This is a genomic window from Streptomyces sp. NPDC050617 (assembly GCF_040654795.1).
GTDB lineage: Bacteria > Actinomycetota > Actinomycetes > Streptomycetales > Streptomycetaceae > Streptomyces.
In genome coordinates, this window is record NZ_JBFAIS010000045.1 from 1 (window position 1) to 46,815 (window position 46,815).

At 73.0% G+C, this 46,815-nt stretch carries 38 protein-coding genes, 2 pseudogenes and 1 CRISPR repeat array; of the genes and pseudogenes, 19 read left to right on the forward strand and 21 right to left on the reverse strand.

The window, feature by feature from the left end; translation table 11 throughout:
* Nucleotides 1-1,038: 1,038 nt before the first annotated feature.
* Entirely contained in the window at nucleotides 1,039-2,541 is a 1,503-nt protein-coding gene (locus tag AB0I49_RS36015; protein ID WP_363231438.1) for a M1 family metallopeptidase, read from the reverse strand.
* Nucleotides 2,542-2,725: 184 nt separating this feature from the next.
* Between AB0I49_RS36015 and AB0I49_RS36020 the strand changes: the two genes are divergently transcribed.
* Nucleotides 2,726-4,633, forward strand: coding sequence for a Xaa-Pro dipeptidyl-peptidase (locus AB0I49_RS36020; RefSeq protein ID WP_363231439.1), 1,908 nt, complete (start codon nucleotides 2,726-2,728; stop codon nucleotides 4,631-4,633).
* A 100-nt stretch (nucleotides 4,634-4,733) separates the two neighbouring features.
* Here the strand turns inward: AB0I49_RS36020 and AB0I49_RS36025 are convergent, their stop codons facing one another.
* From AB0I49_RS36025 to AB0I49_RS36055, 7 genes are read right to left on the reverse strand one after another with little or no spacing between them, the layout of a single operon-like run.
* The gene (locus tag AB0I49_RS36025; RefSeq protein ID WP_363231440.1) at nucleotides 4,734-5,804 is read right to left on the reverse strand and encodes an iron chelate uptake ABC transporter family permease subunit; all 1,071 of its coding nucleotides are present in this window, start codon (nucleotides 5,802-5,804) and stop codon (nucleotides 4,734-4,736) included.
* Complete coding sequence (locus AB0I49_RS36030; protein ID WP_363231441.1) at nucleotides 5,801-6,844, reverse strand: iron chelate uptake ABC transporter family permease subunit; 1,044 nt, start codon at nucleotides 6,842-6,844, stop codon at nucleotides 5,801-5,803. Before AB0I49_RS36030 ends, AB0I49_RS36025 begins: the two co-directional genes overlap by 4 nt.
* Nucleotides 6,841-7,461, reverse strand: coding sequence for a dTDP-4-dehydrorhamnose 3,5-epimerase (gene rfbC / locus AB0I49_RS36035; RefSeq protein ID WP_363231442.1), 621 nt, complete (start codon nucleotides 7,459-7,461; stop codon nucleotides 6,841-6,843). The genes AB0I49_RS36030 and rfbC overlap by 4 nt, the downstream gene beginning before the upstream one ends.
* Nucleotides 7,449-8,363, reverse strand: coding sequence for a dTDP-4-dehydrorhamnose reductase (gene rfbD, locus AB0I49_RS36040; RefSeq protein WP_363231443.1), 915 nt, complete (start codon nucleotides 8,361-8,363; stop codon nucleotides 7,449-7,451). The genes rfbC and rfbD overlap by 13 nt, the downstream gene beginning before the upstream one ends.
* Entirely contained in the window at nucleotides 8,360-9,376 is a 1,017-nt protein-coding gene (gene rfbB, locus AB0I49_RS36045) for a dTDP-glucose 4,6-dehydratase (RefSeq protein ID WP_363231444.1), read from the reverse strand. The genes rfbD and rfbB overlap by 4 nt, the downstream gene beginning before the upstream one ends.
* A gap of 48 nt (nucleotides 9,377-9,424) precedes the next feature.
* Complete coding sequence (locus AB0I49_RS36050) at nucleotides 9,425-10,492, reverse strand: glucose-1-phosphate thymidylyltransferase (RefSeq protein ID WP_363231445.1); 1,068 nt, start codon at nucleotides 10,490-10,492, stop codon at nucleotides 9,425-9,427.
* A gap of 7 nt (nucleotides 10,493-10,499) precedes the next feature.
* On the reverse strand, nucleotides 10,500-14,192 hold the full coding sequence (locus AB0I49_RS36055; RefSeq protein WP_363231446.1) for an ABC transporter ATP-binding protein: 3,693 nt from the start codon (nucleotides 14,190-14,192) through the stop codon (nucleotides 10,500-10,502).
* A gap of 155 nt (nucleotides 14,193-14,347) precedes the next feature.
* On the opposite strand from AB0I49_RS36055, the gene AB0I49_RS36060 reads away from it, so the two are divergent.
* The 3 genes from AB0I49_RS36060 to AB0I49_RS36070 all read left to right on the forward strand — a co-directional run bounded on the left by AB0I49_RS36060 (nucleotide 14,348) and on the right by AB0I49_RS36070 (nucleotide 17,945).
* A complete protein-coding gene (locus AB0I49_RS36060; protein WP_363231472.1) occupies nucleotides 14,348-15,499 on the forward strand; it encodes a nucleotide disphospho-sugar-binding domain-containing protein in 1,152 nt (383 codons plus the stop codon).
* On the forward strand, nucleotides 15,496-16,902 hold the full coding sequence (gene fes, locus AB0I49_RS36065) for an enterochelin esterase (protein ID WP_363231447.1): 1,407 nt from the start codon (nucleotides 15,496-15,498) through the stop codon (nucleotides 16,900-16,902). The genes AB0I49_RS36060 and fes overlap by 4 nt, the downstream gene beginning before the upstream one ends.
* Nucleotides 16,903-16,973: 71 nt before the next feature.
* Nucleotides 16,974-17,945: an ABC transporter substrate-binding protein gene (locus tag AB0I49_RS36070; protein WP_363231448.1), complete on the forward strand. Its 972-nt coding sequence runs from the start codon at nucleotides 16,974-16,976 to the stop codon at nucleotides 17,943-17,945.
* Nucleotides 17,946-18,079: 134 nt separating this feature from the next.
* On the opposite strand, the gene AB0I49_RS36075 is transcribed toward AB0I49_RS36070, so the two are convergent.
* On the reverse strand, nucleotides 18,080-19,033 hold the full coding sequence (locus tag AB0I49_RS36075; protein ID WP_363231449.1) for an FAD-dependent oxidoreductase: 954 nt from the start codon (nucleotides 19,031-19,033) through the stop codon (nucleotides 18,080-18,082).
* A 116-nt stretch (nucleotides 19,034-19,149) separates the two neighbouring features.
* On the opposite strand from AB0I49_RS36075, the gene AB0I49_RS36080 reads away from it, so the two are divergent.
* Entirely contained in the window at nucleotides 19,150-20,208 is a 1,059-nt protein-coding gene (locus AB0I49_RS36080; protein ID WP_363231450.1) for an oxidoreductase, read from the forward strand.
* Nucleotides 20,209-20,493: 285 nt separating this feature from the next.
* Entirely contained in the window at nucleotides 20,494-22,131 is a 1,638-nt protein-coding gene (locus AB0I49_RS36085; RefSeq protein ID WP_363231451.1) for an ABC-F family ATP-binding cassette domain-containing protein, read from the forward strand.
* A 294-nt stretch (nucleotides 22,132-22,425) separates the two neighbouring features.
* Here AB0I49_RS36085 and AB0I49_RS36090 read toward each other — a convergent pair whose 3' ends face one another.
* The 3 genes from AB0I49_RS36090 to AB0I49_RS36100 all read right to left on the reverse strand — a co-directional run bounded on the left by AB0I49_RS36090 (nucleotide 22,426) and on the right by AB0I49_RS36100 (nucleotide 26,717).
* A complete protein-coding gene (locus AB0I49_RS36090; protein WP_363231452.1) occupies nucleotides 22,426-24,849 on the reverse strand; it encodes a Tex family protein in 2,424 nt (807 codons plus the stop codon).
* A gap of 77 nt (nucleotides 24,850-24,926) precedes the next feature.
* Nucleotides 24,927-25,790, reverse strand: coding sequence for a hypothetical protein (locus tag AB0I49_RS36095; RefSeq protein WP_363231453.1), 864 nt, complete (start codon nucleotides 25,788-25,790; stop codon nucleotides 24,927-24,929).
* A 132-nt stretch (nucleotides 25,791-25,922) separates the two neighbouring features.
* Nucleotides 25,923-26,717 (reverse strand): SDR family NAD(P)-dependent oxidoreductase, encoded by a 795-nt coding sequence (locus AB0I49_RS36100; RefSeq protein ID WP_363231454.1) that lies wholly within the window; start codon nucleotides 26,715-26,717, stop codon nucleotides 25,923-25,925.
* Between the two features lie 132 nt (nucleotides 26,718-26,849).
* Here AB0I49_RS36100 and AB0I49_RS36105 point away from each other — a divergent pair, with 132 nt between their 5' ends.
* Both AB0I49_RS36105 and AB0I49_RS36110 read left to right on the forward strand, forming a co-directional pair.
* Entirely contained in the window at nucleotides 26,850-27,818 is a 969-nt protein-coding gene (locus tag AB0I49_RS36105; protein WP_363231455.1) for a GlxA family transcriptional regulator, read from the forward strand.
* A 26-nt stretch (nucleotides 27,819-27,844) separates the two neighbouring features.
* Entirely contained in the window at nucleotides 27,845-28,459 is a 615-nt protein-coding gene (locus AB0I49_RS36110; protein WP_363231456.1) for a DJ-1/PfpI family protein, read from the forward strand.
* A 2-nt stretch (nucleotides 28,460-28,461) separates the two neighbouring features.
* Nucleotides 28,462-28,739: a CRISPR direct-repeat array (repeat unit 29 nt; unit sequence GGGACCACCCCCGCGCCTGCGGGGACCAC).
* 217 nt (nucleotides 28,740-28,956) lie between these two features.
* Here AB0I49_RS36110 and AB0I49_RS36115 read toward each other — a convergent pair.
* From AB0I49_RS36115 to AB0I49_RS36125, 3 genes are read right to left on the reverse strand one after another with little or no spacing between them, the layout of a single operon-like run.
* Nucleotides 28,957-29,475 (reverse strand): hypothetical protein, encoded by a 519-nt coding sequence (locus tag AB0I49_RS36115; protein WP_363231457.1) that lies wholly within the window; start codon nucleotides 29,473-29,475, stop codon nucleotides 28,957-28,959.
* Nucleotides 29,472-29,726 (reverse strand): hypothetical protein, encoded by a 255-nt coding sequence (locus tag AB0I49_RS36120; protein ID WP_363231458.1) that lies wholly within the window; start codon nucleotides 29,724-29,726, stop codon nucleotides 29,472-29,474. Before AB0I49_RS36120 ends, AB0I49_RS36115 begins: the two co-directional genes overlap by 4 nt.
* Nucleotides 29,723-30,169: a hypothetical protein gene (locus AB0I49_RS36125; RefSeq protein ID WP_363231459.1), complete on the reverse strand. Its 447-nt coding sequence runs from the start codon at nucleotides 30,167-30,169 to the stop codon at nucleotides 29,723-29,725. The genes AB0I49_RS36120 and AB0I49_RS36125 overlap by 4 nt, the downstream gene beginning before the upstream one ends.
* A 273-nt stretch (nucleotides 30,170-30,442) precedes the next feature.
* On the opposite strand from AB0I49_RS36125, the gene AB0I49_RS36130 reads away from it, so the two are divergent.
* Nucleotides 30,443-31,693, forward strand: coding sequence for a transcriptional regulator (locus AB0I49_RS36130; RefSeq protein ID WP_363231460.1), 1,251 nt, complete (start codon nucleotides 30,443-30,445; stop codon nucleotides 31,691-31,693).
* Here AB0I49_RS36130 and AB0I49_RS36135 read toward each other — a convergent pair.
* Entirely contained in the window at nucleotides 31,674-32,336 is a 663-nt protein-coding gene (locus AB0I49_RS36135) for an HAD family hydrolase (RefSeq protein WP_363231461.1), read from the reverse strand. The genes AB0I49_RS36130 and AB0I49_RS36135 overlap by 20 nt on opposite strands.
* Nucleotides 32,337-32,382: 46 nt before the next feature.
* On the opposite strand from AB0I49_RS36135, the pseudogene AB0I49_RS36140 reads away from it, so the two are divergent.
* Both AB0I49_RS36140 and AB0I49_RS36145 read left to right on the forward strand, forming a co-directional pair.
* A pseudogene (locus tag AB0I49_RS36140) lies at nucleotides 32,383-32,931 on the forward strand (hypothetical protein); the annotation flags it as partial.
* Nucleotides 32,932-32,946: 15 nt separating this feature from the next.
* A complete protein-coding gene (locus AB0I49_RS36145; protein ID WP_363231462.1) occupies nucleotides 32,947-33,615 on the forward strand; it encodes a YdcF family protein in 669 nt (222 codons plus the stop codon).
* 79 nt (nucleotides 33,616-33,694) lie between these two features.
* Here AB0I49_RS36145 and AB0I49_RS36150 read toward each other — a convergent pair whose 3' ends face one another.
* Nucleotides 33,695-35,752, reverse strand: a complete 2,058-nt coding sequence (locus AB0I49_RS36150) for an ATP-binding protein (RefSeq protein WP_363231463.1) — start codon at nucleotides 35,750-35,752, stop codon at nucleotides 33,695-33,697.
* A 327-nt stretch (nucleotides 35,753-36,079) separates the two neighbouring features.
* Complete coding sequence (locus AB0I49_RS36155; RefSeq protein ID WP_363231464.1) at nucleotides 36,080-36,841, reverse strand: enoyl-CoA hydratase/isomerase family protein; 762 nt, start codon at nucleotides 36,839-36,841, stop codon at nucleotides 36,080-36,082.
* 68 nt (nucleotides 36,842-36,909) lie between these two features.
* Between AB0I49_RS36155 and AB0I49_RS36160 the strand changes: the two genes are divergently transcribed.
* A complete protein-coding gene (locus AB0I49_RS36160; RefSeq protein ID WP_363231465.1) occupies nucleotides 36,910-37,578 on the forward strand; it encodes an HdeD family acid-resistance protein in 669 nt (222 codons plus the stop codon).
* 129 nt (nucleotides 37,579-37,707) lie between these two features.
* Nucleotides 37,708-38,211, forward strand: a complete 504-nt coding sequence (locus tag AB0I49_RS36165; RefSeq protein WP_363231466.1) for an ATP-binding protein — start codon at nucleotides 37,708-37,710, stop codon at nucleotides 38,209-38,211.
* 39 nt (nucleotides 38,212-38,250) lie between these two features.
* Here the strand turns inward: AB0I49_RS36165 and idi are convergent, their stop codons facing one another.
* The 3 genes from idi to galE form a co-directional block, all read right to left on the reverse strand.
* Nucleotides 38,251-38,865, reverse strand: a complete 615-nt coding sequence (gene idi / locus AB0I49_RS36170) for an isopentenyl-diphosphate Delta-isomerase (protein WP_363231467.1) — start codon at nucleotides 38,863-38,865, stop codon at nucleotides 38,251-38,253.
* Nucleotides 38,866-38,919: 54 nt separating this feature from the next.
* Nucleotides 38,920-39,858, reverse strand: coding sequence for a cation diffusion facilitator family transporter (locus AB0I49_RS36175; RefSeq protein ID WP_363231468.1), 939 nt, complete (start codon nucleotides 39,856-39,858; stop codon nucleotides 38,920-38,922).
* A gap of 138 nt (nucleotides 39,859-39,996) precedes the next feature.
* A complete protein-coding gene (gene galE / locus AB0I49_RS36180; RefSeq protein ID WP_363231469.1) occupies nucleotides 39,997-40,980 on the reverse strand; it encodes a UDP-glucose 4-epimerase GalE in 984 nt (327 codons plus the stop codon).
* Between the two features lie 290 nt (nucleotides 40,981-41,270).
* Here galE and AB0I49_RS36185 point away from each other — a divergent pair, with 290 nt between their 5' ends.
* The 6 genes and pseudogenes from AB0I49_RS36185 to AB0I49_RS36210 form a co-directional block, all read left to right on the forward strand.
* Entirely contained in the window at nucleotides 41,271-43,103 is a 1,833-nt protein-coding gene (locus tag AB0I49_RS36185) for a DUF5941 domain-containing protein (RefSeq protein ID WP_363231473.1), read from the forward strand.
* Nucleotides 43,100-43,852: a phosphocholine cytidylyltransferase family protein gene (locus AB0I49_RS36190; RefSeq protein WP_363231470.1), complete on the forward strand. Its 753-nt coding sequence runs from the start codon at nucleotides 43,100-43,102 to the stop codon at nucleotides 43,850-43,852. Before AB0I49_RS36185 ends, AB0I49_RS36190 begins: the two co-directional genes overlap by 4 nt.
* Complete coding sequence (locus AB0I49_RS36195) at nucleotides 43,840-44,901, forward strand: iron-containing alcohol dehydrogenase family protein (RefSeq protein WP_363231471.1); 1,062 nt, start codon at nucleotides 43,840-43,842, stop codon at nucleotides 44,899-44,901. The genes AB0I49_RS36190 and AB0I49_RS36195 overlap by 13 nt, the downstream gene beginning before the upstream one ends.
* Nucleotides 44,879-45,658: a CDP-alcohol phosphatidyltransferase family protein gene (locus AB0I49_RS36200; RefSeq protein ID WP_363135407.1), complete on the forward strand. Its 780-nt coding sequence runs from the start codon at nucleotides 44,879-44,881 to the stop codon at nucleotides 45,656-45,658. Before AB0I49_RS36195 ends, AB0I49_RS36200 begins: the two co-directional genes overlap by 23 nt.
* Before the next feature lie 38 nt (nucleotides 45,659-45,696).
* The gene (locus tag AB0I49_RS36205) at nucleotides 45,697-46,551 is read left to right on the forward strand and encodes a glycosyltransferase (RefSeq protein WP_363231474.1); all 855 of its coding nucleotides are present in this window, start codon (nucleotides 45,697-45,699) and stop codon (nucleotides 46,549-46,551) included.
* Between the two features lie 78 nt (nucleotides 46,552-46,629).
* Nucleotides 46,630-46,815: pseudogene (locus tag AB0I49_RS36210) on the forward strand (ABC transporter permease); the annotation flags it as partial.

Below are 46,815 nucleotides of genomic sequence, written 5' to 3' on the forward strand. Positions count from 1 at the left end.
CGCAAATCACGCTTTACGCCTCCTACGGGCCCCCACCGCCCCGCCCCCTCCCGCCCGTACGCGTCTGCGGCCCGGCCCTCATCCCGGTCGCCGAATGCCGGGGCGGCGGGGGCGCGGGTGGGTACGGGGTCGGCCACCCGTACCCCGAAGGCTCTCGGACACGGCCATGAGGTGCCGCCTGGCGCCCCTTCGACCGGACCCCGGCTTCCACCAGCGACTACAAGCGGTCGGCGTCCCGAGCCTGCTCCCTCCGCCTCATCGATAGCTCGGAGACGACGAGAAGTGAGCGGCCGAGCTGTCCCTGTCCCTGTCCCTGTCCCATCGATGGGGGTAGGGGCCGCCCCATCGGTCGTCTGACGGCGAGGAGGGGTGAGGGACCTGGGCCCAGCCCGGCCCACCGGCCACTCCGCTCGGGCGAGGTGGGAAGCCGATAGATGCCGCCCCCGCCCTATCGGCCGTCTGATGACCACGAGGGATGAGGGCTTGGGGGCCCGCCCAACCCACCAGCAATCCGCCGGGCGAGAGGGGAGCGGCAGGTGCCATGCCGCACCGCACCGCACCACATCGCGCCGCGGGGTGGCTTCCGTTCGCCCCCCACCGGCCATTCGACGGTGACGAGGGGGGAGCGGCAGGCACCGACCGTGCCGTGGGGTGGCTTCCGTTCGCCCCCTTCCGGCCGTTTGACGGTGACGCGAGGGGAGCAGCAGGTGCCGGGGCGCGCCGTGCCGCGGGGCGGCTTCTGCTCGCCCCCCTCCGGCTGTTTGACGGTGACGAGAGGGGAGGGGCAGGTGCCATGCCGCACCGCACCACATCGCGCCGCGGGGTGGCTTGCGTTCGCCCCCCACCGGCCGTTCGACGGCGACGAGAGGGGAGGGGCCGGGGCCGTAGGGGTGGGGTCCGGAACGCTGACGTGTATTTGTGGGCCGAAGTGCTGGGTGAGATGGCGTTTCCGGGTTTGCGGCCCGTAAATATGCGGTGGAGGACCCCACCCCGTAGGACCCGGCCCCGCCCCGCCCCACCCCACCCCCGCACCCACCGTCAGTGCTTCCCGTGCACGCTCCGCGCCGCCTGGATCTTCTTCCAGGACTTGGGCTCCGCGGGCTTCCCGTGCGTGCTCCGGGCCGTGAGACCCGCCTTCGCCGCCACCGGCGGAGTCGGCCGCTCCGTGCTGAACAGCCACGTGTCGAAGAGCGAGGCGAGCGGCTTGCCGGAGACCTGCTCCGCGAACTTCACGAAGTCCTGCACCGACGCGTTCCCGTACTGATGCGCCGCCGGCCAGCCCTTGAGGATGGCGAAGAACGCCTTGTCCCCGACCTTGTTGCGGAGCGCCTGAAGCGCAATGGCCCCGCGGTCGTAGACCGCCGCGTCGAACTGATGGTCCGCGCCCGGATCGCCCGGCTTCACCGTCCAGAACGGGTCATCCGCCGGGTACTGCGCGTACGTGTAGTCGGCGAGCTCCTGCGCGGTGCCCTCGCCCTCCTTCTCCGACCACAGCCACTGCGCGTAGCTCGCGAACCCCTCGTTGACCCAGATGTCCTGCCAGTTCTTCACCGAGACGCTGTCGCCGTACCACTGGTGGGCCAGCTCGTGTACGACCACCGACACATTGGCGCCCTTGGCGAACTGCGCCGGGCTGTAGAACGGCCGGGTCTGCGTCTCCAGGGCGAAGTGCGAGGGCACGTTCGGCACGTACCCGCCGACCGCGTCGAAGGGGTACGGGCCGAAGACCGAACTCAGCCAGTCGACGACCTCGGCGCTCCGCTCGACGCTGGCCTTCGCGGCGCCCTTGTTCGCCCCCAGGTCCTTGCTGTAGGCGTTGATGACGGGCAGCCCGCCGGCCGTCGTGTCCGTGGTGACGTCGAACTTGCCGACCGCGAGGGTGGCCAGGTAGGAAGCCTGCGGCTTGCTGGAGCGCCAGTTGTAGCGGGTCCAGCCGAGCTTGGAACTCTTCGACTGGAGCGTGCCGTTGCTGATCGCCTGCGTGCCGTCCGGCACGGACACGGACACGTCGTACGTGGCCTTGTCGCGCGGGTGGTCGTTGCTGGGGAACCACCACCAGGCCGACTCGGGCTCCTGGGCGGCGACCCCGCCGTCCGGCGTGCGCTGCCACGACGTGCTGCCGTTGACCTTGACCTTCGAGGGGACGCCGCGGTAGCGGACTACCACGCTGATCTGCTTGCCGGAGTCGAGCGCCGCGGCGGGCGTGATCTCCAGTTCATGGGCGCCGGAGCGGGCGAACTTCGCCTTCTTCCCGTTGACCAGGACCTCGCTGACATCGAGCGCGAAGTCGAGGTTGAAGCGGGAGAGCGCCTGGGTGGTGGTGGCGAGCAGGGTGGCCGTGCCCTGGAGCTCGTCGGTCTTCGGCTGGTACTTCAGCCGGAGGTCGTAGTGGGAGACGTGGTAGCCGCCATTGCCGGAATCCGGGTAATAGGGGTCTCCGATGCCCGGCGCGCCGGGCGACGCGCCGGCGGCCGAAGCCGGGATCGCCAGCAGCAGACCTGCGACGGCGGCAGCGCTCGGGACGATGAGTCTGTGACGCACGAGTCCTCCAACTCGTTGGGGAGAACGATCTTTCGAAGCCTATGTACTCACCGGCGCCGGAAGTTGTCCATGGCGCGTCATGTCATATGACCGACATGCCGCTGACATCAACAGCCCGCCCAGCCCCGCGAACCAACCGTTCGCCCCCTTCTGCGCAGGAGTTCACTCGCGCTACGGTCCCGCCGTGTCCCTACGCGCGCGGCAACCCCGCATTCCGTGGAAAACCCTCGTCCTGGCGGCCGTGGCCGCCGTACTGGCCGTGCTCCTCGCTCCGGGCGCCGCGAACGCGGCACAGGCCGGCCCGGGAGGGGAGAGCAGACCCGTCTACTCCTACGCGCACGCGATACGCGAGTCCGTATGGGTGGACACGGGGATCGACGGCGACTCGAACGGCAGGAGCGACCGGGTCGCCGTCGACATCGTCCGGCCCCGAGAAGCGGCCCAGCAGGGCCGCAAGGTCCCCGTGATCATGGACGCCAGCCCCTACTACTCCTGCTGCGGACGCGGCAACGAGAGCCAGAAGAAAACCTATGACGCCCAGGGCAACCCGGTCCTCTTCCCGCTCTACTACGACAACTACTTCGTGCCGCGCGGCTACGCGACCGTCCTGGTCGACCTCGCCGGAACCAACCGCTCTGACGGCTGCGTGGACGTCGGCGGCCGCTCGGACGTCCAGTCCGCCAAGGCCGTCGTCGACTGGCTGAACGGGCGCGCCCGCGGCTACCGCGACCGTACGGGCACGGCGACGGTCGACGCGGACTGGACCAGCGGCGCGGTCGGCATGATCGGCAAGAGCTACGACGGCACTGTCGCCAACGGCGTCGCCGCCACGGGGGTGAAGGGCCTCAAGACCATCGTGCCCATCGGCGGCATCAGCTCCTGGTACGACTACTACTTCGCCAAGGGCGCCGCCCTCTACGACGGCGGCCCCGACGGGCTCTCCAACAGCATCGAGAGCTCCGAGGCGCGCGCCCACTGCCAGGCGGTGCAGCGCAGGCTCGTCGAAGGCGCGCCCCGCAACGGGAACTTCACGAAGCTGTGGGAAGAGCGCGACTATGTGCCGAACGCCGACAAGGTGCGCGCGAGCGTCTTCGTCGTGCACGGCATGCAGGACCTCAACGTGCGCACCAAGCACTTCGGCCAGTGGTGGGACGCGCTCGCGGAGAACGGCGTCGAGCGGAAGATCTGGCTCTCGCAGGCCGGCCATGTGGACCCCTTTGACTTCCGCCGCGCCGAGTGGACCGACACGCTGCACCGCTGGTTCGACCACTACCTCCTCGGCTACCGCAACGGCGTCGAGCGCGAGCCGATGGCCGATATCGAGCGCCACCCGGACCAGTGGAGCACCGACCGGCAGTGGCCGCCGCGGGGCGCCTCCGCCACCACGCTCCGCCCGGTGAACGGCCCGGTCGCGGGCGTCGGCACGCTCGGCGTCAAGCCCGCGCCGGCCGGGTCCACGGCCTCGTTCACGGACGACCCGAAGCTGGACGAGGACGCCTGGGCGGCCGACATCGACCGGTCGACTCCGTCGAAGACCGGGTTCATCACCCCCGCGCTCACCCGCGACCTGCGGGTGTCCGGCTCATCGACAGTGGATCTGAAGGTCACCCCGTCCACCACGTCGGCGCACCTGTCGGCGGTCCTCGTCGATCTCGGCCCCGACACCATCCGCGACTACGCGGGCGCCGGCGAGGGGATCACCACCCTCGCCGACCGCACCTGCTGGGGCAGCAGCACGCCCGGCGACAGCGCCTGCTACAAGCGGACCGCCGCCGACACGAAGCAGACGGGCCATACCGTCTTCAGCCGGGGGTGGGCGGATCTCGGCCACTACGCCGACCTCTGGCACGGGCAGCGGCTGACGCCCGGCACGTCCTACCGCATCACCCTCGACCTCGCCGCGAGCGACCATGTCGTCCCGGCGGGCCACCGGCTGGCCCTGATCGTGGCCGGCACCGACAAGGGGCTCATCGAGCCCGCGGACACGACCCCGAAGGTGACGGTCGACCTCGCCGGGAGCGCGGCGCGCGTACCGGTGGTGGGCGGCTACCCGGCCTTCGTACGGGCCGCATCGGGCGGCCACCGCTCGTAGACCGTTCTCGCGTCGCCGACGCGGCGGCCGTACTGTCCGGGGCGCGTCCCGGACAGTACGGCCCTGTCGGCCGGGTCCCGAAGAACGGAACCGGCGGGGATCACAGCCGTCCCGATCTCCGTTCCAGCAACAGCAGCCACGCCAGGTACAGCCCGCCCGCGACGCCCGTGACCACCCCCACCGGCAGGATCGCCGACCCCGAGACGCGCTGGGCCGTCCAGTCCGCCGCGGTGACCAGCACCGCGCCCATCCAGGCCGCGGGCAGCACATTCGGCCCCGCCGAACGCGTCAGCCGCCGGGCGAGCTGCGGCGCCGCCAGCGCCACGAACGGGATCGGGCCCGCCGCCGCGACCGCCATCGCCGTCAGCCCCGTACCGGTCGCCAGCAGCCACACCCGGCTGCGCTCCGGCGCGACGCCCAGCGCGGCCGCCGCCTCGTCGCCCATCTCCAGCATCGACAGCCGCCGCCCGAGCCCCAGCACGACCGGGACCAGCACCACGATCCCCAGCGCCGCCACCCGTACATCGCCCCAGCCGCGCCCGTTCAGGCTGCCGATCATCCAGGTGGCCGCCTCCGCGGCCTTGCCGATGTCGGCCCGTACGAACAGATAGCTGGTCAGCGAGGAGAGCACCGCGGAGGCGCCGATGCCGATCAGCACCAGCCGGTAGCCGTGCACGCCCCGCTGCCAGGCCAGCAGATAGACCGCGAACGCCGTCGCGAGACCGCCCGCCACCGCGCCGACGGCGGTCTGCACGGTCCCCGCCTCCAGCACGATGATCGCGATCAGCGCGCCCGCCGACGCCCCGCTGCCGAAGCCGATGATGTCCGGACTGCCCAGCGGGTTGCGGGACAGCGACTGGAACACCGCGCCGCTCATGCCCATCGCGAAACCGGCCAGCAGCCCGTCCAGGACGCGCGGCATCCGCAACTCGTTCACCACGAAGTCCGCGCCCGGCGGGCCGTCGCCGAAGAGCGTACGGACCACCTCGGCCGGGCTCAGCTCGTACGCGCCCATGCCGAGCGAGAGCACCGTGAGGGCCGCGCCCAGCACGGCCAGCACCGCGCAGACCAGCAGCGCGCGCCGCTGGAAGCGGAGCGAGAGCCCGCCGCGCGAGCGCACCACCACGGTGCCGGGAGCCTTCGGGCGCGCGGGTGCGTGCAGGACGTTCACAGGTGGGCCACCTTGCGCCGGCGGACGAGTTGGATGAACAGCAGGCCGCCGAGGAACGCGGTCACGACCCCGACCTCGATCTCGGACGGCGGTACGAGCACCCGGCCGACGATGTCCGAGCCGAGCAGCAGCACCGGCGCGAAGACCGCGCAGTACGGGAACAGCCAGCGGGTGTCCGGCCCGCAGAACGCCCGTACCGCGTGCGGGATCATCAGCCCGATGAAGCCGATCGGCCCGCACACGGCCGTGGCGGCGCCGCACAGCAGGGTGATCGCGACGATCGACAGCACCCGGGTGCGGCCGAGGTGAGCGCCGAGCGAGCGCGCGGTGTCGTCGCCGAGCGCCATGGCGTTCAGCGGCCGGGCCAGCGCCAGGGCGAGGAGCGCGCCCGCTGCCAGGAACGGCAGGGCGGGCAGCAGCAGGTCGCCGCGGCGCCCGGCGAGCGTGCCGATCGACCAGTGCCGCATGGTCTCCAGGGCGCTCAGGTCCCACAGCTGGAGGCCGTTGACGTACCCGAAGAGCGCCGCGTTGACGGCGGTGCCGGCCAGCGCGAGGCGTACGGGCGTCGCGGCCCGGCTGCCGCCGAGCGCGTTGACCGCCACCGCCGCGATTCCGGCCCCCGCGAACGCGAACCACAGATAGCCGGTGAAGGAGGTGACGCCCAGCAGGCTGATCGCGGTGACCACGGCGGCCGACGCGCCCGCGTTCACGCCGAGCAGCCCCGGGTCGGCGAGCGGGTTGCGGGTCAGCGTCTGCATCACCGCGCCCGCCAGCCCCAGCGCCGCGCCCACCGCGACGCCGATCGCGGTACGGGGCAGCCGCAGCCCCCGCACGATGTGGTCGTTCTTCGTGCCCGTCGCCTCGAACAGGCCGTGCCACACCTGGTCGAGCGGTATCTGCTTGGCGCCGATGGAGATGCTCGCCAGCACGGCCACCGCCAGCAGCGCGAGCCCCACCAGCAGGCCGGTGGTGCGTACGGCCCGGCGGGCGCCGGGCGCGGCGGGCGGCGCGGCCTCGGGGGCGGCGATGGTCGCGGTCACGCCGCGCCGCTCTTCGCGCCCGTGCGCACATCTGAGCCCGCGCGGTAGCGGCGGCACTCCTCGTACGACGGCAGCAGCCCGTCCCGCTCCGCCCGCGCCAGCGTCGGCGCGGCGGCGTCCTTCTCCGACAGCAGCGGCTCGACGCCCCGCGGCCACTCGATGCCGAGCTCCGGATCGAGGGGGTGCACGCCGTGCTCGCGCTGCGGCGCGTAGCCGGTGGAGCAGAGGTAGACGGCGGTGGCGTCGTCGGTGAGCGCCATGAAGGCGTGGCCGAGTCCCTCGGACAGATAGACGGCGCGGTGCGTCTCGTCGTCCAGGAGCACCGCCTCCCAGGCGCGGTACGTGGGGGAGCCGAGCCGCAGGTCGACCACGACGTCGAGCATCGCGCCCCGCACGCAGGTGACGTACTTGGCCTGGCCCGGCGGCACGTCGGCGAAGTGCACGCCGCGCAGCGTGCCGCGCCGCGACCGCGAGCAGTTGGCCTGGGCGAGCACCGGGGCGCGGCCCGCGGCGGCGGTGAACTCCGGGGCCCGGAACCACTCGTGGAAGCTGCCCCGGTCGTCGCGGTGGATCTGCGGTTCGCGCGTCCACGCGCCCTCGATGGTCATCGGGCGCATGACGCCCCTCCTTGGGTTCGCTCGGTTCCGTTGCTGCCCGCCGTGCCCGCGGTGACGGCGGCGAATTCGGCGTGCAGCGCGTCGCGCCAGTGCCGGGGCCGCGGCAGCCCGGCCGCCGCCCACCGGTCGTGGCCCAGCACGCTCCACGCGGGGCGCGGCGCGGGGCGGCCCAGCGAGCCGCTGTCGATGGGCCGCACCCGGTCGGGGTCGGCGCCGGCCAGCCGGAAGACCTCGCGGGCCAGCCCGTACCAGGTGGTGCGGCCGCCGGCGGTGGCGTGGAAGACGCCCGGCCGCAGTGGTCCCCGGCCCAGGTCGAGGAGGCGGCGGGCGACGTCGCGGGTGGGGGTGGGCTGGCCGTACTGGTCGTCGACGACGTTCACCGGCTCGTCGCCCGCAGCCCGTTCGGCCATGGTGCGCACGAAGTTGCGGCCGTAGGGCCCGTACAGCCAGGCGGTGCGCACGACCGTGCCCGCGCGCGGCAGCTCGTCGAGCACCGCGCGCTCACCGGCCAGTTTGGTCCGCCCGTACGCGGTGCGCGGGCCGGGCTCGGCGTCCTCGCCGTAGGGCGTGCCCGCGTCGCCGGGGAAGACGTAGTCGGTGGAGACGTGCAGCAGCCGGGCGCCGGTGGCCGCGCAGGCGCGGGCGAGGACCCGCACGGCCTCACCGTTGACGCGCAGCGCCCGCTCCTCGTCGGACTCGGCCGCGTCCACGTCCGTCCAGGCCGCGCAGTTGACGACCACGGCGGGACGGGCGCGGTGCAGGGCGCAGCGGACGGCCCGCTCGTCGGTGAGGTCGAGGTCGCGGCGGGTCAGCGGGAGCGCCGAGGCGCGCTCGGCGGCCAGCAGCCGGCACAGGTCGCGGCCGAGCATCCCGCCGGCGCCGGTGATCAGCCAGCGGGTCACCGGCTCTCACCGCCCGCCCCGGCCGGCTGTGCGGCCGCTCGCGGGGCGGCCGGGGCGGGCTCCCACCAGGACCGGTTGGCGCGGTACCAGTCGACGGTCTCGGCGAGCCCGTCCTCGAAGGAGTGGCGCGGCCGGTAGCCCAGCTCGGTGCGGATCTTCGACCAGTCCACGGAGTAGCGCCGGTCGTGGCCCTTGCGGTCGGCGACCCGCTCCACCCGCTCCCAGCCGGCCCCGCAGGCGGCCAGCAGCCGCTCGGTGAGCTGGGTGTTGCTCAGTTCGGTGCCGCCGCCGATGTTGTAGACCTCGCCGGGCCGCCCGGCGTCGAGTATGAGCCGCAGCGCGCGGCAGTGGTCGTCGACGTGCAGCCAGTCGCGGACGTTCGCGCCGTCGCCGTAGAGCGGGACGCTACCGCCGTCCAGGAGGCGGGTCGTGAACAGCGGGATGACCTTCTCGGTGTGCTGGTACGGGCCGTAGTTGTTGGAGCAGCGGGTCACGGACACGTCGAGCCCGTGGGTGCGGTGGTGGGCGAGCGCGAGCAGGTCGGAGCCCGCCTTCGACGCGGAATAGGGGGAGTTGGGGGCCAGCGGCTGGTCCTCGGCCCAGGACCCGGCGGAGATCGAGCCGTACACCTCGTCGGTGGAGACGTGCACGAAGCGCGCGATGCGGTGCCGCACCGCCGACTCCAGCAGCACCTGCGTGCCCAGCACGTTGGTCGACGCGAACTCCTGCCCGCCTGCGATGGACCGGTCCACATGGGACTCGGCGGCGAAGTGCACGACCATGTCGTGGCGGGCGAGGAGCGAGTCGACGAGCCCCGCGTCGCGGATGTCGCCGTGACTGAAGGTGAAGCGTGAATCGCCGTGCACGGCGCGGAGGTTGGCGAGGTTTCCGGCGTACGTGAGGGAGTCCAGGGCGGTGACGGCGAGCGCTCCGCCGGGCCCCTCCGGGCCGAGCAGGGTGCGGACGAAGTGGGAGCCGATGAAGCCGGCCCCGCCGGTGACGAGGATTCTCATGGGTGTCCAGGAGGTGATGAGCGGTCAGGCGGTCGGGTCTGCGCGGCGTCAGGGGGTGATCTGGACCTGGCTGTGGTCGCCGAGGACGAGGCGGTGGGCGCGGGGCGCGCGGGCGGCGCCCGTCACCCGGACCGTACGGCCGATGAGGGAGCCCTCGATCCGGCCGACGCCCTCGATGCGGGAGCCGTCGAGCACGATGGAGAACTCCACCTCGCTGTCGCTGATCAGGCAGTCGTCGGCGACCGAGGTGGAGGGGCCGATATAGGAGTCGCGGACGACGCTGCCCGCGCCGATGACCGCGGGGCCCACGATCCGGGAGCGTACGACGCTGGCACCCGCCTCGATCCGTACCCGGCCGACGAGTTCGCTGTCGCCGTCGACCGTGCCGAGCACGGCGGGCGGCATGGCTTCGAGTACGGTCCGGTTGACCTCCAGCATGTCGGTGACGTTGCCGGTGTCCTTCCAGTAGCCGCTGATGACGGTGGAGCGCACCGCGCGGCCGTCCTCGATGAGCCACTGGATGGCGTCGGTTATCTCCAACTCCCCGCGCGCGGACGGCTTGATGGACCGTACGGCCTCGTGCACGGCCGGGGTGAAGAGGTAGACGCCGACCAGCGCGAGGTCGCTGCGCGGCGCGCTGGGCTTCTCCTCCAGCCGCACCACCGCGCCGTCCGGGTCGAGTTCGGCGACGCCGAACGCGCTGGGATCGTCGACCTTCGTCAGCAGGATGCGGGCGTCGGGCCGGGTTTCGCGGAACTCCTCGACGAGTTCGGTGATGCCGCCCACGACGAAGTTGTCGCCGAGGTACATCACGAAGTCGTCGTCGCCGAGCCAGTCGCGGGCGATGAGCACGGCGTGCGCCAGGCCCAGCGGGCTCGCCTGCGGCAGATAGCTGACGCGGGCCCCGAAGCGGGAGCCGTCGCCGACGGCCGCCCGGATCTCCGCCTCCGTCTCGCCGACGACGATGCCGATCTCGGTGATCCCGGCGGCGACGAGCGACTCGATGCCGTAGAAGAGCACGGGCTTGTTGGCGACGGGGACGAGCTGCTTGGCCGCGGTGTGCGTGATGGGGCGCAGCCTGCTGCCGGTGCCTCCGGAGAGGACTAGTGCCTTCATGAGGGGGTCATCCTTGGGTGACGGGGGCGGACGCGGTTTCGGCGTTCTCAGTGGTTTCGGCGGCGGTGGCGCCGGCGGACGCCGTCTGGTGCTGCCACAGCCGGGCGTACGGGCCGCCGGCCGCCAACAGATCGTCGTGCGCGCCCTGTTCGGCGACCTTTCCGTCGTCGAGGACGACGATCCGGTCGGCGCGGGCGGCCGTGGCGAGCCGGTGCGCGACCACGACGGTCGTACGGCCGGTGGCGAGCCGGTCCCCGGCGTCGAGCACGCTCTGCTCGGTGGCCGGGTCGAGCGCGGCCGTCGCCTCGTCGAGGAGCAGCAGACCGGGGTCGACCAGTTCGGCGCGGGCCAGCGCGATCAGCTGCCGCTGCCCGGCGGACAGGCTCGCCCCGCGCTCGCCGACCGGCTGCCGGAAGCCGTAGGGCTGGGCGGCCACGGCGGGCAGCGCGCCCACCGCCCGCACCGCGGCCTCGACCTCGCCGTCGCTCGCCTCCGGACGCCCGTAGCGGACATTGGCGGCGATGTCGCCGGTGAACAGGTGGGCCTCCTGCGGCACGACGCCCAGCAGCCGGCGGTACGCGGACGGCTCGTACTCCCTGATGTCCGCGCCGTCGACCAGGACCCGGCCCTCGCTCGCGTCGTAGAAGCGGGCGAGGAGCTTGACGACGGTGGACTTCCCCGCGCCCGTGGCGCCGACCAGCGCGACCGTCTCGCCGGGCCGTACGCGCAGGCTGACGCCCTCCAGGGAGGGCCGCTCCGCGCCCGGGTAGCGGTGGGTGACGTCGCGCAGCTCGATCTCGCCGCGCAGCCGGCCCGGGACGGTCGCCGGGTCCTCGGCGGTCGGCACGGAGGCCGGTACGCGCAGCAGTTCCACGGTGCGGCGCAGTCCGACGGACGCCTGCTGGTAGCTGTCGAAGGCGAGGGACAGCTGCTGCACGGGGGCGAAGAACATGCCGAGGTAGAGCATGAAGGCCACGAGCACGCCGGGGCTCAGCGAGCCGTCCGCGACCCAGCCCGCGCCCACCAGCAGCACCAGCGCCTTGGAGAGTTCGGCGGTGAGGTTGATGGACGGGAAGTAGACGGCGGCGTAGCGCTGCGCCTTGAGCCGGGCGGTGCGGTAACTCTCGGAGAGCTTGCCGAACGCCTCGGCGGTGTGACCCTCGCGGTTCTGCGACTGGGCGACGCGAAGCCCCGTGACGTTCTCCTGGAGGCTGGAGTTGACCTCGCCGATGCGCCGCCGGGCGTCGGTGTACGCGGCGGAGGAGAGCCGCCAGAAAATGGCTGTGGCGATGGCGACCAGCGGCAGCAGGGCGAGCGCGGTGAGCGCCAGCGGCACGTCGACGACGAGCATCGCGACGACCGCGGCGCACAGCGTGGCGAGCGCCGCGACGGCGGTGAGCAGGTTGGTCTGGAGGAACGCGGAGAGCGCGTCGATGTCGTTGACCATCCGCGTCATGATCTGGCCGCCGCGCTCGCGCTCGTAGAAGTCCAGTCCCAGCCGCTGGAGTTGGGCGAACGTGCGGATGCGCAGCCCGTACAGCACCCGTTCCCCGGCGCGCCGGGTGACGCGCGCCTGGAGGCTCAGCGCGACCCAGCCGCCCGCGACGACGAGGAGGGCGAAGAGGGCGGTGGCGGCCAGTACCCGGCCGTCGCCGGCGTCCACGCCCGCGTCCAGGCCGTGCCGTACGAGCAGGGGCAGCGCGATGGTCGCCAGGGAGTCGGCGGCGACCAGGGCGAGGCCGAGGAGCAGGGCCGCGCGCACCGGGCGCAGCAGGCGTGAGAAGCGGAACGCCGGGTCGGGGGAGCGGAGTTGGCGTTCGTCGAGGCGGGGGTCGTCGCCGGGCTCGTCCGCCGGTGCGGGGGCTTCGCCGGTGTCGGGTTCGGGCCACAGCTCCGGTGTGACGCCGTCGGAGGCCGGGCGGTCGGCGACGGGGCCGATGGGCGTGTCGATGGAGTCGCCGGGGCCCGCGAGGAGTTCGCGGAAGAGCGCGCAGCGCTCCGTCAGCTCGGCCTCGGTGCCGGTGTCCACGACGCGCCCGCCGTCGAGTACGGCGATGCGGTCGGCGAGGGCGAGGGTGGAGCGGCGGTGCGCGATCAGTAGGGTCGTACGGTCGGTGGTGACGGCCCGCAGCGTCGCCTGGATGGCGGCCTCGGTGACGGCGTCGACCGCGGAGGTGGCGTCGTCGAGGACGAGGACCCGGGGGTCGGCGAGGAGCGCGCGGGCCAGGACGACGCGCTGGCGCTGGCCGCCGGAGAGGGTCAGGCCCCGCTCGCCGACCTCGGTGGCGTAGCCGTCGGGCAGCCGGGAGATGAAGCCGTGCGCCTCGGCGGCCTCGGCGGCGGCCCGTACCTGCTCGTCGGTGGCGTCCGGGCGGCCGTAGGCGATGTTGTCCCGGATCGAGCAGGAGAAGAGGAACGGCTCCTCGAAGACCACGCCGATGGTGGAGCGCAGGGAGGCCAGGGTGAGGTCGCGGGCGTCGGCGTCCGCGTCGGGCGGGCCGACGCGCACGGAGCCGTGCTGCGGGTCGTAGAAGCGGGCCAGGAGCAGGGAGACGGTGGATTTGCCGGAGCCGGACGGGCCGACCAGCGCGAGCGTCTCGCCGGGCCGCACCGCGAGCGACGCCCCGTCCAGGACGGGGTCGCTGGGCGCGTACCCGAACCGCACGTCCCGCAGTTCGATGCCGACCGGGCCGGCCGGGACCTCGCGGGCGTCGGGCGCCTCGGTGATCTCGGGCTGGGCGTCGACGAGTTCGTAGACCCGTTCGGCGGCGGCGCGGGCCTGCTGCGCGGTGACGAGGAAGCTCGCGAAGAGGCGGGCGGGCCCGGCCAGCAGCGCGAGGTAGGCGGCGAAGGCGAGGAAGGTGCCGAGGTCGATGCTGCCGCGCAGGGCCAGCCAGCCGCCGAGCGCCAGCACCCCGACCTGGCCGAGCGCGGGGAGCGCGGACATGGTGGCGGTGGCGGTGGCCTGGATGCGCGAGACGCGCACCCGGCGGCCGAACAGGGTGCGGGCGGCGCGTGCGAGCCGGTCGGTCTCGCGCTCCTCCTGGCCGAATCCCTTGACGACCCGGACGCCGGTGACGGTCTCCTCGACGTGCTCGGCGATCTCGGCCGCGCCCGCCTGCGCGGCGCGCGTCGCCGGTACGAGCCGGGCGCGGCTGCGGGCGGCGACCCAGGCGGTGGCGGGCACGACGGTCAGCGCGACGAGGGTGAGCAGGGGGGAGAGCCAGAGCATCGCGCCGACCGCGACGAGGAAGAGCGCGCTGGTGCCCAGCGGGATGGGCAGCATGCCGAGCATCATCTGCACTTGCTGGAGGTCGCTGTTGGCCCGTGAGACGACCTGGCCGGTGCGCAGCGCGTCCTGTTTGACCCCGTCGAGCCGCTGCACGGAGGAGAAGACCTCGGTGCGCAGCTGGTGCTGGACGCCCAGGGCGAGCTTGCCGGCGGCGTACCGGCGGGTGAACTCCGCGCCGAACTGGACGAGGGCGAGCGCGGTGAGCGCCGCCGCGAGCCAGCCGATGCGGCCGGTGTTCCCGGCGACGGCGTCGTTGACGCCGAGCCGGGCGAGGAGTGGGCCGATGGCCTCAAGTCCCGTTCCCAGAACGGAACTCAGTGCTACTGCGAGAAGGAGTCGAGGGTGGTGGCGGCACGCGGCGCCGAGCCTGCGTATCCAGCCGGGGGATGTTGTTGAGCTGCTGGGCACGTGATTAGCTTAGGCTTACCTAAGTAAAGGTCGCCACGTTCTCCGTGTGACCTCGGCCACACTCACCCCATGCGCGCCGATATGCGCCTCGGGACGGCATCTTCCCGTTCCAGCAGGCCATATGACGGTGCGTCGGGGAGGAAAGCAGGTTGTCGATGCGTGTCCTGTTCGCCGGACCGCCCTTCTTCGGGCTCCTCTATCCCATGGTTCCGCTCGCCCAGGCGTTCCGGGCCGCGGGCCACGACGTCCTCGTGGGCACCTGTGGAAAGGCCGCCGGACACGCCGCGCACGCGGGCCTCCCGGTCGTCGACTGCGCGCCGGGCATCGACCCCGACGCCCTGTACGCGGACATGGAGAAGCGTCGCGACCGCAAACCCCCGTCCCCCGGCGAGCAGGGCGTACCGCCCAAGGGGAAGGGGTTCTCCTTCTTCAGCGACGAGATGGCCGACACCATGGTCGACGTCGCCCGCCAGTGGCGCCCCGACCTCGTCGTGCACACCCCCAACGGCGTCGTCGGCCAGCTTGTCGCCGCCCGGCTCGGCGTGCCCTCCGTCCTGCACGCCGTCGGCTTCGGCCACACCGGACGCCATGTCGGCATGATGAACAACGCCCTCGCCGACGGCTACGCCCGGCACGGCCTCGACGGCCCCGACCCGATCGCCGCCTGGCTGGACGTCACCCCGCCCAGCATGAGCGTCGCCGCCGAACCCCGGCTGCGCCCGATGCGCTACGTCCCCTACAACGGCGGCAGCTCCCTCCCGCACTGGCTCTTCGAGAACCGCGAACGCCCGCGGATCGCCGTCACCCTCGGCACGGTGCGCCCGGTCGTCGACGGCGTCTCGCCCCTCCAGTGGGTGATCGACGCGGCCCGCGCCACCGACGCCGAGTTCGTCCTCGCCCTCGGCGGCGCCGACCTCGGCGCGCTCGGCCCGCTCCCCGAGAACGTACGTCCCGTCGACTGGACACCGCTCGGCGCGCTGCTCGCCGGCAGCGACGCCGTCGTCCACCACGGCGGCGCGGGCACCACCCTCACCGCCCTCGACTCCGGCCTCCCGCAGATCGTCCTCGGCGAGGGCGCCGACCGCCCCGCCAACGCCGCCGCCGTACGCACCCGCGGCTGCGGCCTCGTCCCCGGCGCCGACGGCGCCGCCGCCCCGGACAAGGAACTGATCCAGCGCCTCCTGGAGGACGACGACCTGCGCACGGCCGCGCGCGAGACGGCGGAGGAAATGGCCGCCATGCCGAGCCCGTCGGAGACGGCGGCCCGACTGGTCGAACTGGCGCTGACCCAGGGCAGGCATCGATGACGGGCGGACACGGCTGGACGGCGGAGGCGGGGGACTCGGGTTCCGCGGCGGCCGGCCTGCCCGCCCGCGGTCCGGCTCCGGCAGGGTCGGGCGTCCCGGCCGGGACCGGCGTCGCGGTCATGGCCGGGCGGTCCGTCGTGGGCGCCGCCCAGCCGCCCCGCTCCCCCCGCCCCGCGCCCGTCGAGACCGTCGACAGCCCCCGGCTGACGCGGCTCGCCCGCGACATGGCGGCGGCACGGTCCTGGAACGCGCGCAGCGCCGTGCTCGGCGCGTTCTGGAACGAGGTGCGGACGGCCGGCACGCCGCTCGTCGAGTCGATCGAGGGCGACCCCGAGCACCGGGCCGTCACCTTTCTGTGGCGCGGGGACACCGAGACCCGGCAGGTCCTGCTGCTTGTCAACCGGCTCCTCGACCGCTGCGACCTCGCGGCCAGCCTCATGCGCCGGCTGCCCGGCACCGACGTCTGGCACCTCACCTACCGGCTCCGCGCCGACCACCGCGGCTCGTACCGCATCGCCCCCGACACCACCGGCTTCGAGCGCTCCGAACTGGAGCGCCTGGCCGACACCGCCGTACGCGACCCCCACAACGCCCGTACCGTTCCCACCCGTTGGCACGGCCGCCCCAGCTCGGCCTTCGAGCTGCCCGAGGCCCCGGCCCGGCCCTGGGAGGCCCGCCGCGACGGCGTCGCACGCGGAACCGTATGGCGGCACCGCGTCGCCAGCGCGGCGCTCGGCTCGGAGCGCGAGATATGGACGTACGAGCCGCCCGCACCCGGCGGCGCGACGGACACCCTCGTCCTGCTCGACGGCGACATGTGGTTCGGCCAGCTCGGCATCGAGAACACCCTCGACAACCTCATCGCCGACGGCGCCATCCCGCCGCTGACCGTGCTCGCCCCGCACGCCGTCGACAACCCCACCCGCAGAACGGAGTTCGGCGGAAACCCGGCGTACGTCGACTTCCTCGCCGCCGAGCTGCTGCCTTGGGCGGCGGGCCGGCTGCCCGTCTCGCTCGACCCGGCCCGCACCGTCGTCGCGGGCCAGAGCCTGGGCGGACTGACCGCGCTGTACGCCGGGTACTCCGCGCCCTACCGCTTCGGCAAGGTGCTCGCCCAGTCCTCCTCGCTGTGGTGGCGCCCGGCCGGCGAACCCGCCGGGACCACGACGTGGATGACCCGCCGCTTCACCGAAGGCGCCCCGCGCGAACTGCGGTTGCACCTCGACGTCGGGCTCCACGAGTGGGGCATGCTCGAACAGACCCGCGAGCTGCGCGCCGCGCTGCGCGCCCGCGGCTACGGCGTCAGCGGATCGGACTTCAACGGCGGCCACGACTACGTCTGCTGGTCCGTCGCGCTCGCCGAGGGCCTCGTCAGCCTGCTCGGCCGCCCCAAGGACGCCTGACGCTCCCTCACATGAAACCCCCGCATCAGCCACCCCTTCCGGAAACCACGCACAGCCAAGGAGCAACACCCATGCAGTTCCGCAGAACCGCCGCCCTGCTCGTCGCCGCCATAGCGGGCAGCCTCGCCCTCACCGGCTGCGGCAGCGACTCGAAGGACGGGGCGCAGGACAAGGCGGGCGGCTCCGACAAGCGCACCGTCACCGACGCCAACGGCAAGAAGGTCGAGGTGCCCGCCGCGCCCAAGAAGGTGGTGACGCTCAGCGAGCCGACCCTCGACGCCGCCCTCGCCCTCGGCGTCGAGCCGATCGGCGCGACCAGCGGCCGCGGCCAGTCCGGCGTCGCCGGCTACCTCGCCGAGAAGGCCAAGTCCGCCAAGATCGTCGCCAATGTCGCCGAGCCCGACCTCGACAAGCTCTCCGCCATGCGGCCCGACCTCATCCTGCTCGACGAGACCGTCGGCGCCAAGCGCGTCCAGGACAAGCTCAAGGGCATCGCGCCTACCGTGCTCACCGCCAAGCTCAACGCCCCCTGGAAGGACGCCTTCACCGCCACCGCGGACGCCCTCGGCAAGAAGGCGGACGGCGAGAAGCTGCTCGCCGGCTTCGACAAGCAGGTGAAGGACGTCAAGGCCGGGCTGGGCGGCAACGCCGGGGCCGTCACCAGCGTCATCCGCTGGCAGAACGGCGCGCCCTCCGTCGTCGGCAAGGGCAAGGGTCACGTCGGCGACACCCTCGCCGCCCTCGGTCTGAACCGCCCCAAGGACCAGCAGGGCGAGAGCATCGGCCACAGCGAGCCCGTGAGCCTGGAGCGGCTCGACTCCATCGACGGCGACTGGCTGTTCTTCGGCGCGCTCGGCGACAAGGCGGCGGGGGAGAAGGGCCTCAAGGAGGCGAACGGTGTGCCCAACTTCAACAAGCTCAAGGCCGTCGCCAAGCACCACGTCGTGGTGATCGACGGCTCGGCCTGGAACAGCTCGGGCGGCCCGCTCGCCGCCCAGACCGTGCTCGACGACATCAAGTCGGCCATGGCGAAGAAGAGCTGACGCCACGTAAGACGACCGCGGGCACGGCGGCCCGGCCGCGTCGCGCGGACGCCCGCGCCATGCTCCCCTCCCCGTACGGGAGTCGGCCGGGCGCCCGGCGCGCCGGGCGGCGCGAACCGGGGTGCGCGCCGCGGTCAGCCGCCCGCCAGCCGCGCGGCCTCCCGGGCGCACCCCCAGGACACGGTGATGCCCGCGCCCCCGTGCCCGTAGTTGTGCACCACCCGGGAGCCGCCCGGCAACTCCTCGGCCTCCAGCCGCACTTGGGAACGGCCGGGCCGCAGCCCCACCCGGTGCTCCACGACGCGCGCCTCGGCCAGCCCCGGATGGACGCGCGCGCACCGGGCCACGATCGCCGCGGCCGTCGCCGGGTCCGGCTCGCGGTCCCATACGTCCTCGCGCGCCGTGCCGCCGAGCACGACCCCGTACGGCTGCGGCAGCACGTACATCGTGTCCGACGCCGAGTGGTCCGCGGCCACGAACCACTCGGCGATGCCCGGGTTCTCGACCACCACGATCTGCCCCTGCACGGGATGCACGCCGGGGTCCGGCACCAGGTCGCGCGCGCCGAGCCCGGTGCAGTTGACTATCGTCGGGGCGGCCCGGCCGGCGTCCGCGAGCGAGGAGACCGCGCGCACCGCGACCGTGCCGCCCGCCGCTTCGAGCCGCCGCCGCAGATAGGCCAGGTGGCTGCCCATGTCGATGACCGGGACCCGCGCCCGCAGCCCTCTCTCGTAACCGCGCGGCAGCTCCTCGGCCTTCGAGGGCCGCAGCCCCCGCAGCTCGCGCGCCCAGGGCCCCAGCTCCGCCACGTCCAGCCCGCCCTGCACCCCGTCGACCAGTCGCACGCCCGTCTCGTCCGGGGCCGCGGCCAGCTCGCTCTGCACCTCCAGCGACCGCAGCGACCACACGCCGACGGCCTCCTCGGGCTCGATCCGATACGGCCACCAGAGCCCGCCGGCCACCGCCGACGTGGTGTCCGCCGCCGCGTCCCGGCTCCACACCTCGACCCGGCGTCCGCTCTCCGCCAGCACGATGGCGGTGGTCAGCCCGATGACCCCGCCGCCGATCACGATCGCATCGCTAGTCATACCCGGACGCTATCCGCTGGACGCCCGCGGAGCGCCCACGGGTGCCGGGCCGACCGCGGGATACGGAATGTGCGCCGCCGGGCGCGGATCGGTCCGCGCGTGGGAATACTCGGGACATGGCAGCGGAGTACGTCACCTTCGGGCTGGCGCCGGCGACGCGCACCGGAGGTGTGCTCGCGGGCGGCGCCTACCAGCTCCACCGGGACTTCCTCGACTTCATTATCGACGGCAGACCGCTGCTGCTGCGCCTCGCCGACGTCGACGCGGTCTCGCCGCTCGCGTCCGACCTGGGCCCGTCGATCTTCGCCTCCGAGGTGCGGCGGCTGCTGCTGGAGGCCGACACCCCGCCCGCGGACAGCCGCTTCGTCATCTACGGCTGCCCCGAGTGCGAGGGGCTGGAGTGCGGCGCGGTCACGGCGGTCATCGAGCGCGACGGCGCCGACATCGTCTGGCGGGACTTCGCCTGGCAGACGGACACGACGCCCGACCTGGAGCGCAACGGCTACGCGGGCGTCGGCCCGTTCCGCTTCCGCGGCGAGGAGTACCGCGGCGAACTGGAGCGGCTGCTCGCCGACGGCGAACCCCACGAGCCGCCCACCCGCCGCGTGCTGCTCGTCGGGCAGCGCGTCGCCCTCCTCGCCCGGCTCGCCGCCGCGCTGCGCGGCACCGGCATCGGGGCCGAGATCACCCGCGACGCGGCCGGAGCACACGCCGACGAGCTGCGCACCTACGGGGCCGTGGCCTTCGGCCAGGCGGTCGGCGAGGACGAACGGGCCGCCGTACGCGCCGCGTTCGAGGCCGCCGGGTCCGACGCCGTCTTCGTGACGGAGCTCGCGCCGATCGTCGGGCTGCTCGTCGCGCAGATCGAGGAGGCGCTGGAGCGCGGCCCGCGCGAGCGGCTTCGGCTGACCCGCCTCACCGCGCACCGCAGCGGCCGGACGGGGGAGGCGGAGGTCGAGCTGGCCGCCGCCTGCCGGGTGTCGCTGCTCGGCTACCGCGTCGACCGGCTCCTCCGCCCACGGGTCTACGAACTCTTCGACGGCTGCCTGGAACCCGGCCGCCACCGGATCGCCTTCGGCGCGAAGGCCGCCGCTCCCGGCTCCTTCATCGTCGCCCGCACGAGCGGCAACGTCCTCGTCACAACCGTCGCACCGGCCGCGCCGGGCACCGCCTGACCGGGGCGCAGTCTGACCGGGCGCCGTCTGACCTGGCTGCTGCCTGACCGGGCTGTTGCCTGACCGGGCTGGGGGTGGCGGCTCGTACGGGTCGGGGCTGCCGACCGTGCTGAGGAGGGCGGGCCCGTACGGATCGGGGCCGCCGGCCGTGGCGAGGAGGGCGGGCCCGTACGCATCGGATCCGCGGCGCACCGGACACCGCGTCGCGCCCCGCGCCACCGGCCCGCACCCGCGCGGTAATCCGTTTCTTCCGGCCGACGCGCACCGGATAAAGTCATGTCCCTTATGAGTGCCACCCTCGTCGCCAAAGACCTCGCCGCCGGACACGGCGACCGCACCCTCTTCTCCGGGCTCGACCTCGTCGTCGCCCCCGGCGAGGTGATCGGGCTCGTCGGAGCCAACGGCGCGGGGAAGTCGACGCTGCTGCGGCTGTTCGCCGGGCTCGACACGCCCGAGCAGGGGGAGCTGCGGCTCAGCCCGCCCGGCGCCACCGTCGGGCATCTGCCGCAGGAGCCCGAGCGCCGGCCGGGGGAGACCGTACGGGCCTTTCTGGCGCGGCGCACCGGCGTGGCCGAGGCCCAGGCGGCGCTCGACGCCGCGACCGAGGCGCTCGTCGAGGGCGCGCCGGGTGCGGACGACGCCTACGCGGCCGGGCTGGAGCGCTGGCTCTCCCTCGGCGCCGCCGACCTCGACGAACGCGCCGAGGACACCGCCGGCTCCCTCGGGCTGAAGATCGACCTCGACCGGCCGATGACCAGCCTCTCCGGCGGCCAAGCGGCCCGCGCCGGACTCGCCTCGCTGCTGCTCAGCCGCTATGACGTCTTCCTGCTCGACGAGCCCACCAACGACCTCGACCTGGACGGCCTCGCCCGCCTGGAGGAGTTCGTCACGGGGCTGCGCGCCGGTACGGTCCTGGTCAGCCACGACCGTGAGTTCCTGACCCGCACCGTGCACCGGATCGTCGAGCTCGACGTCGTCCAGCAGCAGGTCAACGTCTACGGCGGCGGCTACGCGGCCTATCTGGAGGAGCGCGAGCGGGCCCGGCGGCACGCGCGCGAGGCGTACGAGGAGTACGCCGACACCCGCGCCGGGCTCCAGGCCCGCGCCCGTACCCAGCGCAACTGGATGGAGCACGGGGTCCGCAACGCCCGTCGCAAGGCCACCGACAACGACAAGATCTCCCGCAAGACCCGCGTCGAGTCGACCGAGAAGCAGGCCGCGAAGGCCCGGCAGACCGAGCGGATGCTGGAGCGGCTGGAGGTCGTCGAGGAGCCCCGCAAGGAGTGGGAACTGCGCATGGAGATCGCCGCCGCGCCCCGCTCGGGCGCGGTCGTGGCCACCCTGCGCGGCGCGGAAGTACGCCAGGGGTCCTTCGTCTTCGGCCCCGTCGACCTTCAGATCGACTGGGCCGACCGGGTCGCCATCACCGGCGCCAACGGCTCCGGGAAGTCGACGCTGCTGGCGGCGCTGCTCGGTCGGCTGCCGCTGGACGCCGGGTCGGCCGCGCTCGGGCCGGGCGTCGTGGTGGGCGAAGTGGACCAGGCCCGCGCGCTGTTCCACGGCCAGGAGGCCCTGCTGGACGCATTCGCGGCGGCCGTGCCCGAGCTGGAGCCCGCCGAGATCCGTACGCTGCTGGCCAAGTTCGGTCTCAAGGCCGCGCACGTGCTGCGCTCCGCCGGCACCCTCTCGCCGGGCGAACGGACCCGCGCGGCGCTCGCCCTTCTCCAGGCGCGCGGCGTGAACCTCCTCGTCCTCGACGAGCCCACCAACCACCTTGACCTGCCCGCCATCGAGCAGTTGGAGTCCGCGCTGGCCTCGTACCAGGGCACCCTCCTCCTGGTCACCCACGACCGCCGCATGCTCGACGCGGTCCACACCACCCGCCGCGTCGAGGTCGCGGAGGGACGCGTCACGGAGCGCTGACGGGCTGCTGATGGTTCGTCAGTAGCGGCTCGTGCATAGGGAGTTCAAGCTTCCGACGGATACGGGCGGAGGTACGGGCACGGGTGCGGGCGGCCGTCACCTGGTCCGTACGCGCGACCGCCGCGTGATCCCGTACGTCCAGGTGCCACGCCCGCCCCCGGTGCCACGCCCGCAGCACCTGTCAGGCCGCGCCCCGCCCCCCGTGCCGCGCCTGTACAACGGACCGGGCCGGGCGCATCCGCACGCGCCCGGCCCGGTCCGCACCTCCCGGCCCTCGGCGGGCCAGGCCGGCGCTCAGCGCCCGCCGTTCTCCTTGCCCAGCAGACCGGCGCGGCGCAGCGCGTCGGCCATGGCGTCGTTGGCCGGGGCCGGGCCGCGCCCGCCGCCCGAGCCGCCGCGCCCGCCCGAGCCGCCCCGGCCGCCGCCCTGGCGCTGCTGCGAGGACCGGTCGCGCTGACCGCCGACCTTCGGACGGCCGCCGGAACCCTGGCCGCCGTCGGAGGCACGGCCCCCGCCGGAGGGACGGCCGTCGCCCGTCGGCGCCCCCGCCTCGTCGTCGAGCCGGAGCGTCAGGGAGATCCGCTTGCGCGGGATGTCCACGTCCATGACCTTGACGCGCACGATGTCGCCCGGCTTCACCACGTCACGGGGGTCCTTCACGAACGTCTTGGACATCGCCGAGACGTGCACCAGTCCGTCCTGGTGCACGCCGACGTCCACGAACGCCCCGAACGCCGCCACATTCGTGACGACGCCCTCCAGCGTCATGCCCGGCTGAAGGTCGCCGATCTTCTCGACGCCCTCCTTGAAGGTCGCGGTCTTGAACGCGGGCCGGGGGTCGCGCCCCGGCTTCTCCAGCTCCTTGAGGATGTCCGTGACCGTCGGCAGGCCGAACGAGTCGTCCACGAACTCGGCGGGGCGCAGCGAACGGAGCACCGTCGTGTTGCCGATGAGGGCCGCCACCTCGCTGCCCGCCGACTTCACCATGCGCCGCACCACCGGGTACGCCTCCGGGTGCACGCTGGACGCGTCCAGCGGGTCGTCGCCGCCGCGGATGCGCAGGAACCCCGCGCACTGCTCGTACGCCTTCGGGCCGAGCCGCGACACGTCCTTGAGGGCGCGGCGGCTGCGGAAGGGGCCGTTGCTGTCGCGGTGGGCGACGATGTTCTCGGCGAGCCCGGCGCCGATGCCCGAGACGCGGGAGAGCAGCGGCGCGGAAGCGGTGTTGACGTCCACGCCGACGCCGTTCACACAGTCCTCGACGACCGCGTCGAGGGAGCGGGAGAGCTTCACCTCGGACAGGTCGTGCTGGTACTGGCCGACGCCGATCGACTTGGGGTCGATCTTGACCAGCTCGGCGAGCGGGTCCTGGAGCCGCCGCGCGATGGACACCGCGCCGCGCAGCGACACGTCCATGTCCGGCAGCTCCTGGGAGGCGAACGCCGAGGCCGAGTACACGGAGGCGCCGGCCTCGGAGACCATCACCTTGGTGAGCTTCAGCTCCGGGTGCGCCGCGATGAGGTCGGCGGCGAGCTTGTCGGTCTCGCGGGACGCGGTGCCGTTGCCGATCGAGATCAGCTCGACGTCGTGCTCCCGCGCGAGCGCGGCGAGCGTCGCCAGGGAGGCGTCCCACTTCTGCTGCGGCACGTGCGGGTGGATGACCGCGGTGGCGGCCACTTTGCCCGTCGCGTCGACGACGGCGACCTTGACGCCCGTACGGAAACCGGGGTCCAGGCCCATCGTGGCGCGCGTGCCGGCGGGGGCGGCGAGCAGCAGGTCGCGCAGGTTGGCGGCGAAGACCCGCACCGCCTCGTCCTCGGCGGCCTGGCGCAGCCGCAGCCGCAGGTCGATCCCGAGGTGCACCAGGACGCGGGTCCGCCAGGACCAGCGCACCGTGTCGGCGAGCCACTTGTCGGCGGGCCGGCCCCGGTCGGCGATGCCGAAGCGGCGCGCGATCGTCCGCTCGTACGCGCTCGGGCCTTCGGCCTCCTGCTCCTCGGGCTCCAGGCTGAGGTCGAGGATCTCCTCCTTCTCGCCCCGGAACATGGCCAGCACCCGGTGCGAGGGCAGCTGCGTGAACGGCTCGGAGAAGTCGAAGTAGTCGGCGAACTTCGCGCCCTCCTCCTCCTTGCCCTCCCGCACCTTCGCGGCCACCTGCCCCCGCGACCACATGCGCTCGCGCAACTCGCCGATCAGGTCGGCGTCCTCGCCGAACCGCTCGGTGAGGATGGCGCGCGCGCCCTCCAGCGCCGCCGCCGCGTCCGCGACGCCCGCCTCGGCGTTCACGAACGCTGCCGCCGCGGCGGCCGGCTCCACGCCCGGATCGCCCAACAGGCCGTCCGCCAGCGGCTCCAGGCCCGCCTCGCGCGCGATCTGCGCCTTGGTGCGCCGCTTGGGCTTGAAGGGGAGGTAGATGTCCTCCAGCCGCGCCTTGGAGTCGGCCGCGCGGATCCGCGCTTCGAGCGCCTCGTCCAGCTTGCCCTGCGAGCGGACCGACTCCAGGATCGCGGTCCGCCGCTCCTCCAGCTCCCGCAGATACCGCAGCCGCTCCTCCAGGGAGCGCAGCTGCGCGTCGTCGAGCATCTCGGTCGCTTCCTTGCGGTAGCGGGCGATGAACGGCACGGTCGAGCCGCCGTCGAGCAACTCGACCGCCGCCTTCACCTGCCGCTCCCGCACGCCGAGCTCCTCGGCGATCCTGCCTTCGATCGACGTCGTCACGATCACGCTCCGCTTTCTCTCTGAGCTGTGACCTGCATTGTGGCAGGTGCCGGTGACAGAGCGGAGCGCCGCCGTCGTCAGCCCTTGCCGAGGAGGTCCGCGGGGAACGCGCCGGCGGTGGCGAGGGCCTTCGCGAAGCCGCCCGCCAGCTCCGTGAGCCGGGCGACGCCGGCCGCGCCGAGGTGCTCGTACGGGGCCGCGTCCAGCCGGTCCGTCTCGTCCTCCAGATCGGCGCGCAGCGTGACGCCCTCCGGGGTCAACTCCCCGTCCGAGTCCAGCAGTCCGCGCCCGCGCAGCCGGTCCTGTGCCGCCGCCCAGTCCGCGTCCGTCCAGCCGCGCGTGGACAGCACCCACTCCGGGTTCATGCCCTGCGCGGACGCGGTGTGGCTGACGAGCGCCTCCACCGGGTCGAGCCCGGCGCGGACCAGCGCCATCAGGTGGCCGTCGCCGCGGTGCTCGCGGAGCAGTGTGGCGGCGTGCCAGTAGGCGAGGTGCGGGGCGCCCGGCACGGGCAGGTCGGCGTGGGCCGCGTACAGCGGGCGGGCGGCGCGGCTGCACGCCTCGGCCGCGCGCAGCGCCAGCTCCGCGGCCTCGGCCATCTCCGCCGACGCGAGGGCCTCGTCGCCGAGCAGCCGGCGCAGCGTGGCGTCGGCGGCGTCCAGCCGGGCGGCGAGCACGTCCTCGGGCGAGACGGTGTCCCATACGCGCGGCACGTGGCGGGCCACGAGCTCGTGGTTGAAGCTGAAGAAGGACGCGGAGACGACGCCCGCGCCGACCCGGCCGAAGGCGGCGCCGCGCCCGGCGAAGTACGCGGCGCGGTCGTCGTCGATGCCGAGCGCGGTGAGCGCGCCGGCGAGGTCGGGGGAGAAGTAGACCATGGAGTGGAAGGTGTTGACATAGCTGTAACAGCGGCGTCCGGCGCGCTCCGGCAGAGAAGTCATGAGAGCACGCTACCGACTGGTCGGTACGGGTGGGAACCGCCCGGCGGCCTCCGTCCGGAGAGCACCCCGGCCGTGCGCTGCGGCGCGTACGTCCCGGCCGCGCGCTGAGGCGTGTACGTGCCCCGCCGCGCGCTACGGCGTGTGCGTGATCCCGCCGTCCACTCGCAGGTTGATGCCGTTCACGTAGTCCGCGACGGGGCCGGCCAGATACGCCACGGCCGCCGCGACGTCGTCCGGGCGGCCCAGCCGCCCCACCGGATTCGGCGCGTACCGCGACGTCACCTCCGGCTCCAGCCGCCCCCAGCCGTCGTCCTCGCCGCGGGTGCGCGCCCGCTCCTGGAACATCGACCGCAGCGACGGCGTCATGATCACGCCGGGGCTCACGCAGTTCGCGGTGACCCCGGTCCCGGCGAGATGCCGCGCCAGGCTCGTCGTCATGTTCACCACCGCGGCCTTCGCGGCGGAGTACTCGACCATGTTCGGCAGCGGCGTCGTCACCGCCCGGCTCCCGACGTTGATCACCCGCCCCCAGCCGCACTCGCGCATCGACGGCACCATCTCGCGCGTCATCCGCACCGCGGAGATCACATTGCCGTCGAACGCCGCAGCCCAGTCGGCGGGCTCCGCGCTGTCCCAGTCGTGCTCGCTGAACGGCCCGGCGTTGTTGACCAGGATCCGCGCCCCGAAGGAGCGCGCCGCGGCCCCGATGCTCTCGGCCGCGCCCTCCTCGGCGAGGTCCCCGAGCACCACCTCGGTCCGTACGCCCCGCCGCGCGACCTCCTCGGCGGCCTTGGCCGCGGCCGCCGCGTCCCGCCCGTGCACCAGGACGTCGCACCCCTCGGCCGCCAGCCGCACCGCGATCGCTGTCCCGATGCCGCCGCTGCTGCCGGTCACCAGCGCGGCACAACCCGTCAGCTCCAAGTCCATGGCGCAAAGTTAGTCCCACCCGCCCCTCTGACAACAGAGGACCGGTTCATCGACAACAGGGGACTGGCGATGGCAGAAAGGGTGGGGAACCCGTCATTGCGGCCATCCGGCGGCCCGAGCAGCATGGTTCCCATGACGTCCCAGCGCAGCGTGCTCTTCGTCCTCTTCGACGGCGTGCAGAGCCTCGACGTGACCGGCCCCCTGGAGGTCTTCGCCGGAGCCTCGGCCCACGCGGACCCGCCCGACGCGTACCGTATCCGCACCGCGTCCCTCGACGGCACGCCCGTACGCACCTCCAGCGGCCTCACGCTCACCCCCGACACCGCACTGGACGGCGTCCGCACCCCTCACACCCTCCTCGTGCCGGGCGGCCGGGGCACCCGCGCCCCGGACCCCCGCCTCGTGGACTGGCTGCGCCGCCGCGCCCCGGCCGCCGACCGCATCGTCTCCGTGTGCACCGGTGCGCTGCTGCTCGCCGAGGCCGGGCTGCTCGACGGCCGCCGGGCCACCACCCACTGGGCCGAGTGCGCCGCGCTCGCCGAACGCTTCCCGGCCGTCCAGGTGGACCCCGAACCCATCTTCGTCCGCGACGGCAAGGTCGCCACGTCCGCCGGCATCACCTCCGGCATCGACCTCGCGCTCGCCCTGGTCGAGGAGGACCTCGGCCGGGACGCCGCGCTCGCCATCGCCCGCCACCTCGTCGTCTTCCTGCGCCGGCCCGGCAACCAGACGCAGTTCAGCGCCCAGCTCGCCGCCCAGACCGCGCAGCGCCGCCCGCTGCGGGACGTACAGCAGTGGATCACCGAACGCCCCGACGCGGACCTCTCCGTCGAAGCCCTCGCCCGGCGCGCGAACCTCTCGCCCCGCCACTTCGCCCGCGCCTTCCAGGCCGAGACCGGCGTGGCCCCCGGCCGCTACGTCGACCAGGTCCGCCTGGAGGCCGCGCGCCGCCTGCTGGAAGACACCGCCGACGGCATCGAGGAGATCTCCCGCGCGTGCGGCTACGGCACGCCCGAGGCCATGCGCCGCGCCTTCCTGCGGACGGTGGGCACGGCGCCCGCCGAGTACCGCCGCCGCTTCACCCCCTTGCCCGCCGCCTGAATCCCCCTCCGAGAAGGAGCCAGACCATGCAGACAGCCATCCTCCTGTACGAAGGCGTCACCGTCCTCGACGCCATCGGCCCGTACGAGACGCTCAGCCGTCTGCCGGGCGCGCAGACCGTCTTCGTCGCGGAGCGCCCCGGCCTCGTACGCAACGACAGCGGCAGCCTCGGCCTGTTCGCCGACGCGGCCCTCGGCGACGTGCCCGCGCCGGACGTCATCGTCGTCCCAGGCGCCCCCGACACGAGCGGCCCCTGCCAGTCCGCGGCCGTCCAGGACTGGCTACGAGCCGTCGACACCACCAGCACCTGGACGACGTCCGTCTGCACCGGCTCCCTCATCCTCGCCACCGCCGGCTTCCTCACGGGCCGCCGCGCCACCACACACTGGCTCTACCAGGACCAGCTCGCCTACCTCGGCGCGCAGGCCACGGGCGACCGCGTCGTCACCGACGGCAAATACGTCACCGCCGCGGGCGTCTCCTCCGGCATCGACATGGGCCTGACCCTTGCCGGCCGCATCGCGGGCGACCGCGTCGCCCAGTCGATCCAACTCATGATCGAGTACGACCCGCAGCCCCCGTACGACGCGGGCTCCCCGGAGAAGGCACCGGCGGACATTGTGGCGGAGTTGGGTGGGTGATGGGGGGTGCCCCCGCGCGTGCGGGGAACAGAACACATCACGTCTTTCACGGACGGCCTCGGCCGGGCGGGACCACCCCCGCGCCTGCGGGGACCACCCTTCTCGCCAACCGGGCCGCCACCACCAGTGGGGACCACCCCCGCGCCTGCGGGGACCACACGATGACCTCGGCCACGGGCGGAGTGACTGCGGGACCACCCCCGCGCCTGCGGGGACCACCGGTGCGTGGGGAAGCCCGGCACCCCAGCACAGGGACCACCCCCGCGCCTGCGGGGACCACAGGCCGCGACCTGCGGTGTTACGCAGACGGGCGGCAGTTTTTACTCACTTCTGCAGATTCCGGCATACGGGGTGAATGCACAGGTATTCGACGCCCTCTCTGCGGTCGAAGGGAAGGCCAGTATGTCTGCTCTCCCCGCGACAGACACCCCGGGCGCCGCCCCTGCCCCTGCCGCCGATGTTCCGATGCGTGTCAGCCCGTCGCCGAGGGGTCGGCATCACCAGCTAGTGAGGTGCCCCAGGCCGGTAGGCGGGATGGCGGGATGGCGGGACCGTACGGCCTCAGCGACGGCCGTGAGCAGGGCCTCCGCCGAGGTGAGTTGCAGCCATGGCCGCGGGGTCTCGGCGGTGGCCTCGGGCAGGACCCATAGCCGGTCACCGTTGTATGTGCCGGGCGCGGACGCGGTGAGCGGGGAGCCGGGAGGCAGTACCTTCACGTGCTCCACGTCGGCGAGCGCCTGGCCGAGGCCGGCTCCCACGAGCCACCAGGCCGTGGACTCCGTACCGCACAGCAGGTACGGGCCGACGTGCCGGCCCCGGTAGGCGAGGTAGGTCGAGGCCAGGCCGGCGAGGCCGAGCGGCATTTCGACGGTGTCCCAGATGGGGCCGCTGATGAGCGTTGCGGTGCGGCCCTGGGCCCAGAGGGCGTGGACGGCGCGGGGACGAGGGGAGGAGGCGGCCAGCCAGTGTGCCATCGACGGGTAACTCACCCCTGTGGCATGACGGGTGGCGTTCATGGGTGGTCCTGAGGGTGCTGGTAGCGGCGGCGCTTCGCGATGCGCACGGCGTCGTCCAGTGCCCGGAACGCGCCCGTGATCGGCAGCAGGACCTCGTCCGTGAAGAGGGCTTGGTGCGCGAAGACGGCGGCCCGGGCCTCGTCGAGGGCCCGTTCGCACATGGCGAGCCGCAACGTCTCCATGGCCTCGCCGAGGCCGGGGCTGATTCCAAGGGAGGGGCGCGGCGTGCGCCGGTCGCCGGGATGGTTCACGACTCGGCTTCCTCGGTGTGGAGGACGACGTCCGCGCCCGCCGCGATCACGGCGCGTACGGTGGACGCGGGGCTGAAAGTGTCGTTGGGCGGGATGACCCAGTGGGCGCGCGGCCCTTCGCAGGAGTGCGGTGAGGGCAGGCCCATGTAGTGGGCTTCGCGTGCGGTGGTGCTGACGCACTCCGCTGCCGCGTTCCACTCGGCGGCGGTACCGGGCGGTACGAGAACCACGTAGCTCGCGCCGACTCGGGCGACGGGCCCGGTGACGCCGAGGCCGTGCAGCATCGCCCGTACCCGCCCCCGGCCACTGCCGGCGGCCACGCCGTGCACCAGGCGCTCGGGCAACTTCACCGCGTCCCAAGCGGGCCCGACCAGGAAGAGGGCGACGCCCCGCCGCCACCACTCGCTCTCGGCCGCTTGGGCAGCGACCTGGGTATTGGTCAAGAACCTTGCCGCGGCGTGTTCCTGTCTCAGGGAGACCATCAGAAGCCCTCTCGTCGCATGCCCCGCGCACGGCTGACCGCGTGTGCGATCCATCAAGGGTGCTCTTAATTCGGGCCCCATTCGAGGACTTTGATAGGGCGTCAAGAGGGCCTTTCCAGGGCCCTCATTGCCCTGAAGGGGTGGTGGCCACCTCAATGAGGACGTACTGTGAGACGGTCGGAGCGCCTTGTCCTGACGCGGAGGTGTGCGGTGGCCCGGCCTGTGGGAAACAGGATGCTCAAGGTCGCGAGGGTGGCGGCTGGTTATGCCTCCCAGCAGGCTCTGTCCGACGCCATCGAGACGGCGGCCCCCAGGCTGGGGCTGGACGTGACGGTAGGTGTACGGCAAGTTCGACGCTGGGAGTCTTCGGACCCGCCGTGGCCGAGCCCGGAACTTGGCCGTGTCCTCACCCATCTGCTGGGGCTGGAGCTGGAAGAGCTCGGCTTCACGCCGCCGTGGGCGACCGGCGAACGACCGGCCCCTGCGCGACGTGCGGCGATTGAGGGGACAGCCGCCGCCGCAAGGCTGGCGGCAGTGCCGGCGGGCTCGACCTCGGCCGTTCAACCTGCCAGTGTCGGGGTGGACTTCGGCGCGGTGACCCGCTCTCACCGTCGTCTGTATTGGAGCGTCGCCCCCGCAGTGCTTCACCCCGCCGTGCTGGAACACACGCGTCTCGGCTGCGCACTGCTCCCCCAGGTGACGAACGCTTGCCGGCGCAGCGTGGCTTCGGCTCTTGCGGAGTCCTATCTGTTGGCTGGGCGCATTGAATTCTTCGATCTCCGCGAGCCCGATCAGGCTGATGACACCCTGCTCCGGGGGCTACAGGCCGCGGGCGAGGCGGACGATCCGCTTCTCGGCGCGGCAATCCTCGCGCACATGGCGTTCATCCCAGGCTGGGTCGGGCAGCGTGACAAGGCTGCCGAGCGAATGGTCGCCGCCCGGGCCTACGCGCGCAGGGCCCCCGCATCGGCCGAGGTGTGGGCGTGGCTGGACGCCGTTGAAGCGGAGTGCGAGACCCGCTGCGGAAGTCCACGCACCGCGTTGAACCTCATAGGGCACGCCGAAGACGCCCTCGAAGCGGGGTCCGGGGACTCCACGCCCACACCGGTGTGGATGGACTGGTTCAGCCCGGTGAGGCTGGCCGCGTTCAAAGGCAACACCCAGTTGAGGGCAGGACACTTGCCGCAGGCGCGGACAACCCTGCTCGGCGTGTTGGAGGACCTGCCGCGCACGGAGGACAAGCAGCGCTCCGTGATCTTCGGCGACCTCGCCGCGGTCGAAGCCGCCGCGGGAAGACCGGAAGCGGCATGCGAGTACGCGGTACGCGCTCTCGATCAGCTCGCGATCACGTGGTACGCCACGGGCATGGACCGGGTACGCGAGGTGCGGCGCTCCCTCGCGCAGTGGCAGCACACGCAGTGCGTCCGCGACCTCGATGACCGGCTGTACGGATGGGAGACGACGGTCAGCGCTCTTCAGCGTTGAGCTTCGCGATCTTTTCTGACAACTCGCCGAGTGAGTCGAGACGGATCGTCGAGATGCTGTCGGCTTCGGGGTCGTGCCGTTGGATCGTGCCCCACGGGCCGCGCCGGATAAGAGCGGTCTTCATTCCCGCGGCGGCGGCCGGGCGGATGTCGTTGTCGAGGCGGTCGCCCACGTACAGAACCTCGTCGGAGGTGAACGGCACGACCTCGGCGACACGGGTGAAGAAGGCAAGGTCCGGCTTCGAAGCACCCCAGTCGTCGGACGTGCCGATGAGGTCGACGTCACCGGTGAACAACTCGCGGAGGATGCCGCCGGCGCGTACGGTCTGGTTGCCCGCGATTCCGAGCCAGAGGCCGTCGGCGCGTAGCTGGGCGAGGGCGGGCCGTACGTCGGAGTAGAGATCCTCCTCGCCGAAGTATTCCGGCTTACCGGCCGCTGCCCGCTTCTCGCGCTCCTTGTAGAGATCGAAGCCGGGCCGGAATTCCTGGAAGGTCTCGCGGTAGTCGCGGCCTTGGGCGATGACGGCGCCGAACATGGCGGCGAAGGTGTGGCGCGGGACACCGAGCCAATCGGCCCATGTGCCGTACTCGCGGGTCTCGTCGATCAGGCACTCACCGACATCGAATACGACAGCGCGAATCATGCGGGCAGCGTATGGCACTGTGAGGCGCGGAGGAAACTTCTGCTGGCTCGGCATTCCCCGCCGCGTCGCCCAGCTCGATCTCTCCCTCGCGGTGGTCATGGAGATGGCGGGGCAACTGGAGATCGCTGCCCACCACTACGAGGCTCTTGCTGTTGATGAACGGCTCTGCCGCCGGGACCGTGCCCGCGCGAGGCTATGGGTGGGGACCGCCCTCAGCAAGGACGGTAACCACGACTACGCGACGCGTGTCATGCAGGCCGCGACCCGCGATTTCGAAAAACTCCAGGAACCCGACGACTGGTCGGTGGCCCACCAGAAGCTCGCCCTCGCCCGACGCGGCGTCGGCGACATCTCCCAGGCCCTGCGCTTCATCGACATTGCCCGCGGCAGCGGGCCCACTGAATCACCGATGCAACGCGTGAGGTTGGACACCGCTCATGGCCACATCCTGCTCTCCGACGTGGCGACCCGCGATGATGGCCGTGTAGTCCTCGATCAGGCGGCCGAGGTGGCCGTGCGGTACGGACTCGTGCACCAGCTGCGCAGTATCGAGGACATTCAGCAGCGAGGGGCGACCGGCCCTCGGCACCGGTGATCAGGGAGAACACGCGTGAGTGACAAGCAACAGACCATCACTGAGGACCAGTGGCGTCAGGCCCAGCTGATCTGGGACTACCACCGGATGCACCATGATCTGCGGCCGGTCGACGTGGCGATCGGCTTGGGCAGCCACGACCTCGGCGTCGCCTCCCGCACGGCCGAGCTGTACCTGGCCGGGCTCTTCCCCACCCTTGTGTTCACCGGGGGCAACAGCCCGACCACCGCTGAGGTCTTCCCTCGTGGGGAGGCTGTTCACTTCCGCGAGCACGCCATAGACCTCGGCGTACCCGCCGAAGCGATCCTGCTCGAACCCGACGCGACGAACACCGGCCAGAACATCACCCTCGCCCGCGAGGTCCTCGCCGCCGCCGGCATCACTCCGAGCACGGTGCTGCTGGTCTCCAAGCCCTACATGGAACGACGGTCGTTCGCGACCGCCGGCAAACTGTGGCCCGACGCCGAGATCCTCTGCGCGTCGGAGCCGCTGGAGCTCGACGACTACCTGAAGGGCATCGGTGACGAGAAACTCGTCCTGGACATGCTCGTCGGCGACCTCCAGCGGGTGATCGAGTATCCGAAGCTCGGATTCGCCATCGAGCAGGAGGTCCCGGAGGACGTGCGCGCAGGGTACGAATCTCTCGTTCGAGACGGCTTCACCGGCCGCCTCATCGGCCGCTGACCTGCCCGAGCCGGGCAGGCTGCGCTCACCCGCCACCGGACCGAAACCCACCCGCCAACAGACCGCCCCCAGAGATCCGTCAGTCCCCCGTCGCGTCCAGTTCCTGACGCCACAGCAGATCCGTCAACCGCCCCACCCCCGCAGCCAGTTGCCTGCGGTACGTCGTCATCGGGATGCCCAGCAGAGCCGCCGCCCGCGCCGGGGAGCCCGCCGGGCGCAAGTATGTATGGTGCAGCGCCCGGAAGGCACGGCGGTCCGCGGCCGAGTCCTCCAGGAGAGCGGTCGCGTCCAAGAGCGCCTCCCGCAGGGCCGTCGCCCGCAGTCGGGCGTCCGCTTCCCCGCCGCAGCGAGCGGCGACGAAGCGGGTGGCCAGCAGGGGGGAGTCCCGCAGGCCGTCCGGGCGGGCCAGGCGGCGGAGGGCGTCGCGTACCGCGTCGGCGAACTCGTCCCGTTCCAGCACCCGCAGCGCCTCCGGCGGCCGGGGGGCGGTGACGGTCATGAGGTCCTCGGCCCGTTCCCGCTCGGTGAGGAGTTCCAGCCAGGCGAGCGGCGGCGTACGCCGCCAGTCGTGCGCGAACATCCCGTACGTACGGCCGCCGCAGCGGAAGTCCGCCGCCGGGAGCCGGGCGAAGTCGGCGTACGCGCAGCCCGGCTCCCAGAACTCCGGGTCCGCGAAGGGCAGCAGCGTCACCGCGGGCCGGTGGTCCGTCAGGTAGTGATGGGTCAGCCGCAGCGTGATCAGCGTCTGCACCGGCGAGACGTCCTGGTAGTCGTCGCGGCTCATCCAGAACCGCACCAGCAGCGCCGTCTCGTCGCCGCGCAGCCGCCCGGCCAGCCACTGCCGGGCCGCCGTCACCGCCGGGTCCGACGGCGCGTCCGGCAGCGGCTCGGCGGCCAGTTCCAGCAGCGTGTAGAAGCCCGCCGCCACCCCGTCGGGCCCGCACACCGTGTACGTCTCGCACGCCGGATGCTCCGCCCAGGCCTGTACGAGCCGTGCCGACGGCGCTCCCTCGTGGATCGCGGCGATGGTGCACGCCTGCACCAACCCGCCCTCTCCCGCGCGGACCACGGTCAGCCGGTCCAGTCGCGCCGCCTCGGCCGCCCCGCTCGTCACGGGCGACAGCAGCGGCCCCACCACCGGGCTCTCCCGGTGGAGATACGCGAAGTCGGCGAGCACGGAGCGCTGCCGCGTACGGTCCCCGTCGGTGAAGACCCGCTGGTAGTACGCGCCGGCCCGGCGCCGCAGCGTCTGCTGCCGCTCCGGGTGGCGCCAGCGCAGCTCCGCGTCCAGGGCGGCCCGTACGAGATCGTGCGGGTGGATGCCGCGCGGCCCGTACTCCATGGCCGACAGGCCCCGCAGCCACTCGAAGTAGGGCCGGGCGTCCGACACCTCCAGCAGCGCCGCGAGCAGCGGCTCGGTGGTGACCAGCACCTGCGCGGCGGCCTCCAGCGCGGCCCGGTGCGGCGCGGTCGGCACCGCGTCCAGCAGGCTGACCAGCAGCGCCTGTATGACCTCGGGGGACTCGGCGGGGTGCGCCTCGGCCGTGCCCTGCGCGGAGATGTCCGCGACGAGGGCGAGCGCCAGCGGATGGCCGCGGGTGAAGGCGAGGGCCGACGCCTGTACGTGCTCCGGCACGCCGCGCCGTCGCAGCAGCTCCGCGCTGTCCGCCGCGTCCAGCGGCGCGAGCGGCATGGTGTGCAGCAGCCCCTGCCACGCCGGGTCGAGCCGCCAGGCCGGCGGCGGGGCGTCGCGCGCGGCGAGGGCGACGAGGGTGTCGGCGGGCAGCTTCGGCAGCAGCCCCCGGTGCAGGGCCGATTCGTCGGCGACGAGTTCCTCGACGCTGTCGAGCAGCAGCAGCGCGCCGCTCTCGCGCGGCAGCGCCGCCGCCGCTTCCTCGCCGTAGGGGCGCAGCTCCCGCGCGTCGAGCTGGAGCACCGGCCGGCCCGCCCGCAGCCCGAGCTGGGCGAAGTGGTGCAGCAGCGCGGTCTTTCCGATGCCGCCGGGGCCGTGCACGTAGACCACCGCGCCGTCTCCGGCGGTCAGCAGCGCGCGGAAGGCGGCGGTCTCCTGGCGGCGGCCGACGAAGCCCTGTTCGCGCGCCGTCGCGAGCCGGTCGCCCAACCGGTGGTCGGTCACGGCATCAGTATCCCGCCGCGCCGGCGCCGCCGGACCCGGTCCGACGGCGAAACGAACGGTGAACGTCCCGCTTTTCCGCCCGGCCCCGGCCCCACGGGACCGCCCTCGGCACGCGCGTCCCACCCACCCTCACCGATGAGCGGAGCGCCTTCCTCCGCCACGGAGCGGCTCCGCGCCGCCGATCGCCGTACGGTCCGGGCGACCGTACGGCGGCAACCCCCGGCCTACCCCGCCGCGGTCCCGGCCCTTGGCTGAACGACAGCCCGGCGGGGCCGACCGCCCCCGAGCCGCGAGCGGCGCCCCACCCCGGCCGCCCCCGGCCGCCCGTCAGGGCTTCGGCACCCACCCGAAGCGCGGTTCCCGCCGTTCCAGAAACGCCGCGACCCCCTCGGCGGCGTCGCCGCTCTCGCGTGACTGGCGCGCCCAGTGCGCGATCCGGTCCGCGTCGGCGGGGCCGGCGGCGAATTCCTTCGCCGCCGCCTGGGTGAGCCGCGAGCGCGAGACGAGCACCCGCGCGAACTCCGTCACCCGCTTGTCCAGGTCGCCGCCCGGCAGGACCTCGTCCACCAGGCCCGTGCGCAGCGCCCGCCCGGCGTCGATCAGCTCGGCGGAGAAGAGCAGGTACTTCGCGGCCGAGGGGCCGACGAGGGAGACCAGCCGCTGGGTCGAGGAGGCGGGGTAGACGATGCCCAGCTTCGCCGGGGTCACCCCGAAGAACGCGTCCTCGGCCACGAAGCGCAGGTCGCAGGCGGCGGCGAGCTGGCAGCCGCCGCCCACGCAGTAGCCCCGTACGGCCGCGAGCGTCGGCTTCGGGAAGGCGGCCAGGGCCTCCTCCGCCGTCACCGCCAGCCCCTTCGACGCTTCGTCACCCTCGGTGAGGGCGCCGATGTCCGCGCCCGCGCAGAACGTGTTCCCGTCACCGGTCAGCACCAGGGCCCGTACGTCCGTGTCGGCGGCGCACCGCCGCAGCAGCGACGGCAGCTCGCGCCACATGGCGCCCGTCATCGCGTTGCGCTTGGCGGGGTTGCTGATGGTGACGGTGGCTATGCCGTCGGCGGTGTCGAGACGCAGGCAGGGATCCGGCTCCATGCGCCGGATGCTATCCGGCCCCGGCGACCTTATGATCCGAAGCGGGGGGTGTATACGAGGAGGCGCTGATGGCCGCACCCCGGATACCCGAGAAGGACCTCGGCCGCAAGGAGAGCCGGAAGCTCAGCCGCAGCTTCGGCCTGTTGGCGGTGCTCGGCACGGTCCTGGCCCTGGCGGGGCTGGTCGGTCTGGTCTACGTCGGTGTGGCGACGCTGACCTCGATGCTCCTCTTCGGCTGGCTGCTGCTGATCGGCGGCGTGGTGGGCCTGGCGCACGCCGTGCAGTCCCGCGACAGCAGCTTCTTCTGGCTCGGCGTGGTGGTCGCGGCGCTGAACATCGCGGCGGGCGTGGTCGTCATCCGGCACCCGGGCGACTCGGCCGAGGCGCTGACGATGTTCGCGGCGCTGCTGTTCCTCACCGGCGGCGTGTTCCGCCTGGTGGGCAGCGTGGTGGTGCGCGGTCCGCAGTTCGGCTGGACGCTGGTGCAGGGCGCCTTCGGGCTGCTGCTGGGCATCCTGGTGCTGGCGGACTGGCCGCACAGCAGCCTGTACGTGCTGGGCACCTTCTTCTCCCTCGCGCTGCTCTTCGACGGGCTCGGCCTGATCGCCATCGGCGTGGGCGGGCGGCGCGTCGTGGGGCTGGTGGAGGAGGGGATCCGGGGACCGGGCCCAGAATCTGATAGTCCGGATCGTTCCTCGAAAGGGAAACCGGGCGGTCGGGATCGCTCAGGGGATTGACCGCGATCAGCGTTTTCGATCAGAACCCGTCGATAGGTGCTGACTTGTGTTCAGCGGGTGGGTACGGACCAACACATTCTCAACACTCGGTGTGTGTGGTCGAGCCACGGCGATGGGTGGGTATCGGACATGGAAATCCTCGGGAGCGTCCCGCCCGACCCGGGGCAGGCCCCGCCTCGGAGGCCGACCGAGTACGAAGGGTCCTGGCGGTTCACGGCTCCCGCGCTCGAATCCTCGGTGCCCCAGGCCCGGCACGCCGTCCGCGACCTGCTCGGCCACCAGGGCGTACCGGCCTCCGACGACCTGGTGCAGAACCTGCTGCTGATCGTCTCCGAGCTGGTCACCAACTCCGTGCGGCACGCCGCGCTGCTCTCGCCGGAGATCGCGGTGGAGGTCTCCATCGGCGCGAAATGGGTGCGCGTCGCCGTCGAGGACGACCACCCCTACCGGCCGAAGGCGCTCGAAGTGGACGACGACCGGATCGGCGGCCGCGGCCTGCTGCTGGTCAAGACCGTCACCTACGAGGCCGGGGGCGAGTGCGACGTGGAGCACACCGCGAGCGGCGGCAAGGTGATCTGGGCCGCCCTGCCGCTGCCCACGACGTCGGCTACCGACCTGCCGCCGGCCCGGTGATTTCCGGCTGCCGACTCGCTCCGGCCCGGTGATCTCCGGCTACCAGCCCGCAGACGGCCCGGTGATCTCCCGGATCGCCGGCCGCGCCGCGTCCAGCACCGTCATGAACCAGGCCGAGAACGGCCCCCGCTCGCGCAGCGCGTCCAGCTCCGCCGGCGTGACGAACGCCGTCTCGCCGATCTCCTCGGGGTCCGGCCGCAGCGGGGCCCGCACCAGCCCCGCGAAGAGGTGGTTGTACTCCTGCTCCACCAGGCCCGACGCCGGGTCCGGGTGGTTGTAGCGGACCGTGCCCGCCTCGCGCATCAGCGCGGGCGCCACGCCCAGCTCCTCCCCGGTCCGGCGGGCGGCCGCGACGAAGGGCGGCTCGTCCGGGTACGGGTGGCCGCAGCAGGTGTTCGACCAGACGCCGGGGGAGTGGTACTTGCCCAGCGCCCGGCGCTGCAGGAGCAGCCGCCCGCTGTCGTCGAAGAGGAAGACGGAGAAGGCGCGATGCAGCCGGCCGGGGGCGATATGAGCGGACAGTTTCTCCGCGGTGCCGATGGTCGTGCCGTGCTCGTCGACCAGCTCCAGCATGATCGGTTCGGTGGCGCCGTCGGGGGCGGTGGGGTCCGCGGCGGTGTCCGTGGCGCGGCCTTCGGCTGGTGTGATCGGCATGGACCATCCTCGTTGTCGGTCTTCGACCCAAGTCTGCCGTACGCGGCACCGGCGTCAGTGACAGAGCCTCGCTTCATGCTCGACATGTCCGCTCGGCTCCAACTGGAACGTGCAGTGCTCCACATCGAAGTGGGTGCCCAGGCAGCCCTGGAGGTCGTGCAGCATCTTTCCGTGCCCCGTGGCGTCCAGGATCTCCCGGTCCACCACCACATGCGCGGAGAGCACCGGCATCCCGGACGTAATGGTCCAGACATGCAGGTCGTGCACGCCCTCCACACCGGACAAGGCGACGATGTGCGACCGGACAGCGGCCATGTCGACATTCTTCGGCGCGGCCTCCAGCAACACGTCGAGCGCCTCGCGGAGCAGTTTGACCGTACGCGGCACGATCATCAGCCCGATCACCAGGGAGGCCACCGGGTCGGCCCGCACCCACCCGGTAGCCATGATCACCAGGGCCGCGACCACCACCGCCAGGGAGCCCAGCGCGTCCGAGAGCACCTCCAGGAAGGCCCCGCGCACATTCAGGCTCTCCCGCTGGCCGCGCACCAGCAGCGCCAGCGAGACCAGATTCGCCGCCATGCCGACCAGACCGAAGACGACCGTCATGCCGCCCGGCACCTCCGCCGGAGCCACCAGGCGCCGGGCGGCCTCGACGAGGATGAACCCGCCGACGCCGAGCAGCAGCAGACAGTTCAGGAGCGCCGCCAGGATCTCGGCGCGCGCGTACCCGAAGGTCCGCCGCGGGCTCGCCGGGCGGTTCGCGAAATGGATCGCCACCAGTGCCATCGAGACCCCGACCGCGTCCGTCGCCATATGGCCCGCGTCCGCCAGCAGCGCCAGCGACCCGGTCAGCGCGCTGCCGACCAGCTCCGCGATCAGCACCGCGACCGTGATGGCGAGCGCGATCCGCAGCCGCACCCGGTACGCGGCCGCCGCCGTCCCGGTGCGACCCCCGGCCGGCGGCCCCCCGTGGTCGTGCCCTGCGCCCATGAACGAGCCTCCCGAGTCCGCGCCGCCCGGCCGGCGGCGGCCGGCCGAGCTCCAGCCAACTACGGGCGGGGGGTGCCCGCAACGCGGCCCCGAGCACCAGTGATCACGGCTCTGACCTGCGGAAACGATCTCCCGGGCTCAGCCTTCGAGGGCCTGCGGACGGTGGTGGCACCAGCCCTCCCAGGCCGACGCGACCATCGAGCGCACATCGTGCCGGGTGCCGAACCCCAGCTCCTTCGCGGCCAGTTCGCACGACGCGACGACGCGCGCCGGATCGCCGGGGCGGCGCGGCTCGACCACCGGCTCGGGCCCCCGGCGCCCGGTGATCTCCCCGATCAGATCGGCCATCTCGCGTACGGACACCCCCTCGCCCGTCCCCACGTTCACCGTCAGGTCGCCCCCGCCGCGCCCGGCCAGCGTCCGGGCCGCCGCCAGATGCGCCTCGGCCAGATCCTCGACGTGGACGTAGTCGCGGACGCACGTGCCGTCCGGCGTCGCGTAGTCGTCGCCGAAGATCCGCGGGGCCTCGCCGCGCGTGATCCGGTCGAACATCATCGGGATGATGTTGTACACCCCGGTGTCGGCCAGCTCCGGACGCGCGGCGCCCGCCACGTTGAAATACCGCAGACAGGCCGTCGCCAGGCCGTGCGCCGCGCCCGCGGCCCGTACCAGCCACTCGCCGGCCAGCTTCGTCTCGCCGTACGGATTCATCGGCGCGCACGGGACGTCCTCGGTGACCAGCTCCACGTCCGGCATGCCGTAGACCGCGGCGGAGGAGGAGAACACGAAGCTGCCCACCCCGGCCGCGACCGACGCGTCCAGCAGCTCCGTCAGCCCGCCCACGTTCTCCCGGTAGTAGTGCAGCGGCCGCTCCACGGACTCGCCGACCTGCTTCTTCGCCGCCAGATGCACCACGCCCCGCACCTCGTGACCGGCGAGCGTACGGTCCAGCAGCGCGCGGTCCGCCACCGAACCCCGCACCACCGGCACCTCGGCCGGCAGCCGCTCCGCGATGCCGCTGGAGAAGTCGTCGAGCACCACCACCCGCTCACCGGCCGCCGCCATCGCCCGCGCCACATGCGCCCCGATGTATCCCGCCCCACCTGTGATCAGCCACGTCATGACGGCACCCTATCCACAGCGCCGCAACACGCTCATTTGTTCAGTGCGCCGGTGATCGAGCATGCTGTCGCTTGCACGAGCCCCCGCCCGGCCGGAACTTGTGACGGCCCCCGGACGTCCTGTCTGTCGGGGGAAGCCGGGGTGCACGTGCGGTGAACGGCGTCCACCGGTGATCCGATAGCCTCTGCCGACGTGCCGCCCGCCCGACCAGGGCCGAGGCGCACCCAGCCCGCTGCCCGGACGCCTGTGGACCCGTGGCCGCCATGCCAGCTTCCGAGGAGTGAGTTCGTCTGTCCACCGCCATTCTCACCGGCCCGCCGGTCGCCGGCTCGTCCCTCGCGGACGACCTGCGATCGCTGGGCTTCGACGTGCGTATGGCGGCCGACGCCGCCGATGCCGCCGCCGAGCTGGCCGCGCTCCCGCCCCGGGGACGCGTGGCGCTGGTCGACGCCCGCTTCGTGGGGCACGTACACAGCCTGCGCCTCGCCCTGACCGACCCCCGCTTCCCCGCCGCCGCCGTCACCGGAGCGCTCACGGCGCAGCCCGAGGCGCGCGCCGCCCTCGCCCGCGCCGTCACGGCCGCCGCCGAGAGCGCCCCCGGCGCCGCGCACACCACGGTGACCGCCGCCGCGACCGTACTGCCCGACGAGATCGCCGACGCCCTGGACGCCGGCGGCGCCGCCGTCCACCGGCCCGACCTCGGCGTCCTGGTCGCCGACGTCCCGGCGGACCCCGAGGCGCGCGCCGCGGCCCGCGCCGACGTCGAGGCCGTCGACGAGGAGGCCGTCCGGCTGCGCACCGCGGTGAAGTCCCGCGACGGGTTCTTCACCACCTACTGCATCAGCCCGTACTCCCGGTACATCGCCCGCTGGTGCGCCCGCCGCGGCCTGACCCCCAACCAGGTCACCACCGCCTCCCTGATCACCGCGCTGATCGCCGCCGCCTGCGCGGCCACCGGCACCCGGCCCGGCTTCGTCGCGGCCGGCGTGCTGCTGCTCGCCTCCTTCGTCCTCGACTGCACCGACGGACAGCTGGCCCGCTACTCCCTCCAGTACTCCACCCTCGGCGCCTGGCTCGACGCGACGTTCGACCGCGCCAAGGAGTACGCCTACTACGCGGGGCTCGCCATCGGCGCGGCCCACGGCGGCGGCCACGACGACGTGTGGGCGCTGGCGCTCGGCGCCATGGTCCTCCAGACCTGCCGCCACGTCGTGGACTTCTCCTTCAACGAGGCCAACCACGACGCCAGTGCCAACACCAGCCCCACCGCCGCCCTCTCCGACCGGCTCGACAGCGTCGGCTGGACGGTCTGGCTGCGCCGGATGATCGTGCTGCCCATCGGCGAGCGCTGGGCCATGATCGCGGTGCTGACCGCGCTCACCACCCCCCGCGTCGTCTTCTACGTCCTGCTCATCGGCTGCGCGCTGGCCGCCTGCTACACCACCGCGGGCCGCGTGCTGCGCTCCCTGACCCGCAAGGCCCGCCGCACCGACCGCGCCGCCCAGGCCCTCGCCGACCTCGCCGACTCCGGCCCGCTCGCGGACGGCGTCGTACGGACCCTCGGCCGCACCCTGCCCACCGGCACGTACAACGCCCCCTTCTGGGCCCTGCTGGCCGCCGTCTGCCTCTTCGTCGGCCCGGTCCTCACCGGCAACGGCGGCACCTGGCGGGCCCTCCCGCAGGCCGTCGTCTACGCGGTCTTCGCCGGCTGCGCCGTCGCCCGGCCACTCAAGGGCCCGCTGGACTGGCTGGTCCCCCCGTTCTTCCGCGCCGCCGAGTACGGCATCATCCTGCTGCTCGCCGCCCAATCGGGGGTGAACGGGGCCCTGCCCGCCGCTTTCGGGCTGGTGGCCGCGGTCGCCTACCATCACTACGACACGGTCTACCGCATCCGCGGCGGCACCGGCGCGCCCCCGAACTGGCTGGTCCGGATGGTCGGCGGGCACGAGGGGCGGGTCTTGGCGGTCACGGCCGCCGCCGCCCTGTGGCACGGACAAGGTTTCACCATCGCGCTGACGGTCCTCGCGTCCGCCATCGCGCTCGCGGTGCTCAGCGAGAGCATCCGCTTCTGGGTGTCCTCCAAGGCGCCCGCAGTACACGACGAAACAGGAGAACCCGCATGATCGGCCTCGTGCTGGCAGCCGGCGCTGGACGGCGTCTGCGCCCCTACACCGACACCCTGCCGAAGGCCCTGGTGCCGGTGGGACCCGAGGGGGCGGAGGAGTCGATCACGGTCCTCGACCTGACCCTCGGCAACTTCGCGGAGGTCGGCCTCAGCGAGGTCGCCATCGTCGTCGGCTACCGCAAGGAGGCCGTGTACGAGCGCAAGGCCGCGCTGGAGGCCAAGTACGGCCTCAAGCTCACCCTGATCGACAACGACAAGGCCGAGGAGTGGAACAACGCCTACTCCCTGTGGTGCGCCCGTGACGTCATCAAGCAGGGCGTGATCCTCGCCAACGGCGACACCGTGCACCCCGTCTCCGTCGAGCGGACCCTGCTCGACGCCCGCGGCCAGGGCCAGAAGATCATCCTCGCCCTCGACACGGTCAAGAACCTGGCCGACGAGGAGATGAAGGTCGTCGTCGACCCCGACCAGGGCGCCCAGCGCATCACCAAGCTCATGGACCCCGCCGCCGCCACCGGCGAGTACATCGGCGTCACCCTCATCGAGGCCGAGGCCGCCGAGGAGCTCGCCGACGCGCTCAAGGCTACTTTCGAGAAGGACCCCGACCTCTACTACGAGGACGGCTACCAGGAGCTCATCAACCGCGGCTTCCGCATCGACACCGCGCCGATCGGCGACCTCAAGTGGGTCGAGATCGACAACCACGACGACCTCGCGAAGGGCCGTGAGATCGCGTGCCAGTACTGACGAGGCTCATCCCCTCGCCGCTGGTCGTCGACATCCGCGCCGGAGCCCTGAACGACCTGGCCGGCGTCCTCGCCGACCAGCGCATCTCCAGCTCCGGCAAGCTCGCCGTCGCGATCAGCGGCGGCTCGGGCGCGAAGCTGCGCGAGCGGCTCGCGCCCGCCCTGCCGGGCGCGGACTGGTACGAGGTCGGCGGCGGCACCCTGGACGACGCGATCAAGCTCGGCGACGCCATGAAGTCCGGCCGCTACGACGCGGTCGTCGGCCTCGGCGGCGGCAAGATCATCGACTGTGCGAAGTACGCCGCCGCCCGCATCGGGCTGCCCCTGGTCGCCGTCGCGACCAACCTCTCGCACGACGGCCTCTGCTCGCCCGTCGCGACCCTCGACAACGACGCGGGCCGCGGCTCGTACGGCGTCCCGAACCCGATCGCCGTGGTCATCGACCTCGACGTCATCCGCGAGGCCCCGGTCCGCTTCGTCCGCTCCGGCATCGGCGACGCCGTCTCCAACATCTCCGCCATCGCGGACTGGGAGCTGGCCCACCGCGAACGCGGCGAGGACATCGACGGGCTCGCCGCCGCCATGGCCCGGCAGGCCGGCGAGGCCGTGCTCCGCCACCCCGGCGGCGTCGGCGACGACGGCTTCCTGACCGTGCTCGCCGAGGGCCTGGTGCTCACCGGCATCTCCATGTCGGTGGCCGGCGACAGCCGCCCCGCCTCCGGCGCCTGCCACGAGATCAACCACGCCTTCGACCTCCTCCACCCCAAGCGCGCCGCCAGCCACGGCGAGCAGTGCGGCCTCGGCGCGGCCTTCGCGATGCACCTGCGCGGCGCCCGCGAGGAGTCCGCGTACATGGTCGAGGTGCTCCGCCGCCACGGCCTGCCGGTGCTGCCCGAGGAGATCGGCTTCGGCGTCGAGGAGTTCGTCAAGGTCGTCGAGTACGCACCGCAGACCCGCCCCGGGCGCTTCACCATCCTGGAACACCTGGACCTGTCCACCGACCAGATCAGGGACGCATACGCCGACTATGCAAAAGCCATCAGTAGCTGAACTCCGACCGGTCGTTCACCCCGCGGGCGTGAAGGACCGGCGCAGCGGTGAGCACTGGGCCGGGCGCATGTACATGCGGGAGATCTCGCTGCGCTGCGACCGGTACCTGGTGAACACGCGGGTCACGCCCAACCAGCTGACCTACCTGATGACCGTCTTCGGCGTCCTCGCTGCCCCGGCCCTCCTGGTGCCGGGGATACCGGGCGCCGTGCTCGGCGTGCTGATGGTCCAGCTCTACCTCCTGCTCGACTGCGTCGACGGCGAGATCGCCCGCTGGAAGAAGCAGTTCTCGCTCGGCGGGGTGTACCTGGACCGCGTCGGCGCCTACCTGTGCGACGCCGCGGTGCTCGTCGGCTTCGGCATGCGCGCCGCCGACATCTGGGGCTCCGGCCGGATCGACTGGCTCTGGGCCTTCCTCGGCACCCTCGCCGCCCTCGGCGCCATCCTGATCAAGGCCGAGACCGACCTCGTCGGCGTCGCCCGCCACCAGGGCGGGCTGCCGCCCGTCAAGGAAGCGGCGTCCGAGCCGCGCTCCTCCGGCATGGCGCTGGCCCGCCGGGCCGCCGGGGCGCTCAAGTTCCACCGGCTCATCCTCTGCATCGAGGCGTCCCTGCTGATCCTGGTCCTCGCGATCGTGGACTCCATCCGGGGCGACCTCTTCTTCTCCCGGCTCGGCGTCGCCGTCATGGCCGGCATCGCGCTCCTCCAGACCCTGCTGCACCTCGTGTCCGTCCTCGCCTCCAGCAGGCTCAAGTGAGCGCCGCGAGCGCGAGCGTCGGCGCGGTCGTCCTCACCATGGGCAACCGCCCCGACGAACTGCGCGCGCTGCTCCGCTCGGTGGCCGAGCAGGAGGGCGACCCGATCGAGGTCGTCGTCGTCGGCAACGGCTCCCCGCTGCCCGACCTCAAGGTCGACGGCCTGACCGTACGGACCGTGGAACTGCCCGAGAACGTGGGCATCCCCGCGGGCCGCAACGTCGGCATCGAGGCGTTCGGCCCCGGCGGCCGGGACGTCGACATCCTGCTCTTCCTCGACGACGACGGGCTGCTGCCGGGCCGGGACACGGCCCGGCTGTGCCGCGAGGCGTTCGCCGCCGACCCGGAGCTCGGCATCATCAGCTTCCGGATCGCGGACCCGGAGACCGGCGTCACCCAGCGCCGCCACGTGCCCCGGCTGCGCGCCGCCGACCCCATGCGCTCCTCGCGCGTGACCACCTTCCTCGGCGGCGCCAACGCCGTCCGCACGGCGGTCTTCGCCCAGGTCGGCGGGTTGCCGGACGACTTCTTCTACGCGCACGAGGAGACCGACCTCGCCTGGCGGGCCCTCGACGCGGGGTGGATGATCGACTACCGGTCGGACCTGGTGCTGCACCACCCGACCACGGCCCCCAGCCGGCACGCCGTCTACCACCGCATGGTGGCCCGCAACCGGGTCTGGCTGGCCCGCCGGAACCTGCCCGCCCTGCTCGTACCCGTCTATCTCGGGGTCTGGCTGCTGCTCACCCTGGCCCGGCGCCCTTCCATGCCCGCGCTGCGCGCCTGGCTCGGTGGTTTCAAGGAGGGCTGGGCCGCACCCTGTGGTCCCCGGCGCCCCATGAAGTGGCGTACCGTTTGGCGCCTGACCCGACTGGGCCGGCCTCCCGTGATCTGACAGGCTCTTGGCTGAGAGCATCGGGCGCGATCCGGGGTGCGGCCCCGGCAGCGCACCTTGAGGACGAAAGTGTCAACTGTGAGCGAGACAACGCACGACAGTGCGGTCGCCATGAGTGCCCAGCCTTCACCCGACGACGGGCTCTCCGCCGCCGACCTGGCCAAGAAGTACGGTCTCTCGGTGAGTGGTGCCCGGCCGGGGTTGGCGGAGTATGTGCGGCAGTTGTGGGATCGGCGGCATTTTATTGTTGCTTTTTCCCGGGCG

Coding starts and splice junctions, on each gene's coding strand:
- rfbC (WP_363231442.1), bottom strand. CDS start 7,461: ATGCGCCCGATGACCATCGAGGGCGCGTGGACGCGCGAACCGCAGATC.
- rfbB (WP_363231444.1), bottom strand. CDS start 9,376: ATGAGAATCCTCGTCACCGGCGGGGCCGGCTTCATCGGCTCCCACTTC.
- AB0I49_RS36050 (WP_363231445.1), bottom strand. CDS start 10,492: ATGAAGGCACTAGTCCTCTCCGGAGGCACCGGCAGCAGGCTGCGCCCC.
- AB0I49_RS36060 (WP_363231472.1), top strand. CDS start 14,348: ATGCGTGTCCTGTTCGCCGGACCGCCCTTCTTCGGGCTCCTCTATCCC.
- fes (WP_363231447.1), top strand. CDS start 15,496: ATGACGGGCGGACACGGCTGGACGGCGGAGGCGGGGGACTCGGGTTCC.
- AB0I49_RS36070 (WP_363231448.1), top strand. CDS start 16,974: ATGCAGTTCCGCAGAACCGCCGCCCTGCTCGTCGCCGCCATAGCGGGC.
- AB0I49_RS36075 (WP_363231449.1), bottom strand. CDS start 19,033: ATGACTAGCGATGCGATCGTGATCGGCGGCGGGGTCATCGGGCTGACC.
- AB0I49_RS36080 (WP_363231450.1), top strand. CDS start 19,150: ATGGCAGCGGAGTACGTCACCTTCGGGCTGGCGCCGGCGACGCGCACC.
- AB0I49_RS36085 (WP_363231451.1), top strand. CDS start 20,494: ATGAGTGCCACCCTCGTCGCCAAAGACCTCGCCGCCGGACACGGCGAC.
- AB0I49_RS36095 (WP_363231453.1), bottom strand. CDS start 25,790: ATGACTTCTCTGCCGGAGCGCGCCGGACGCCGCTGTTACAGCTATGTC.
- AB0I49_RS36100 (WP_363231454.1), bottom strand. CDS start 26,717: ATGGACTTGGAGCTGACGGGTTGTGCCGCGCTGGTGACCGGCAGCAGC.
- AB0I49_RS36105 (WP_363231455.1), top strand. CDS start 26,850: ATGACGTCCCAGCGCAGCGTGCTCTTCGTCCTCTTCGACGGCGTGCAG.
- AB0I49_RS36110 (WP_363231456.1), top strand. CDS start 27,845: ATGCAGACAGCCATCCTCCTGTACGAAGGCGTCACCGTCCTCGACGCC.
- AB0I49_RS36115 (WP_363231457.1), bottom strand. CDS start 29,475: ATGAACGCCACCCGTCATGCCACAGGGGTGAGTTACCCGTCGATGGCA.
- AB0I49_RS36130 (WP_363231460.1), top strand. CDS start 30,443: ATGCTCAAGGTCGCGAGGGTGGCGGCTGGTTATGCCTCCCAGCAGGCT.
- AB0I49_RS36135 (WP_363231461.1), bottom strand. CDS start 32,336: ATGATTCGCGCTGTCGTATTCGATGTCGGTGAGTGCCTGATCGACGAG.
- AB0I49_RS36155 (WP_363231464.1), bottom strand. CDS start 36,841: ATGGAGCCGGATCCCTGCCTGCGTCTCGACACCGCCGACGGCATAGCC.
- AB0I49_RS36160 (WP_363231465.1), top strand. CDS start 36,910: ATGGCCGCACCCCGGATACCCGAGAAGGACCTCGGCCGCAAGGAGAGC.
- AB0I49_RS36165 (WP_363231466.1), top strand. CDS start 37,708: ATGGAAATCCTCGGGAGCGTCCCGCCCGACCCGGGGCAGGCCCCGCCT.
- idi (WP_363231467.1), bottom strand. CDS start 38,865: ATGCCGATCACACCAGCCGAAGGCCGCGCCACGGACACCGCCGCGGAC.
- AB0I49_RS36175 (WP_363231468.1), bottom strand. CDS start 39,858: ATGGGCGCAGGGCACGACCACGGGGGGCCGCCGGCCGGGGGTCGCACC.
- galE (WP_363231469.1), bottom strand. CDS start 40,980: ATGACGTGGCTGATCACAGGTGGGGCGGGATACATCGGGGCGCATGTG.
- AB0I49_RS36190 (WP_363231470.1), top strand. CDS start 43,100: ATGATCGGCCTCGTGCTGGCAGCCGGCGCTGGACGGCGTCTGCGCCCC.
- AB0I49_RS36200 (WP_363135407.1), top strand. CDS start 44,879: ATGCAAAAGCCATCAGTAGCTGAACTCCGACCGGTCGTTCACCCCGCG.
- AB0I49_RS36205 (WP_363231474.1), top strand. CDS start 45,697: ATGGGCAACCGCCCCGACGAACTGCGCGCGCTGCTCCGCTCGGTGGCC.